Source organism: Petrimonas sp. (assembly GCF_963921705.1).
Classification (GTDB): Bacteria; Bacteroidota; Bacteroidia; order Bacteroidales; family Dysgonomonadaceae; genus Petrimonas; species Petrimonas sulfuriphila.
The window spans coordinates 2,306,646-2,364,316 of sequence record NZ_OY997410.1; the positions used below are offsets into that span (position 1 = coordinate 2,306,646).

The following is a 57,671-nucleotide window of genomic DNA, read 5'->3' on the forward strand; positions in this document are numbered from 1 at the left end:
AGATTCAGATGGTCCTGCGGATGTTTTTCACGGCCATCTATCGCGGGCTTCGTGTTGATTACGTCCTGGTGGACAGCTGGTTTACTTGCGATGCGTTGATACAGGCTATCCGGAGTGTGAAGGACAAGGAAGTTCACCTGATCGGGATGTACAAGTTTGCAAAGACTAAGTTTGAGTATCAGGGTAAGAGCCTGACTCACGCCCAGATCAATAACATGCTGGGCAAACCCAGGCGCTGCCGTTCCCTGGGTTACCAGTACAAACAGGCCAGGGTGCTGTACCAAGGTGTTGAGATCTGCCTTTTCTTTAGTCGTCGGGGCAAAAATGACAAATGGAAGGTTTTGTTGACGACGGACACGAAACTGACGTTCAAGGGATTGATCGGGCATTACCAGGTAAGATGGGTTGTGGAGGTGTTCAATCGAGAATCGAAGCAATTGTTGAACCTGGGAAGATGTCAATCCAGTAACTTTGACGCCCAGGTAGCAGAAACGACCATCAGCATGATAGCCTATCTGTTATTGACACTGCGTTTCCGGTACGATAACTACGAGTCGAAAGGGGCACTTTATCGGTCAATGAACGCCGATGTGCTCAGGGAAACACTCGACAGACGGCTATGGGGGCTGTTCATCGAGTTAGTCTGCTCAGTATGCGAGGTATTGGAGATGGATGCCGATGATTTACTTGAAAAAATGTTGGCCAATCCAAAAGCAGAATCCATGATCATTGCACTGTGTTGTTCGGTGATGGTTAAGGACGATTGAGAAATTGTAAAATATAAAATGTTATAGTACAGAGATATAGATAATAATGCATTTCCCTTCTATTTCTTTGTCAATGGTTTGAGGGAAGTGCGAAACATGAGAATAGATTAATCCCGATGTTCACAGCCCACCAGCGATGGTTTGTAGATTTCACTCTTCCGGAGATGGATGCTTGTAAACCCACGTAATAAAAAAAGGCGACCAAAAAACTGATCGCCTAACATTTTATATAAAGCAATTATTATAGTTCCTCGTCTATGGCTGCAATTTTTTTCACCAGCAACTCAAGCTCTGATTTTATTTTTTTCATCTTCTGGTTCATATCGTCCACCAGGTTGTTGCCTTTTTTCGACGAAACCGACAAGAAGCCGATGTTGTTTTCGTACGTTTGCAATTCCACTTTCATACGCTCATATTGGCGCATCAGCCTTTCCCGTTCACGCAACAATTGACCTTTGGCATTATCCGATCTGGCTATATCCGAGATGTTCGACCTGAAACTGTCTAATTTCCGGTCGGTTTTATCGATATTCAACCTGTCGAACTGAGCTTCGGTAGCATCATAGAACTCTTTGTAAGCCCTGTCCTTAACCTTGAAAGGCACGTGTCCGATACCATACCACTCATCCATTAGTTCCCTTAACAGCGGCAACGCCTGTTCAGGAGTGAGGGTGGTATCCAGCATGTTTATCTTCTCCACGATCTCTTTTTTCTTTTCGAAATTTCTGGCCTCTTCATCGTGTTGAGTGGAGGTGTGGAGTTTCTTTTGTTCAAAGAAATAATCACAAGCGGCAATAAACCGTTTCCACGTGCTGTCCACATATTTGCGGGGAACAATACCAATGGTTTTCCACTCTTTCTGAATAGAAATCATTTCCTGGGTTGTTTTTTTCCAATCCTGGCTATCCTTTAAGGCTTCGGCACGTTCACAAAGAGCAACTTTCTTTTTCAGGTTTTCCTCCATTTCGCCGTGCATCGATTTGTAGAAATCGTTTTTATTACGGAAAAAGAAGTCACAGGCAGCACGGTAACGGTCGTATATTTTGGTGTTCCATTTTTTTGGCACATAGCCTATCTCACGCCATTGCTTCTGAATATCAAGAACTTCCTTAATCTTGTTATTCCAATCCCTAACGGAGTTTAATTTCGAATAATCGATGGCTTCAAGGGTTTCGCACAACGCGGTTTTAGCCGCCAGATTCTCCTCTTCTTTCCCTTTAAGGCTTTCGAAATGAGCTTGATATTTCTTGTTGATTAGCGTGGAGGCTGCTTTGAACCTGTTCCAGATTTCCTCGCGATCCTTACGGGAAACCGGACCAACATCCCGCCACTCCTGGTGAAGATTTTGCAACTGGTGAAACGCCGAAACCACATCCGGTTCTTCGTCGAGCCTTTCGGCTGCTTCGCAAAGTTCGGTTTTCAGTTCCAGGTTCTTTTTGAAATCGTATTCACGGAACTCGTTGTTGATACGTACCAGGTCGTAAAACTTTTCCACATGACGTTGATATTCTTTCCAAAGCTCATTCACCTTAGTCTGCGGCACAAGCTTAATCTCGTTCCATTGTTGCTGAAGCGACCGGAATTCCTGGTAAGTTTTGTTAAAATCCTCCTGGCTTTGATTTTCGGCAAGGTGCCTTACCTGATCGATAATTGCCATTTTCTTAGCAACATTCTTCTCTTTTTCCGCATCCTCGCGGGCAAGAATAGCAGCACGCTTTTCTTTTATTTTTTGGATCAGCTCCTTACCTTCGGCATAGATCTCCGATTCGTTGACAACAAAATCGATGGATTCCCCTCCCGACTCGATAAAAGCAGCTTTTTGCGATTCAGTTTCGTTGCGAAGCGAGCGGTAGAACTGATTTTTCACCTCATCCACTTCTCTTCTCTGAGGATGGTCGGAAGCCAGCAAATCCCGGAGTTTCTGTACAATCTCTTCTACGGCCAACAACTCCGTTGAATCGTCATCCGAAACGTTGTTTTCATCTTCTTCCTCCGTATCTTCAGTTTCAGTATCTACGTTTTCGGGAGTTTCTATATCGTAATTGATTTCACCCTCCTCTCCGGCAACAGCTTCTTCAGTTTTCAGATCCGACTCAGGCACTTCTTCCGTTTCGGCATCCTTTACCGGCTCTGTTTCAGCCACTTCTGGTTCCGAAACTGTTTTTTCTGCCTCTACCGGCTCTCCGGAAGTGGTTTCAACGGGCTCCGCAGATACTTTTTCTTCCTGGGGAAGTTGGTCAATAGTTTCTTCAGCCTTACCTTCCCTGTTTTCAGGAAGTTTCTCATTTTCAAGATTGTTACTATTCATCAATTCACTCTTCCTATTTTAATCCCAACCAACATAGTTGAGAAATATTGCTACATAAACGTCTTTTGGTAAAATAAGTTTACGTTCAATTTGTTTAACTTATCCTATAAATTATATACAAATTAACGAATTTTTTTTCTCATATCATCGATTTTTCATGTTTATTTACAAAAAACCGCGTAATAATTGTATTTTTGTAAACTGAATTATTTGTTATTCAGCAGATAACATTAAATTCGATAAATAACGTTTGTTATGGAAGACCTGAAAATTGTTTATTCGTTACCGTCGAAAGTGAAGATTACCGCATTGGTTGCCGGAGGGTTTCTGTTTGCGCTGGCTGTTGGAGTTAGCATATCCCAGGCTATACACGCCAGCTTGGATTTTCTGTTTTATGTTGGGGTAGCAGGAGTTGTTTTAGCGGCACTATTGGTGTTTACAGTAACCGTTTGGCAATCGGATTTTATTGTGGAAATTGATAACGATGAATTTCGAATTAAATTACCTAAACAACGCATAAACGGTTCCATCTTGTGGGAAACGGTCACACAACTGGGTATCGGGCTAAGCTACCTGACACTGACTACTACCGGGACCAACTACAAGATAGACCTGGGTAACCTTAAATACAACGACTTAAAAAGGATTAAGGCCAAACTGATTGAGGTCTGCGAGGCAAAAAACATTCCTTTCGGGAATATTTGAGGACCATTATTGTGTCATCACTTTTCCCGGAAAAAAACATTAATCGGCGTTCCGGTGAAGTTCCAGTTTTCACGCATCCGGTTTTCGATGAACCGCTTATAAGGCTCTTTGATCCATTGGGGAAGGTTGCAAAAAAACACAAAAGAGGGAACTTGAGTGTTTGGCAGTTGCGTTATATACTTAACTTTTATGTACTTCCCTTTATTTGCCGGTGGCGGAGTCCTTTCAATAATAGGCAGCATCACTTCGTTAAGTTTGTGCGTAGGCACTTTTTGTTTTTTGTTCTGATATACCTCTTTTGCCAAATCCATCACTTTCAGAATCCGTTGTTTAGTTAAGGCTGAACCAAAAATAATGGGGAAATCAGTGAACGGTGCAAATCGTTCGCGAATAATGTTCTCGAAGTTCTTTATCAGGTTGTTGTCTTTTTCTTCAATTAAATCCCATTTATTGACGAACACCACCAGGCCCTTCCGGTTTTTCTGGATCAGTGAGAATATATTCAGGTCCTGGCTTTCTATTCCTCGCGTGGCATCAATCATAAGGATACAGACATCAGCCTCCTCAATGGCACGGATGGAGCGGATAACCGAGAAATATTCCAGGTCTTCCGTCACTTTTCCTTTTTTGCGAATCCCTGCAGTATCGATGAGGTAAAAATCCATCCCAAACTTATCATACCGGGTATAAATGGAGTCCCGGGTAGTACCGGCAATCTCGGTCACGATATTGCGTTCTTCACCCACCAGAGCATTTACGATCGATGATTTCCCGGCATTGGGACGGCCAACAACAGCGAACTTGGGAATATCTGCTAATTTTTCCTCTTCACCTTCTTTCTTGAACAACGACAAAACGTGATCCAACAGATCACCCGTTCCCGAACCATTGATGGCCGAAATAGGAAAAGGATCACCTAGCCCCAGCGTATAAAACTCTGCCGATTGATGACCGATCTCAAAATTGTCGGCTTTGTTGGCAACCACGACTACAGGCTTGCCGGAACGACGCAGTAAATGAGCCACCCCATTATCCAGGTCGGTAAGCCCGTTCATTACGTCAACAACAAAAAGGATCACGTCGGCTTCTTCCACCGCGATCTGTACCTGCTTGTTTATTTCGTCCTCCATTATATCGTCGGAATTGACTACCCAGCCGCCGGTATCGACCAGCGAAAAGTCTTGTCCGCTCCAATTGACTTTTCCGTACAAACGGTCGCGTGTGGTTCCCGATACATCGGTAACAATAGCCTGGCGGCTTTGTGTTAACCGGTTAAATAACGCTGATTTCCCGACGTTCGGGCGTCCAACTATAGCTACTAAGTTTCTCATATTCTTTTAAGACTATCAGACAAAAGACATTAGGCTTTCAGACTGATAAATTTAATTTGTAATTTGTAATTGATAATTGGAAATTCTATTCCAACTTGTACCCGAAATTCTTCAACAGATTGTCCCTGTTTCGCCAGTCTTTTTCTACTTTAACGTAAAGTTGCAAGAATACTTTTTTTTCAAAAAACAGTTCGATGTCTTTTCGCGCCAGGGTACCCAGTCTTTTCAGCGACTCCCCTTTATGGCCGATTACGATGCCCTTTTGTGTATCTCTCTCCACCAAGATAATGGCGCGGATACGGATAATGTCCGTTTCTTCCTTAAATTCTTCCACTATCGCTTCAATGGAATAGGGAACCTCTTTCTGATACAGCAACAAAGCTTTTTCGCGGATGATCTCGTTAACAAAGAACCGGGCAGGCTTATCCGTCAGCGCATCTTTCTCAAAGTAAGGCGGTGACTCGGGCAAAAGCTCTAAAATGCGCTTTTGCACCCTGTCAATACTGAAGTTATTGAGTGCTGATATGGGGTAAATTTCAGCATCCGGCAACATCTCGTGCCACGTATCAACCATTTTTTCAAGTTCCGTTTGTGTGGTCTGGTCAATTTTATTGATAAGCAATAAAACCGGAAGGGTCAACCGTTGTACCTTGGAGAGGAATTCATCGTTTTTATCGGTTTTTTCCACTACATCGGTCACGTACAGCAACACATCGGCATCATCAAGCGCGGATAACGAGAAGTTAAGCATCTGCTCCTGTAGCTTGTAGTTGGGACGAAGCACACCGGGCGTATCGGAATACACTACCTGGTATTCAGGGGTGTTTACGATGCCGATAATGCGGTGACGCGTGGTTTGCGATTTGGGCGTTATTATGGATAACTTTTCGCCTACCAGCCGGTTCATCAGCGTGGATTTTCCCACGTTGGGATTTCCCACAATGTTTACGAATCCGGAACGATGATTTTGTTGCTGCACTTATTGGACACTTTGGGTTTGAGGTGCAAAGATACGAAAAAAAGAGATATGTCAATTAAAGAGCAAACAAGCAATACAAAATAATTGTTCCCCGACAGCACTATTTTATGTCAATATGTTTTATAAAATTCCTTAGTAAAATAAATTGACATATAGCAACTGATGGCTAAGAGATTGCAAATAACAGAAGATTGGGTTACCGATATTCATATTCTTTCATGCCAAACCTTACTTTAATGGGGTTAATGCGAAATAATGAAATTTAATAAAACCTAAATCCTAATTAATTTGAGAACATTTTTAATTATTTACACATATTTAACGTATTCATAAGCAGCGTTTTCCAAATTTTTTCATCTTTCATATACAACATTAAAAATAATATAAAATGAAAACAAAAATTTATTTTTTAGCTACAACATTATTGTTATTATTTGGCTGTGACAAAGCAGAGGTCAATTACACAGAAGTAGAGCTCATCGTTTCTTCTGAGTTGTTATTTGCAATAGACCCAATTTCAACAATTGAGACTTCCTACCTCCAAGTAAAGGAAATAGGGGCTAAAACCGATTATTGGTTAAATATTTATGGAATTAAAGGATTTGAATATGAGCCTGGTTACGAATATCTGTTAAGAGTGTATAAAAAAACTTCAGATAAGCGATTGCAAGATATTCCCAATGTAGAATACACATTAATAAAAATTATTTCTAAAACCAAGAAACAAGAAGAATCATGAAAAAACCAATTTTTATTTTCTAATTATCATAGGAATTCTGTTAGGATCTTGTGATAAAATGGTTGAGTCAATTGATGTAAATACATACCAATCCCAACCGAAATTATATTCATATGATGAGTTAATGGATGAAGTTGCCTTTCCATCACAAGGTGAACTAGTGGAGATTGAAAATGGGCTTACTTTACGTAAAATAGATGAAAATTGTTATGTTTATGGCTTAGATATGCTTCTCACGAAAGAACAAATCGAAGATTTAAATGACATAATTAATTCTTCGTATCAAAATCAAACAAGAGGAACAATTGTTACACAAACAAAATATAATTGGCCGAATAAAACAATCCCATATACATTTAATTCCAATCTTACCACAGCACATAGAAATATGATTAATCATGCAATCGATGTATGGCGAACTCAAACACAAATCAAATTTGTTCCGCGGACCAATCAAAGAGATTATGTGGAATTTATAGCGGGGGATGGAAATTCATCATATGTGGGTAGAATTGGAAGAAAACAGGAAATTACTATTCATAAAACATTGGGCACGGCAGGAAATATGATCCATGAAATAGGGCATGCAGTAGGCATGCTTCATGAACATCAAAATTTTGTACGCGATAATGCCATTATTGTTCATGAAAATAATATAAAGGCAGCATTTGTAGGTCAATTTAAAAAAATTACAGGAAACCAACATGTACACAATTCTGGAATTTATGACATGGGGTATCCTTTTAGTTCAATTATGATGTATCCATCGCTTAATTCTTTTGCGATAGATATTACTCAACCGACAATGACTATAAAACCTTCTTATCTTTGGGGAGGCTCATATCGTACTGGAGATATTTGGATATCTCAACGTAAATTCCTAACAGCAAGTGATAGGGCTGTTGTAGCTTTGAAGTATGAATATCCTTATGACGCAGCAACTGACACTTCTTTAACGCATGAAATAATTTATGGCCCTCCCACTCCTTAGTAACAGTAATATTTTAGAAATTTGAAAAATTCCGTCAACAGATAATGAATAACCTTATGAAAATTAAATTATTAACCACTTTCACACATTGATATCAGCAACCATTATTCGGTATAAGACTTTCATCCGTCGGAAAATTTATTAATACACTACTGCCTACTTATTAAAATAGGCAGTAGTGTATAGTATATCATTATGCTACATACTGCATAAACACGCTACCAGGTTTCTGTCGCCAAACGCATTATCCACGCGGGCAACATTTACCCAGAATTTGTTTTCTGCCACGAAAGGCAACGGATAAACCGCCTTGCTGCGCGGGTAAGCATGCTTCCACTCGTCGGCAACCGATTCGTACTCGGGATGCGGAGCATTTACCAGTACATTGTCTTCGGCAGTGTATTCGCCTCGTGAGACCTCGATGATTTCGGCATGGATTTGCTGCATGGCATCCACAAATCGATTCAACTCGGCAAGGCTTTCACTTTCGGTAGGTTCGATCATTAACGTCCCGTGGACAGGGAACGAGAGTGTGGGCGCATGAAATCCGTAATCCATCAGTCGTTTGGCAATATCCGTTTCTGTGATTCCGGAAACGGATTTCAATCCCCGGCATTCCAGAATCAACTCGTGCCCTACCCTGCCGTTCGCTCCGCGATAAACGATCCCGTAAGAATCGTTTAATTTCTCAGCCAGATAGTTGGCGTTCAAGATAGCTATTTTAGTGGCTTCCGTTAAGCCATCCGTTCCCATCATTTTTATATATCCGTAAGTAATAGCAAGCACGCCTGCGCTGCCGTAAGGAGCAGCAGAGACGGCATTCACGCCCGATTCGAACATCACTGGATGGCCCGGGAGGAAGGGCACCAAATGTTCGGCCACGCAAATAGGGCCAACTCCCGGCCCACCACCGCCGTGAGGGATAGCAAATGTTTTGTGCAGGTTGAGGTGGCAAACATCGGCTCCGATAGTTCCGGGGTTAGTTAGCCCGACCTGTGCGTTCATGTTCGCACCGTCCATATAAACCTGTCCGCCCGCCTCGTGAATGATGTTGCACATTTCCCGGATCTCGACTTCGAAGATACCGTGTGTAGAGGGATAGGTAATCATGTAGGCAGCGAGATCGTCACGATGTGTTTCTACTTTTTTCCGCAAATCTTCCATATCGACGTTCCCTTTCATATCCGTCGCCACAGTCACCGGGTTAAAACCGGCCTGCACTGCGCTGGCAGGATTGGTTCCGTGTGCAGAAGCCGGGATAAGCACTATCTTGCGATGTCCCTGGCCAATGCTCTTCAGGTAACTGGCTATAACCAGTAACCCGGAAAATTCTCCGGCAGCACCCGAATTGGGTTGTAAGCTCGTTGCCGTAAATCCGGTAATTTCAGCCAACATGGATTCCAATTCATGAATCATTTCCTGATAACCCTGCACCTGGTCTTCAGGAGCAAATGGGTGTATTTTCTGAAATCCCGGATGCCCCAGAGGGAGAAGCTCTGATGCCGCATTCAGTTTCATGGTGCATGACCCGAGCGAAATCATGGAATGTGCCAGGGATATATCTTTTCTTTCCAACCGCTTGATGTAACGCATCAACTCAGTCTCGGAGTGATAATTATTGAAGTTGGGATGAGACAGGAAATCCGAGGTGCGCAACTGATCTCCCTTCAACGTTATTTTCTCCGGCATTTCGTCAATCATAAATACCTTGGAGCTTCCTGCCGCCATGGCAAATACAGCCAGTAATTCATGAACACGATAACCGTCTGTTGTTTCATCGATACTGATACCTATTTCTCCGGTATCGAAGTAACGGAGATTGATGTTGCGCATTTCAGCCAGGTCTTTCACACCGCCTTGCGTTATATTTTCGGGAAGCTGCAGTTTTAGCGTATCGAAGTAGCTACTATTAAGCTGTTTAAACCCGAGTTCTTTTAACTCATCTGCCACCAGCGAGGTAACGGAATGAATACGTTTCGCAATCTTTTTCAATCCCTCGGGTCCGTGGTAAACGGCATAGAACGAGGCCATAGTTGCCAGCAATGCCTGAGCAGTACAAATATTGGACGTGGCCTTTTCGCGCTTGATGTGCTGTTCCCGTGTTTGCAGGGCCATGCGCAGTGCATCCTTGCCGTAAACGTCTTTCGATATGCCAATGATCCTCCCCGGCATACTGCGTTTATACTCATCACGCGTAGCAAAAAAAGCAGCCGAAGGACCACCGAAAAACATGGGAATCCCAAAACGCTGGCTGCTGCCGAAAGCAATATCAGCTCCCCACTCGCCCGGAGGTGTCAACAATACGAGCGACATCAGGTCCGCGGCAACAGCCACTTTGCAATCCGATGCGTGTGCTTTTTCCACAAAACTCCGGTAATCTTCCACATTTCCGTTGCTGTTGGGATACTGTACGATGGCGCCAAAATATTTTTTCTCCGCATCGAAACATTTGTAATCCCCCACTTCAATTTCGATGCCTGCCATTCCCATTCGCGTGCGTAAGACGCCCAGTGTTTGCGGGAAAATGTATTGATCAACAAAAAGGATTTCCGTGTTATTTTTCACCTGATCGCGGCTTCGCAACCCGTACATCATTGTTGCTGCTTCTGCAGCTGCAGTAGCTTCGTCCAGCAGCGAACAATTGGCCAGGGGCAGGCCGGTCAGTTCGCTCACTGCCGTTTGAAAATTAAGCAATGCCTCGAGCCTTCCCTGCGAGATCTCGGCCTGGTATGGTGTATAAGAGGTGTACCATACGGGATTTTCAAATACGTTGCGGTAAATGGCAGCAGGCGTAATCGTATCGTACCATCCCATACCGATGTATGACGTAAAAACTCTGTTTGCCGACGCAATACGTCCGATCTCTTCGGCGTACTCCATTTCGGATTGTGCTTTAGGCAATGATAAAGGCTTCTTTAGCCGAATATCTGCCGGAATAGTTTGATCGATCAGTTCGTCAACAGAAGAGACTCCTACGGTCTGCAACATGTTGCCCAAGTCCTCCGGCTTAATTCCGATATGACGGGTTTTAAAATGCTCCATTTCCATATAGTTATTTGTTTAAAGTTTAATTATGATTTACAAATTACGAATTAAGAGCATCTTAGCTCCTTATCCTTTGTTTTTCACCCGTGGTCCTAACTCCCTGTTCCAACAAAAGGGTTGTATCTTCTCTCCTGTCCGATAGTTGTTTTGGGGCCATGTCCCGGGTAAACTTCCGTATCATCGGAAAAAGTAAAGAGTTTTGTCCGAATACCTTCGGTAAGTTGTTCAAAGCTTCCTTCGAGCAAGTCTGTGCGTCCGATGCTTCCGTTGAAAAGTACATCTCCGACCAGGGCAAGCTTCTCTTTTTCGTTGTAGAAAACAATGCTTCCGGGAGAATGTCCGGGGACGTGCAAGACCTTCAATTGTTGCTCTCCAAAAGAAACTACATCGTTTTCAGCAAGAAAACCGCCGATTTCAGGCCGGTAATCCACATTTGTATTGAATCCAAACAGCTGAAGTTGTTGCGACAGGTTTTCAAGCAAGACAATATCGTCCCGATGCACCAGGAGTTTCAAACCAAATTGCGATGCTAAAAAATTTACCCCGAAAATATGATCAAAATGCAAATGAGTGTTGACAAGATGTTTAACAACTAAGTTGTTATCCAGTATAAAATTAAGCAGCAGCTTATTCTCATCGGGGAAAAAACAGGATGCATCCACAACAATACACTCACCCGTTCTGTCATATAATACGTAGGTGTTAACTCCCAATGGGTTAAATTCGAATGTCTTAATCTTCATCTATCGGCAGAAATTTCTTGTAATGCGTTTCCTATTTTGATACAAATATACGGCTTTCTTTTCAAATTGTAGTGTAAAAAAAAGCTATTCCGGCGTCATCTCGAAAATGAAAACCGGAATAGCATATTTCGTTTTATATCTCCCTAAAAAATTTAAGGTAACAGTAAATTCACAGAAAGATGTTTGTCGCTGCGGACGTAAGTGGTAACCACGCTGTATAGGGGTTGGCCGCTCTCGGCGGCAATTACTTGTGACGATTGCGGATAAAGGACAATACGTCCGGGGCCGTTACCGGCTGTACGTTCCATCTCGAAATACAAGTCGCTGTTGTTTCTGATCTGATAATATTTGATGGTTTTTCCCTCGCGATTGGTTTCGGAATGATGGCTAGGAAGAACTTCCACACATGCATTAAACAGAGAGCGGACATTTTCTTCTTTTCCCATGAGGTATTTACTTGCCCATGCCACTGTTCTTCGTGCATCCAACGCTTCCCGGACAGATTCGGGAGTGTTATCACGGACCAGAACAAGGGTCATCGTACGGTGTACATAATCTCGGCTGTTGTCATAACTAAGGCTGATTAAATTGTGAACATCTGTCGATCCCATTACGGTCAGGTTTTTGTCGATACACCAATCCAGTGCTTTCATGTGAAAACCTGTTCCGTTAACAACCTCTATTCCGTCGAGCGCTTTATTTTTATACAAATCTTCAATAAACGGAAGCCATTCATACGAACCGGCTATTCCGGGCTGCCAACCGGGATGGTTCCAGAAAATAAAAGCATTTTGTGCCTCGGCTTTCATCACGGCTTCACGATCCGTCTCGTTGGTGTTCACGGTTAAATAACCGTCCGTATCACCGATAAACAAGGCATTGAAATGTCCGGGAGGAGTCTGGCGGGTCACTTCCGTTCCTTTTACCAGGGTAATCCCCTGCCGTTGAGCACTGGGTTTCGCTATTTCATAAGGACGGTTGTTGTTGGGTGTAATATCGTCTTTTTTTGGCGTATACTCCATGTGATCGGTTATTGCAATGGCGTCAAGCCCTTCCCTCCACGCTTCCTGAACACGTACCGTAGGCCAGACATCGCCATCGGAAAAAACAGTGTGCATGTGGAAGTCACACTTCAGCACCTTAAAGCCGTTTACATCCGGTATGACGATATTACTGCGTTTGTTGGGCCTGGAAAATTCATTGAGATTCATCACGCCGTTATTGATCTGTTGGGCCTGCAAAACAAAGGCGAAAAAAGAAGCAAGAAACAGGGTAAAAATTGTCTTTTTCATACGATTATTTTATTTGTGTTATGTATAAAATTCAGATGATTCCGGATACAAAGAAACAAAAATAAATCCGGAAAAATATTACGTTCTAATTAAGAAACAGCATTTCCACACTCACACACATGCGTTCTGACAAAAAAAACCGGATAACCGGAAAAGACTCTTGTTTTTAAGGAATAACTTGAAGTTCCACAAAACGAGCCGCCGCATTCAGGAAATGCGCTGTAATCCAGAAAACGGTCCAGCCTTCTGCGTATCCACCCCGCAGGTTATGTACATTGCTCATATCGCCGCGCTGCGCAAAATTGGTCTGTTGCAGTTGCTCTCCCTGCGACCCGTACATATCAGTAAGCTGAAAACACGAGCGGTACATTACTCTCGCCAATTGCTTTAACCGGTCGTCGTCCAGATATTTGCCCATCTTATAAACTTCCGGAGCGAATAGGACGGCATAGACATCAATATGCTGGTTTTGCGGAGAGACTACGCTCCAACCAGTCGATTTGAAATGAAAGTCGGCTAGACGTCCTGCGGGTAAAGGGATATCCCACACCACCACATAACTCAGGCATACGTCCATCGCGTGTTTGGCCCAGTCCAGGTATTTATCCTCTTTGAACCGCTCGTACAGTTCCAAAAAACCCTGGAAAGCAGCCCATGCCCCCTCTTTGTCCTCGCAGGTCGCATCGAGGGTACCTCCCCAATAGCAGCCGTCCATGGCAAGGTGACGATCCGCGTAGATTGCGGCTATTTTTTCCGAGGCTTGTCGGTATTCTTTTTTACCAAACAGAACCGATGCTATTGCCAGTGGTGCCATGTAAAAACCTTCGGCAGTAGAGTGAGGATCCCAGGCCGGATTCAATATTCGTTTTACCTGTCCATCGCATGCCGATGTGAGAAATGCTTCCCATTTTTCCGTGTTATACCGTTTGTTTTTTTGAGCCGTTTCAATTGCTTTGGCAAAATTATACAGCGCTTGTCCGCACGAAACATGATCACCCCCATAGAATTCTTTTCCGTTAAAACCCACAGGAAACATCCCGTTCTCCCTATTCACCGGAAATGATGCCAGAAAATCCAACGATTGCTGTACTTTAGCCGGTAAATCCTCATCGTTTAACCGGTCGGCAAGAACCTGCAACGCATATCCCGGGGAATCCGCCTGGCCGCACCATCCCATCACCACATCTTTTCTGTTTTGCAAATCATACATTCCATAGCCTGCGGCATTATTGCCGTAATCCACCCACCGGCTCCGGGCAAAGCGGTATTTGCTTGCAAGTATCGTATTGAAATCCGGAAACCTCTCCGCATCATAGGGTTTGTGCAAATCCAGTGAAGTGTATACCGGTTGTTGAAAACCGCTCCCTTCCCGATCAATTGAATACAGCTCGATATAAAATTCTTTTTCGATAATACGTCCCGGCTCCATACTCAAATAGGTATTGGTATATTTCATGGGAGTTAACTGGAGAGCCTTGGCTACACTGTGTTTTTTGTTGTAGCCGATAGGGCCGGAATAAAGGACAAAATCTGTATACCCGTCACCAGCCTCTACACCGGCAGACCACCATTGATCAGCTAGCAAAGCTCCACGCACGGGGCTGGGGGTAAAATGAATCGCGGCCGCGTATTGATCTTCCCGGTTTTCCAGCATTACAAACGGCATCGGGTAACGATGATCTTCAAAGATGGCAAATTCACCGGCTTTCCCTGTATAAACCGGAATAATGTCGGGATTGACACGCGCTCCGTTTTTATTTCCATAGTAAAGAATCCCGGGCATAAAAACGGACATCTCCTTCCCTTTTACGCGCAAACGCACAGAGAGGGTTAAAGGAGATAATGTCTTTTCCCCTTTCCATTCAAACCGCCGTACACATTTGATCAATCCCGGCTTTTCCTCACGATAGGCATCCCTCATGTAGAGAACTCCATGCGGCAACACAATCTCTCCTTTCAGGATAGTCCATTCATCGTATTGCTCCACTTCAGTTGGAGTAGCATGGACCCATTCTGTCATCCAGTCGTTTTCCCATCCTGTGGCAACCGACCAGACTCCTTCCTCCGGAGCGGTAATGATCGCATCATTCTTCAAGACAAACAACGGTCTGTGATCTTCTACTTTCAGCTGCGCCTGGCCTTGCAGGCATAATAATAGGCACGCCAGTACCCCGATCCCTGTTTTTTTCATTTTATCGCAAACAAAATCATTAGTTCGTTGAGCGGACAGAAATACAAAATAAATTACTTTCTTGTCACGACGACAAAATTATCGATTTTTTCCTGTTTCCTGAAAGATTCTGTGTATCTTTGAATACAAAATAATAATATGGACCTGAAAAATCAATCGTTAACACTCTTTTTCATTATTGTTATCAACGCTTTGCCGTTATGCGGTCAGACCGTAAAAAAGCTATCGGAAATTCCTATCCGTGATCCTTACATTATGCCAGATAAAAAAAGCGGATATTACTACATGTACAAATCCGCTTCAGTCAATACTTCGGGAAAAGTTATGGGAGGAGTTGAGGCTTATAAAAGTAGGGACCTGAAAAACTGGGAAGGTCCGGTGCAGGTGTTTACTGTGCCGGATGACAACTGGATAACCGGAGCGGTTTGGGCTCCCGAAGTGCACACTTATAATGGGAAATACTACCTTTTTGCCACGTTAAATTCAAATATTCAGTGGAAGAAAGAGCAGCAAGGATGGCCTAAATACCTTTTCCGGGGAACACAAATCTTTGTTTCCGACCATCCTGATGGGCCTTTCCTCCCTTTCGCAAAAGTACCTCATACACCTATGGATCAAATGGCGCTTGATGGAACATTATGGGTTGAGGAGGGACGCCCTTACATGATTTATTGCCACGAATGGGTGCAGGTGATCGACGGCACCATGGTATTGATGGAGCTATCTGAAGACCTTTCCACCCCCACAGGAGACCCGTTGACCTTATTTCACGCCTCGGCAGCCGGTTGGTCCACAGGATCCTCACACGACAACATTCCCGTAAAATCGTACGTTACAGACGGGTGTTTTCTTTACCGCACAAAAACAGGTAAATTACTGATGATATGGTCCAGCTTTATGAACGGTGAATATGCCATTGGAATAGCGGAGTCGGTAACCGGAAAAATACACGGGCCATGGGTACAACAAGAGAAGCCACTGTTCACGCAAAACGGCGGACACGGCATGATATTCCGCACTTTCGAAGGCCGTCTATGCATGACTTTTCACCGTCCCAACTCACCGAGAGGCCAGGAACGTGCCCGGATATTCGAACTGCAAGATACCGGAGATACCCTGCAACTGCTTCTGGAATTAACGCTTTAACGTTATGCAGTAAATTATTTAACTACATCTGCAACCCATGATTGAACGGAGAGATTTTTTAAAAAAAGTTGCAATTAGCGGTGTCGCACTAACATCCGCAAATGGATTAACAAGTTTTACCTCTCGCTTTCCCGACACACCAAATAATTCCGAAGGACAAGGGATTATCGAGAAAGAAAAAGATACACTTTCTGCTGTGTGGAAATTTGATTTTGACGAGAGAAATGCTCAACTTATCCTGCAAAATCTAAATGTGACCCTAAAGGGAAAATTACGTTTTCTGTCGGACGATACGCCCTGGATGGTCTGCTGCTCCCGGGACGGAGTTGCCAACCGGAATACCTTGGTGGATCCTCGAGGCGACGTGCAGGGTTATTGGGTGCTCAATACAGTAGGCACGCAGCTAGAGCTACTGTTCTACCACCGGACAGCACAGCGATTCGCAGGGAGGTTCTCTTTTGAGGGTACTATTTTCTTTTCAGAAGATGCTTTTCCCTGTCGGACCAAACCCGTTGTCGGAGAGAGGGTGTTAAATCTGATGAGTGGGTTTGCCGATTCGCTCCTGAATGATTCCTTATTCTCTCCGAAGGATGATCTTTTATTACAGTTCACTGCCGCAAATTTCAGGATCCAAACGGTTGTCAAGGGGGAGTTTTCATTCCGGTTAAGCGGACGAATCGAAGATGCCGCTGAGACGGTTTTTGTCTTCAACATGGAGCCTGGTTACTTTCAAAAACGATATATCCCCTACTATCAGCCCATTGACAGGAAACGCTGTCCTGTCGTCCCTACCGGATGGATGTCCTGGAACACCTATTTCGATAAAGCTTCGGCGGAAGACAACTTGGCCGAAGCCCGGATTGGAAAGAAGTACCTTCAACCTTTCGGTTGCGAGTTTTGGTCCATCGAGTCTTGGCAAGGAAATTCCGATCAATTGCCAGTGAGGGACTTCTACAACATGAACCTTGAGGTAAATGAAAAACAATTTCCCAAAGGAATGAAAGCGTTGGCCGATGAAATACGGTTGCTGGGTTTTCGTCCCGGGTTGTGGATGGCTCCTTTTGGCACGGGAAATGAATTGTTTTATAAGGAACACCATAGCTGGTTCTTGCACGACAAGAACGGAAAACCCATCAGCTCCTGGAACGGCAAGTACACTCTGGATCCCACGGTAAGGGAAGCGAGAGAACACCTGCGGGAAATACACCGGATCGCATCCAGGGAATGGGGATATGAGTTTTTTAAGATTGATGGTATGTCGGGACGAAATTCCGGTTACTGCGCTCATTTATACGAACGACCCGAAATCAGGGCGTGTTTCAACGATCCGTCCTGCCTCAATCCTTTTGAACTCTGCGTACAGGCATTCCGTGAAGGAATGGGTGAGGACCGGGTATTTCTGGCCTGTCAAGGACATACTTCGGGTCCGGAAGCGAGATATGCAGAGGCCTCCCGTATCGGGGCAGATATTGTACATCCTAACCAGCCGGTCGTGTGGAGTGGCGTGGTAAATCAGGCAAGTTGTCTGGTTAATCAAGTATTTACTCACAATATCGTAATGATAGCAGATCCCGATACCTTGCTTGTGGGTGATCTTCCTTTGGAGGAAGCACGTACCTCGGCCACGATTGTCGCTTTACCCGGACAAATGACATTTTTTGGTGATAAACTAGCTGGCCTAGAGGAAAGAAAAATGAAAATTCTACAACAGACATTGCCCGTAGCAGATGTTCGTCCAGGGAATCTCTATCCCTATTTTGGGACAATGCCTGTGTGGAATTTGCGGATACAACACGAATTTATAGGCAAGTATAATGTGATCGCTTTTTTTAATTGGGAGGATCAGAGAAACTTCATATCTACAACGCCGGAGGAGTTAGGCATCGAGAATCAGGATTACACCGGTTTTGAATTCTGGGAAAAACAACCTTTTAATTATAAATCGATTGAGAAACAATTTTCGTTGGAAGTTCCTCCTCATGCTGTGAGATTGGTGGCCATCCATCCGATAAAAGATGTTCCTCAATGGATCAGTAGTGATCGTCACATTACCCAAAATGGTATGGAGGTGTCGGCTATGGAATGGGAAAGCAAGCGAATGCTATTGAACGGAACTGTTCGGCTTGTCGGGTCGTTTCCTTTATCCATGTATATCAAAGTTCCTCGGCGATATACATTCGGGGACATAACATGTAAAGACGCCAAATGTCGTGTTATTCAAAATCAGGATGTGCTTTCGATCACTTTTCAAGGAGAAGAGTCTGGGGAAACGGACTTTTCCATCAAATTCAAACAGAAGATTAGTTAATATATCTTTTTTAAAAAAAATTAAACCATAAAAGTCATGATCATGAATGCAGATGGCCGTGTAAAAAGAATGGGTTTTTCATTCAGAGTGAAATTAGCGATTCTAATAATTCTGTGTTGTTTTTTCAACAGTTATGCACAAGTAATAAATGTCAATATCCACGCTCATCGTGGTGGAATGCTTGAATACGAAGAAAATACGATCAATGCTCTGAAAGAAACCTATGAGCGGGGTATTCGCGGATACGAAATTGATATACGGCAAACGAAGGACGGTAAGTTAGTCCTTTTACATGACGCATCTTTGCTCCGGTCGGTCGGCATTGATCGTCCCATTGAATATTTAACATTAAATGAGATCAGAAAATTAAGGACGAAACAGGGAAATACAATTCCGACATTGGAAGAGGTTCTTGATTTTTTCAACGATAAAGAGGAGGTATATGTGGAATTCGAAATGAAAACAAATAACCCCATGTATGATGAAGCCACTTTAAAGCGCTATTGCGACCAGCTTTGTGATAAAATATATGCAGCGAAACCGCCAACATCCACATATGTATTGACATCCTTTGACAAAAGACCACTGAAGTATTTAAAAGAAAATCGTCCGAAAACAGAATTAATGTTAATAAAATCGGAAGGATTGAGTGAAAATCTGCTGCAGGAGGCCAACGAACTTGGAATTAAAAGAGTCGCGTGCAGAATTGATGGAACCACACGCGGGATGGTTCAGCATGCGAAAGAAGAAGGATTTACGGTTTGTCTATGGCCCGGCACGTCTGTAGAGGATTTTTTACTAGGGGTTGCCTTAGGAGGTGATCATTTGTGTACGGATGTTCCTTTGGCAATTTCGAAATGGGTAAAAGCAAATGTTTCTTGGATTAAGTTAAAGTGAAATCATTAATTTAGGCACTCATAAACGACACCTGCAAGCATCACTCACATAAATAAACATTTAATCCTGAGATAAGTGGAGAATATCGGAGTCGAACCGATGACCTTTTGACTGCCAGTCAAACGCTCTAGCCAGCTGAGCTAATCCCCCATGTTTTTTGTTTCGGTTTGCAAAGATAGAGTTTTTATTTAAATTTGCAACGGTATTCGAAAAATAAATTTACAGAAAAGAACACAATGATTATTTATAACACTACTTTTAGCGTTCCGACAGAATTACAGAACAAGTTTCTGGATTTTATCCGTAACGAGTACATCCCCTTATCCACCCAAAACCATGTCATGAAAGAGCCAAGGCTCACACGTGTTTTTTCTAAAGACGACAACGGGGATGCCTCCTATGCCCTGGAGTTTAAATCCGATACAATTGAAGCCCTGGAGGAATGGAACAAAACTGTGGGAAGAAAGCTCTATTTTTTAATAACAACAAGATTTGGACAAAACATTCAGGGATTTGCAACACTTTTGCAACCCATTGATCTATGATACAACAACCGCCTATAAAAGAACGAATTATTCTGGGTATCGACCCGGGGACACAAGTTATGGGATACGGAATTCTCAAGGTCCTCGGGAACAAGCCGGCACTTGAAGCAATGGGTGTTATGCAGCTCGACAAATATGAAAACCATTACCTTCGTCTGGCAAAAATTTATTCACGGGTTGTCAGCTTGATCGAAGAATATTTACCCGATGAGATGGCTATTGAAGCACCTTTTTACGGTAAAAATGTGCAAAGCATGCTCAAACTTGGCCGTGCACAAGGTGTTGCCATGGCCGCAGCCATAGCACGAGACGTTCCCATTTTTGAATACGCTCCGTTGAAAATAAAAATGTCCATTACCGGAAATGGGCGTGCGGCAAAAGAACAGGTGGCCTACATGTTGCAAAAGATTCTGCAGATCCCTGACGCGAACATGCTTCCTCAGCTGGATGCCACGGACGGTCTGGCTGCAGCCATGTGCCACTATTACCAGTCTTTGGGTGTTCAATCCGATGGTCTTAAATACAAGAACTGGAAAGATTTTGCAGAACGTAATCAGACAAAAATAAGAAAATAAATTTTCAAATCCATAATCATTTTTTTATCTTTGCGTTATGAACCAGCTGATTTCCCATATAGAATATCTTTTACATACACACAATTGTGTAATTGTTCCTTCACTGGGAGGATTTGTTGTGAATACGGCTCCTGCCCACAGAAACGGACTCTCGGTTTTCAATCCACCGGAGTGTGAACTGGTATTTAATCGAGAGCTCTCCCACAACGACGGATTATTGGTGGAGTCTTACATGCGTATTGACGGCATTTCTTTTGAAAACGCCACACAAAAAATCAATGACTCCGTGCGACAGATTAAAAACCAGTTACGTTCTGAGAAATCTGTCGATCTGGGCGATCTGGGAAGTTTCCGGATGGTGGATGATCAGCGGTTTGTTTATCAGTCAAAAAATTTTGTGCGACCCGAACACTTTGGGCTTTCCAGTGCTTCCTTGAAACCCGTAATTCAGCTGCAGCCGGCTGCACAGTTAGTCGAAATACCGGAAAGCAGCAAGAAATCCATTGTAAGGAAAGCAGGCATTGGTGCAGCTGCAGCAGCGGTTATTGCCGCTATAATGCTTCTTTTCCCCATTCAGGACAGTACTCTTCGCCATCAAACGGCTCAATTCTTCTCCCTCGGTTCAGTCCCATCCGTTGCGGCTGGAGTTGTTTCCGGGGAAACGCCGGATCTTAGTGAAAACATTACCACAACCCAACCCGAAGTAGAAGCTACGCTGTCATCGGAAGGCCCCAAGTTTTACATCGTGACCGGTGTTTATCAGGTTCGCAATGTAGCCGATGACATGATTGCCCTGTTGCATTCCGAAGGATTTTCAGCTGCTTCCGTTATCGATCGCCCCAATCGTATCGATGTTTACGCCTTGTCTTTCTCTACACGCGAGGAAGCTGAACAAAACCTGAAACAGCTCAAAAAGGATTTTCCCAATCACCGGGATGCCTGGGTATTGAAAAGGTGATCGTTTACTCCTGAATATAAATCCCGTCCCGCGGTAACAAATTCTTTAAATTAGCCATGTTATAAACTGTAACCGCCTGCGTTACGGATGTATAGTCCATGTACTCAGGAATGCTTAAGTTATACAGGTCGCGGGTAGTATGCCAGATTTCCCGGTAACTGAAATTATACCCTAACGGATCCGTATTGCTGAAAGCAAGAGTCGGAACGCCATTCATAGCAAAATAGGCATGATCGCTACCTCCGGCAGTAATGGGGACAGCACGAGGAGGTTGTGTGCTTTTTTCAACGGTGAAAGGAATCTGAGGGTTGTAATCGGCTAACCCCTCCGTACATTTTACAATATCGTCGTACATATTTTCGGGAACGTTCAACCCCGATGCGGCGGTTGGACCGCCGTCACGGTTAAAATAATTGGATATCTTTTTCAATTTATCCGGATTGTTCTCCACCCAAAATTTAGAGCCCAACAACCCAAACTCTTCTCCTGCCCAAAAACAAAACAAAATCGTCCTGTCGGGACGGTTTCCTCCGGCAGCCATGATCATCCGCGCCATTTCCAGATTAGGAGCAACGCCCGTCCCACAATCAACCGCCCCAGTGGAGGAATCGTAGGAGTCCAGATGACAGCCGCTCATCACGTATTCATCCGGATATTTCGTCCCCCGGATCTTTCCTATCACATTGTGGTATTTTACCGGTCCGGGTTTGAAATGGTTGCGTATGTCAAATTCCAACATTACAAACTCCCTCCTTTCCACTTTTTTTCGAATAATATTATACTGATCTTCATTCAATTTTATATCGGGAATGGTGGGCAGGTTATCAAACGACAAGCTGTAAATATTTTTCCGGTCATACATCGCCACCAGTGGAACCGGAGCCGACTGGATCGTTCCCAGAATTCCGGCTTCCCTCATCTCCTTATAGAATAATGCCGGCTCGGTGATTTTGTCAGAATCGTTTGGAGATGCTTCTTTTTTGGCAATGATGGCACTCCGCAGGGAATCTCCGCTTACAGAGTGATCAATAGGAAAACCGGTATTCTGTCCTTCAATCAACACCCATGCTCCTTTCAATTTCCCCTTCATCCGTTCAAACTCCTGCCGGGTTTTGGGTTCAACAACCACATGTCCGCGTTGTACTCCTTTTGTTCCGGATGTATAGCTAGGCGTTACAAAATCGAGTGACATGGAGGTATCACTGTACATTTTCCCAAACCAGGGGCCCCGGTTAAAACCCACGGGCATTTCTCCCACTTCCTGAATTTCCACTTCCAACCCCCACTCCTTCAGTTTACCGGCCACCCAGTACGTAGCATTTTCATAAGCGTCGGAACCTATCGGCCTACCGCCGATCCGGTTGGTGAGTATATCCAAATGTTGCATGGTGCGGTTATCCGTTTTCCCAATCTCCATGATTTTTTTGCTTACTTTATTTTGCGCTCCGACAGGTAGACTTCCTATCAGCAGAACGAGGAAGCAAACTTTTCTGATAATATGCATTTGAAATGTATTTTTGATTTTTTTACAAAGATATTCATATTTGCGTAAAATCCGCCATCAAACTTCCTTTCAAAAAGGAAACCTCCCGAATACTTTTAACTTTTCTTATGCAGTGATTTTGAAAAATTGGGCATCTCTTAAGAAACAAATGATTAATTTTGTTATAGATAGCAGGTAACAGATATTAGACTGAAATCTGTCAGAAAGGCGGTCTGATTTTGATAGTGTAACGGCCAAAATATACAATATGAAGATTCCGCAACAACTTTTACTTCTGTTTTTCCTGATGTTTCTGGTGTTTTATTCGGTGTGCGCACAAGAGAACCCCATCAGAAAAGATAGTTTAAGGATAATCCCGAAAAATCCGTTGTCCTTGCCCTCCGATTCTGCTGCACCGGGTGGTGTTTCCGTCATTATTCCCACCATACACCCGATCGTGGGAAAAGACGGGCTTCAATACAACCGCTTCAACGACTTCACGGTAAATCCTTACCTTATGTCTCGCACACAACCATCGGGCGTTCAGTTTTACGGTACCGGATCGGATAATATTAATTCCAAATCACGAACAGCCGTAGCAACCTATTCACCGGTTCCGAGAATAAGCCTTTATTCTGCAGCTACACTGGGATTAGTGGAAACCCCTTTTTTTGGGAAAGGAAACTATTATATACTGAATGCCGGAGCCGGTTATCTGCTCGCGCCCAACCTAAACGCCGGAATATCGGCCATGTATAACTCAAATTTCGGTGTGCTTCCTTTCTGGAATATTTCCGCCGATTTGCAATACTTGGCCGGCCGAAACCTGATGCTCGAAGGCAGTTTAGGCTACATGCAAACCGGCGCCAATATGTTTGGGCTGAATCAATCGGCCGTCTTGGTGGATTTACATGCCCGATACCGATTATCCGACGACTGGTTCCTGAACGCCTACGGTGGATTTCCCGTTTCGCAAAACACTAACCGACCGGCCACGCCCATGTTGCCGATGCTAAACAATACGTATTACGGAGGAACGGTTGAGTACTGGTTTCAACCCACTGTTGGTGCGGAAGCAGGTTTGATTTGGATACGCGATATGTTTTCGGGCAAGATGCGCCCGCAGCCGAAACTGGAACTTAAGTTCAGGCCGGGAAGGGGTAAATGATTCAGATTTCCACCAGCCCTTCTTTAATGGCAAACTTCACCAAATCAACGAGATTGGAAAAGCCTAATTTTGCCAGTATATTGCTTTTGTGCGTTTCTACGGTACGTATGCTGATACACAAACGGCTGGCAATTTCTTTCATTGATTTACCATCGCACAGCAGGCAGATTATCTCTGTTTCACGTTCAGAGAGAATGGATTCTGATGGCGCCGCCGGTGAAATTTGTTTTTTATAATTGAAAATCCCTTTTTTGCGCGGGCTATCTTTTTGATATTGTTGTGCCAGATAAATTTCGTACATCATTTTGGCAACGCTCCGCCCGAAATACGGGTTGCCCCCTGCTACCGTACATAATGCCGCCTGCAAATCTTCCCTGCGCGCCAATTTATTCAGGTATCCGTCCACGCCTATTTCCAGCAATTCGGTAATCAATTCTTCTGAAACCTCGGAAGAGAGCATGATGATTTTCATTTCGGGATATTCCAGCCGGAGTTTGCGCGCTATTTCCACTCCCGACAAGTCGGGCAGCATAATGTCCAGCAGCGCCATATCGGGAATATCGCCTTTTTGCAGAAACATGAAAAACTCAGCGGCAGAACCCGCCTCTCCAATTATTTCGCATGGACACTCAGTTAGTTTAGACATCGAGGATCTTATTCCTTCTCGATACATGGCGTGGTCGTCAACTAAAATTACTGTATGCATATTTTTTTAAGTTTGAAGATTTAATGCGGGGTTGTGTGCTTGCTGCCAAGCCTGTGGAATGTATGGTTGGAATTTAATCGTTCAGTCTGTTTTCAACATCCATCCGTTGATGCAACACCCTAATTATTTCAACACAACTCTTTTCAAGGTTAATTCTGTAAAAGATGAAATGTGATTTTACTTTTGAACGAAAATATCCCTTTCTTATTTTGCCGTAATTTTTTGCTGCCTTTGGATTATTGGCTATATATTCTATTTCGTCAAGAATTAAGCCGACATATCTATCAGCTTGTTCTATTGACCACGTTTCAAAAGTATAAAGCCAAATTTTTTCAAGGTCAGCTTGAGCTTCATTACTGATTTTCAACTCCATTATTGGGCAATTTATGTTTTTGATGTAAATTATCTAAAAAAACTTCTCTATTGAAGTTCTTAATGAACCCCGATTGCTCTCCTTTTTTAAGTTCCTTAATCAATTCCGTTTTTTTAGCTTCTTCATGTTCAAACATTCTGAGCGCCGCCCTCACAACTTCACTTGCCGAAGAGAATTTTCCGGATTCAATTTGCTTGTTTATAAAATTATTGAAATAGTCGCCAAGTAAAATGGATGTATTTTTAGCCATAATTAAAAATTGTTTTTGCGAAAATACCAATTATTGGTACACCTTGCAAACCTCCACGAGTTAAATATATAAAAAAACGTTTTCACCGCCCAAACCCCTAAATATCAAACCCCACCTCCGTGCCTTTTCCTTTCACGCTGTGGATAATAAGTCGGCTATTGTTTCTGACAAGCATTTCTTCACAGATAATCAGTCCCAGCCCGCTACCTGTTTCTCCGTGGGTGCCGTTGGTTGATTTGCTTTCGCCGAGCGTTACTATTTTTTTCACATCCTCTTCACTTATTCCCACGCCGTTGTCTTTTATCCGAAGCGAAACACCCGTTTCATCACACGTTACATCGACGTTGATTTCTCCTTCTTCGGGCGTGAATTTCACGGCGTTGTTCAGCAGATTGCGCAGCACCGTGTGTATCATCTGGCGGTCGGCGGTAACCATACAGCGTTCATCGCTGTTCAACCGCAGGGTTATTGCTTTGTTTTGCGCGGGCAGCCGGTAAAGTTCCATTACCTCCCTCATCATTTCAGACAAGTCAAACAGCGATGGGCGGTATTTCATCTCGCCGGTTTGCATGCGCGCCCAGTTGAGCAGATTTTGGAGCAGCTCCAGCTGGGTTTCAATTGCCCGGCGGAACTCGTTCAGGTTTTTCAGCAAGGAGTCCGTGTTATAATCGTCAAAACTTTCAAGCATATTCTCCACGGCCATGCGCTGTGCGGCTACGGGCGCTTTCAGGTCGTGCGAAATTATGGAGAACAGTTTGTCTTTGGTTGCATTCAGTCGGTGCAGACGCTTGTTCTGCCTCCTGCGGATACGGTACATGACGTAAAACATCCCCCCGAGCAGCAAGGCAGATACAGCGACAACCGCCAGCAGCAGGCGGTGCGTCCGCGCGAGTTTGACTTCCTGTTCCTTCCCCTCCACGTCATGCTTCACCCGCATCTCCTGCAGCGAGCGGTGCAGGGTGTAGTCCGACTGGCGGCGCATCAGTTCATGAAACCGTTGATGGCTGTTTATGGTCATTTTCACGTCGCCGAGATGCGCGTAAATCCCTACCAGATGGTCATACATCTGTATCAGCATGGCATAGTGAGTCGGCTCGCACATTTCTATTACTTTATGCGCATAGTTCAATGCGTTATTGTAGTCTTTCTCCACCCGGTAGTAGCGCACATAATTGGCATAAGTGCCCAGGGTGAGCAGCGGGATATTCTTCATGGCAACCAATTCCATCGCTTCGTCCAGATACTGCTTCACTTTCACTTGGTATTCGGGTAGCAGGGGGTCGGTATAGCGATTCAGGTTGGTGTAATAGGCGGCATGCAGGTTCAGGTTTTGGATCATGTACAGGGTATCTTTCAGTTGCTTTGCAGTTTCGAGCGATTTAGCCGCCAGCGCGAGGCATTCCTCGTTGCGCTCGAGTACGGAATACAATTGCGACAACGAATTTTCGACCATCATCACCTCTCTATTCAGGTGATTTCGTTCTGCCAGTTTTTTGGCTTGGAGCATATAATCTTCTGCCAGCGAATCATTATACATCAGGTAATGCACTTTGCCAACAGCCAGCATCGACAGGGCGGTCAGCCGGTTGTCTTTGTGTTTCTTGCTGATATCGTAAGAGAGGATGGCATCTTCGAGAGCCGTTTCAAAAAAGGTAAGGTTTCCCAGCACGCGGCTTCGGAGAAGGAGAGCCTCCGCCCTGCGCGCGTAATGGGCGGTGTCTTGCATGCCTGCCAGGGCAAGGTCGAGGCATACCAGCGCCGAGTCGTTTTTGGCGTTCAGGTAATACTTATCCGCTTTGGCATAATAGTCGCCGCTTTCGGATAAAGCCCGGCAGAACAACGTGGAGTACATGGCGGCAAGCAGGATGACAATGAAGATTTTTTTCATACGATTAAAACTATTATTTTCAAAGGTATCGTATGAAACTCGCTTTTAATCATGCACATGGGTGTAACTAATTTAGATGCTCGTTTCATAAACTTTAATCAGTAGTTGTTTTTATCAAAAAATGATTTTAGTACTACGAACGCGATTTTTTTCTGACACGACAAATATACAAACGTTTTTTAACACAACCAACCATTTTGTTAAAAATAAATACAGAAATCTCATGTTTCGCACTTCCCTCAAACCATTGACAAAGAAATAGAAGGGAAATGCATTATTATCTATATCTCTGTACTATAACATTTTATATTTTACAATTTCTCAATCGTCCTTAACCATCACCGAACAACACAGTGCAATGATCATGGATTCTGCTTTTGGATTGGCCAACATTTTTTCAAGTAAATCATCGGCATCCATCTCCAATACCTCGCATACTGAGCAGACTAACTCGATGAACAGCCCCCATAGCCGTCTGTCGAGTGTTTCCCTGAGCACATCGGCGTTCATTGACCGATAAAGTGCCCCTTTCGACTCGTAGTTATCGTACCGGAAACGCAGTGTCAATAACAGATAGGCTATCATGCTGATGGTCGTTTCTGCTACCTGGGCGTCAAAGTTACTGGATTGACATCTTCCCAGGTTCAACAATTGCTTCGATTCTCGATTGAACACCTCCACAACCCATCTTACCTGGTAATGCCCGATCAATCCCTTGAACGTCAGTTTCGTGTCCGTCGTCAACAAAACCTTCCATTTGTCATTTTTGCCCCGACGACTAAAGAAAAGGCAGATCTCAACACCTTGGTACAGCACCCTGGCCTGTTTGTACTGGTAACCCAGGGAACGGCAGCGCCTGGGTTTGCCCAGCATGTTATTGATCTGGGCGTGAGTCAGGCTCTTACCCTGATACTCAAACTTAGTCTTTGCAAACTTGTACATCCCGATCAGGTGAACTTCCTTGTCCTTCACACTCCGGATAGCCTGTATCAACGCATCGCAAGTAAACCAGCTGTCCACCAGGACGTAATCAACACGAAGCCCGCGATAGATGGCCGTGAAAAACATCCGCAGGACCATCTGAATCTTGTTCGTGTCCAGTTCTTCCACACGTTTAGCGGTGTACGAGTCCTTGATACGCTTGCAACTGTATTGCTTGCGGATCTGCTTTTTGGTCATCCCAAACGGGCGTTCCTGCTTTTTCCCTTTTTCCCGGTGAAGACTGAAATCCAGTGGTATGGAGGACTTACCGTCCCAGTACATCATCACCAACAGCTTGAATCCAAGCACGTAGCTGTTGGTTACATGATCCCATACCTTCCCGATCTTCTCTATACGCTTCCCGGTTTTAGACAGGGTGGTGTCATCGAAGATCAGGTAACGGGATGAGGTATCATCTACATCACTATCTTTGGACGTCACCGTCAGAAAACGATGCACAAGATGCCACATAAGCATCCGCCAGCATATGATGGAACTGTTCTTCAAGCGATAGAACACATCCTTGCCCATGGTGGAACCTTCACCTGTGGGGCTGTTCAGATAGGAGTTGACCGTCTTGTCTGAACTGACCACCATGGAGACCAGCAGGGCCAGGACCATTTTAAAATCATATCCCCGGGTCTTGAACCATTTGAACTCAGAAAGACCTTCGCTTAGCTTCAACGCCTTGAAGCGGCTAAAAATATCTTCAGCGGAAACCCTGCCGGGGGTAAAGTCCGCTTTCAACTCTTGAATCTTTTTAATATCTTTGTCCTGCAGCATATTTTAATGGTTTGGTTTCCATCGCTAAGATAATCATTTTCAATGATATATTAGCTAAAATATGCTGCTTTTTTTATCTCTTATCCTCTGATTATCAACTTCATTTTTAACTGCGAAACATCAGCAGAAATTAATAGAAAAGCATCTGCTCACGTGCGCGGGTTAACATTGCCACTCGCACACGTGTCATAACTTCTACATTTTGCACAAAACACGTACGTAAAACCCGCAATTTTAACATTTAAAAATACGTGTTTTTACGGATTGACAGCCCCCTGTTTATCCCCTAATTTTGCGATGTATATGAATGCAGGCATTTTAGTATAGGAAAAGAATGAGCGGAAAAGACAATATCGGGAAAGATGCGGAAAGAATACGGCAGATTTTGCGGCAGTTGGCTGACTCGTACAAGCAGTTTCTGGATGCCTTGAACGGCGCGCTGCCCCCGCCTCCGAAAAAGAGCGATGAGCAAGGAGAAAAGAGCGAAGAGTAAGGAGTGATGAGGAAATCTTACCAACATCAGTATTAATATAAAAACAGAACAGTTATGAAGTACAAATTAATTGAGCGGGAAAACCCGCAAGACCGCAGCCAAAAGAAATGGTACGCGCAGCCCGTCAACGAAGGAAGGATAGGACAAAAAGAAATCGCGACAGACATCATGGACTTATCGTCCTTGTCGCGCGGCGATGTGTCCAACGTCATCGAAAGCCTGATAGCCACCGTGCCCCGCTACCTGCTGATGGGCAAGAGCGTAAACCTAGGCGACCTGGGCACGCTGCGCCTCTCGTTCTCGAGCGAGGGAACAACCGACCCCAAGGCATTCAACACGGGCATGATTTCGGGAGTGAAAGTCATCTTTACCCCGAGCGTGGAGTTCAAGGAAAAACTGACCAAAATCAGTTTCGAGAAAGCCGAATAAGAACAGACGCGCCGGACGCTTGAATTTTCCCACGCGCGTAAAAATATTTAGGCACGCGAGAAAATAAAATTACCCACGTGAGAGAAAACATTCGCGCACGTAGGCAAGAACAAGCGACAAGTGGACGAGCCCCCCCCACGCGGGAATTTGCTTAACAAAAACCCCCAAACGACCGAACGCATAAACTTTTTAACATCCCGATGCTTCGGGACAACAGTTCAACGATTCAACAGTTCAACAATAATCAATAACAATTGGTAAATAAAAGCACATGAAAAAACTAATTGCAATCCTCATCCTTGCATTGGCGGTACAAGTTCCCGCGCATGCGCAGCTCGGCGGGCTGCTCAACAAAGCAAAAGACGCCGTGAAAAAAGAAACCCAAAAAGCAGTGGACAAGGCGGAGGAAAAATTGGACAGGACAGCTTCCGCTGGAACATCCGGCGCAGCATCCGGCAGCGGGAAAGCCGTTGCTAAAGGCGAAATCCCCAAAGGGACAAAAACCATTTATGTTTCGGCAAACAAAGGAAGCAACCGTAATGACGGCAGCAAATCATCGCCACTCAAAGACTTACAGCGCGCGGTGGACGATGCGCCCGAAGGAGCCGTCATTCTGGTGGCCCAAGGAAATTACCTGGGAAAATTAGACGCGGGGTACATTTCCATCAAGAAATACATCTCCATCGTGGGCGGCTACTCCGATGATTTCTCCGAGCGCGACCCGCTGAAATACCGCACCATGATACAACCCGGTTCCGCTGCCGGAGGCACCAACGCCAACTACGGGCTGCTCGACATCTACGTGCGCGGCAAACGCACAGGCGTAATTCTTATAGACGGAATGATTTTAGACAAAGGACAGATGAACAAATACGTCATCCCCAATCCGCCTAATCCAAAATTCAAAGCGCCCGAAGGGTTGGAATCGAGCCTGCTGAATCCTCCCGGAAAACAAATCAACCAGCCTTCCATGAACGGAATTACAACAGTTTCCAACCAACTGATACACGGCGATGTAGAAGGTCAAGTTACCATTCGCAACTGTGTTTTCCTGAACGGAAGCCATTTTGGCATACAAATGGGCAATATCGGCGGGAATTGGAATATCTATAACAATGTATTTCTCGCCAGCCGGATGGCGGCGTGCGAAGTACGCAGCATGAACAAAACGCCCGGCGAAGCTGCCGTAGAGTTTCACAACAACACCGTGCTTTTTACCTGGCGGAGGGACTGGGTGCCGAGCGACAAAGACATGGGATACGGATTCCGCTATATGACAGGAATAAATGCCGATGTGTATAATAACATTATAGGGTGCTCCGATTTCTCGGCTTTAGACCGTACATACGTGGATGCCGACAAAAGCAAGGAAGCAGCCCGCAAAACATCGGCTTGGGACAACCTCTTTTTCGGAAACATAGAAGCCGACCTCGCGATGCCGTCAGGCGGCGGAAAGTTCTTACGCGTCTTCGCTAAAAGTTTCGAAGATGTAGATCAATTAGTGAAATACGAGGGCAACCGCGAAATGACCGATGCCGAAGTGAAGACATTCAGCAAGGCGGTAGATGACGCCTACCTCAAAGCATTTCTGAACATGGAAGGTTCGTCTGTATCTACCCACAACCCCAACTCTTCGGAAAATATCTTCCGCTCGGCGCTGGGGATGAACATGCGCGGCACAGAGAGCAACTATACATCCATGTACGGCAATATCTATCCGCTCGAAAAAGCATTCGACCTGTTTGGAGCCATGCCGAAGTATGGGGCGCAGATGATTGAACAGATTTAGCGGTGAGCAGTGAACGGTGCACGAAACAATTTTATAGTTTGAAACAAGTAAACGGATGAACACCCAAACACCCAAACAACTATGAACCAAGGAATCTTACAATCAATCGAAACAAGGCGGGAGTCGTTGTACAGCGCTTTTAATTTACCGCCGGAAGCAAAGAGCAAAGCCGAAGAGCTGTTTTCGCGCATGGAGGAATTCGGGAAGACGTGCGAAGACCAAGCCGATTTTGAGAAAAAACTCCTCAACTCCCCATTAACCGACGAATACCACAAGCTTTTTGAAGGATTTACACGCTACGCGAAAGGAAGAGAACAACTTCCTACATCCGAAGAACTTATCAAGGGCGCCGTCAGCTCCAGCATAGAACACCGTGCAAAAGTGGGACTGCGGGCAAGGATTTTCAGAATGATGCCCGAATCAATACAAAATTGGATGGTGCGCGGAGCGTACAACATACCCATAATCGGCGACATTCTCTCTGCCCGCAATCAGGTAGATATGGTGCGAAGATTTACCGGAGGATTTAACGATGATGAAGAGGATGACACAAAGCCGGAAGGAAAAAAAACAAAATTACAAAAAGAGAAACAAGTAACTTAATGTGCCAATAACCACCTCATCGGTAAAATAAACAGCAAAGACAAAGCATGCCTTGTTTCAACAACCCAACGCCCAAACGAGTGAAGCGTCCCTGCCTGCGGTAGGCAGGCAAACACCCAAACACCCGAACAATTAACTAATCAACAAATTAACTAAAAATAAAATGAAAAAAATAATTGCAATTCTCATCCTTGCATTGGCGGTACAAGGTACCGCACAAGCGCAGCTTGGCGGGCTGCTCAACAAAGCAAAAGACGCCGTGAAAAAAGAAACCCAAAAAACAGTCAATAAAAGCACAGAACGAACCGAAACAAAACTTTCGGAACAAGCGGAAAAACAAATATCACAGTCCACCGCTTCCACTACAGATATTGACCCCTATTTGGGCGTATCTATGAGTCAACTGAAAGCATCGTACGAAAAATTGGACCCCAATATTTACTATGCCCCTTATCATAGAGAGCCAAACTTTTTCTACGCGAACAGCGGCAACGAAACCAACAATTTGTTTATGAGCCAGCGCACGATTTTAGCATGGCAGATGAGTTCGGGAAAAGATTCACCGCCCGTAGTTTACGAGTGGGGAAAAGGATTCCCCGGCATCCCTGCCGAGTTTATTATCAATGCCAATTTTGCTGTGTTCAAAGCTTTTCCCAAGCAAGCCTATCCGCTATTCTTAGAGGCGCGCACCTTATTGCGTGCTATGGAAAATGGAAAAATCAGAGTAGATGTGGAAGACGCGAGCACAATATGCGGCTACAAAAAAGGAGATGAACTCTTTTTCAAAGCCTCCCCCGATAAGAAACACGGGTTCGGATACAAACGCGGTTTGATTGAATACGTCGGCGATGTGAATGCGCCTGCATCTGACCTGATTAAACAGTGGAAAGCCGAAGAAGCGAGGCTGCTGAAACTCTATAAAGAAAACACACCTTTTGAAAATGTAAAAAACACATTCTTCAACACCATGGTAGAATCTGTAAACCTGAGCAAGCAGCAAAACTGGGGCATCGGGCTATACAAAGGCTATCAATTGGAGCTGGCGGCTGAGGATATGAAAACGCACCCCAAAAAGGTGGAAGACAAAGATTACAATGACGGATTGGCATCGTACGAAAAACTATCCAAAGACAATTATCCCAAATGGGAAAAACACATAAAATCCCAATGGATGGATATCTTGGAAGCATACGACTTCAATGCGCTGGAGAAAGTACCGAAAGCTGCTATCAGCAACCCAAAATTAGAGGCAGAGATGATAGCCATTGCCAAAACAATTTACGACGATGGACGCGTACCCGTGAAAGCAGTTATCAAATATCCCGACTGGAATTATACCCGCAACGCGTTTGGCGTTATCATAGACCGCTATCACACGGCTTACATTATTTTCAAAATGAAAGACGGCACACACCGCATGGTGGATATCGGCTTCAAACAACTGTACAACGGCAGCTCGTACGGTAAGACCCAACTGCGGGGCATCGGAACTAACAACCTGACCGTAGAATATCCGTAAGCGGGTAATCGGTCATAGTTTGAGAAACTAACAAGTTGGATAACGGTAGTATGATGTTGAGATGCAATGACCTCGCTCGCGAGGATTTGCAAACCGAAGCCCCGGCGAAGACGACGGTCCTATTATCTGTTGGCTGTTAGCTGTTAGCTATTGGCATTATCCAAACACCCAAACAACTAAACAACCAAACAACTAAACAACTAAATAACTAAACATCCAAACATAACGTAAAACAAAAAAAAATGAAAACTAAAAATTTATTTACATTACTCGCCATCCTCGCGTTGATTCTATCAGCAGGATGCCAGCGTACCGATTTCGATGAAATCCTGCGCAGACAAGAAAACCAATTGGTAACACTAAACGACCACGAGGCGCGCATAAAGACTCTCGAAGACCTCGTGAAGACAGTAAACACCGACATTGCCACCATCAAAGGACTGGTTGATGCCTTAGAGAAAAAAGTAAGCATCGTATCGTACAAACCGTTGGCAGACGGCACAGGCTATGAACTCTCCATGAGCGACGGCTCAAAAATCACCCTTAAAAATGGCGATAAAGGAGATAAAGGCGATAAAGGAGACAAAGGAGACAAAGGAGACAAAGGAGACAAGGGCGATACCCCTATTGTTAACGTAAAACTCCACACCGACGGCGTGCTCTATTGGACCATCAACGGCGAGTGGATGCTCGATGCCAAAGGCAATAAAGTACCTGCCACAGGTAAAGACGGGCAAGACGGCAAAACGCCGCAAATGCGCGTGAACACCACCGGAAACTGGGAAATGAGCCTCGACGGAGGAACCACCTGGCAAGAAGTGAAAGATACCAACGGCAACCCCGTGAAAGCTATTGGAAAAGACGGAAAAGACGGTGTTGACGGAAAAGACGGTATTGACGGAAAAGATGGACAGGATGGAAAAGATGGACAGGATGGAAAAGATGGTGTTGACGGAAAAGACGGTGCCGATGGTGCCACCGGACCGCAAGGACCCGCCGGACAACCCGGCGACGCCAACCTCACCATCACCGAAACCCCCACTGCCATCATCATTGTATATAAAGGCGTTACATACAAGATTAGTAAAACGGGATTAACTCCCGATGATGCGTTACGCAAATACGCCTATGTAACATTCGGGATACAATCAGGATCAGGATCAGGAACAATCACAGCTAAAATGTCCGATGGCACGCCTGTTACTAGCCCTTCAGTTGTTGATGTTACTAAGGGACCTGTAACATTTACGGCTACACCCGCCGAAGGCTATGAAGTGATGCAATGGTTGGATGACACCGAAACAGTCTTGCCCTTCCCCGGAAAAGTGTATTCAAAAGCATTGCACAGTTATCACGGAACTGCCATTGTCAGAGTCGAATTTGACGAAATTGCAGCTACTTCCATTGATCCGGCGCTTATCATTGGCAATTGGAAGTTGACAATGATAAGGAGTTTAAAAGATGGAGAATGGAAATACGCGATTCCCCCAACCTACTCGGTGCAGTTCCTCACCACGAGCACAGGGGTGGTCAACGGCAGTAATTTCACCTATACCATCAGCGGGCTAATGCTTACACAAAGTTCAGGTTATATTGATGTCGCCAGCGTAAAAATACGTAAACTTACCGCTACCGAGCTTGTATATTCCCACGATTATTCAGACGGTATGCATAGAAGGTATTATTTCACAAAGCAATAATTCTTCCGCGCTCTCTCCCCCTCGTTTGCAGCTGGGGGCTTTGGAGCTGTCGATTTCAGAACAGTCGGTTACCCTGTGGCAAGCGGGCTAACCGGCTACTAAAAAAACATCAGCTAAATTAAAAAGAACAATGGAAACAAAAACCATAAAAAAAGCGCGTTTGCTGTACAGACGCCCCCTTACCGGACGGGTAAAAGAAAACCTGATAAAAGTAATAGAAGACCAACCGGTGAAACGCAGTCCGGGCATTATTACAATAGGCGGTGAAGACTGCGGGCCTATTATAATAGTGGATTTTGGTCCCGCACCCCAACAACCGGTGGGAGACCCCCGCGTGATGCAAACAGTAAAAAACGCCATAAAAACAGGCAGTATAAAACGAACTTCTGCCGGCGGTATTACCACGCTTACCATTTCCCAAAAGGGCATTGCTCCTATCCGGGTAATCGTTATTGAAAAGACCCCCCGACGCGGGGATTTTTAACCCAAAGCCCCGACGGAGACAAACCCATTAGCACGTTCTGAAAACGGATGAAAAGTATCGGCTGTTAGCTGTTAGCTGTTGGCTGTTGGTATTATCCAAACATCCAAACAACTAAACATCCAAACAACCAAACAACCAAACGAGCGAAGCTCCAAAACATCCGAACATCCGAACGAGCGAACAAACAAAAACAACGTAAAACAAAAAAAAACAAGTTTATGAACAAAACAAAAATAATCCTTCTAGCCCTGCTCACTGCACTATGTATAGGCGTGCAGGCGCAAACAAATTCCGAAACACCCACGGAACAACAAAGCAACCCGCGCGGCTTTTACCTCGGCGCGCAGGCACATTCCCCCCTTATGTGGGGCGACCTCTTTTCGCTGGGCAAAGAAACCCGCCCGGGCTACGGCGGCGGCGTGTTTGCCGGATATACCATCGGGGGATGGTTTTCGCCGGAGCTATCGTTCGATTACGGTATCGGACGCCTCGGCGCCAAAGAGCATCAGATAAACGACTACTTCAACAAAGCCGGTATCATCAAGTATGTACAGTACGCCCCCACGGATATGAAATTGGGCGATATTTACAGCAAAGCCCAATATATGCAAGCCGGGCTGCGCCTGCAAATGGGTTTGGTGAGCCTTATCCGCGGCGGGCACTACACGCCGTTCGATATTGAGCTGGCGCCGGCAATATATGCCCAAAAGTTCTCGCCCACCCTCTATGCCGCCGCCGACAACAAGAAATTAGACGGCTACGGCATCGCCGAGAGTGGCTGGAACTATGCCGCGGGCGGAGACCTGGGGCTGCGTTACCGCTTCTCGCCCAAAGTATCGGCACACCTGCGCGGCGGCTTGCTGTGGATGCGCAACGAAGCCTTCGAAGGCGTGAACAACGACCCCCTCTGGCGCGTGAACCTCATGGCAAACGCATCGGTGGGCGTAACCTTCCATCTGGGCAAAACCGCACCCAATCCCGTAAAGACGGACGGACAGACGTCTATGGTTCCACCCGCACCCGATGACAGCGACCAAAAAGCCGCCGAAGCCGAACGCCTCCGTCAAGAGCAATTGGCACGTGAGCAGGCTGAAAAAGAAGCGCAAGCTAAAATGTTGGCAGATGCCGAAAAACAACGAATGGCAGATGCTGAAGCCAAAGCCAAAGCATATCAGAACGAAGTGGCGGCGCTCCGCATTCCTCCGGTTTATTTCCGCAGGGGAAGCGCTGTTATACACAAGGATATCAACGAAGAAAACCTGAATGAAATCCTCCGTGTTCTCCATGCCTACCCCGAAACGGCAATCCGCATAGAAGGCTGGTGCGACGTAACGGGAACGGAAAGGATTAATGCGCTTCTTTCACAGCAACGAGCCGACTCGCTCCGCAACTATCTGACCGGCAAAGGTATTAATTCCCAGCGTTTTGTATCAGCAAAGGGTATGGGTGTGGATGAAGTAGGCGGATATAGCCAAGAAGCGAGAAGAGTTGTCGTAACACTAAGTTTGGAATAGGAGTGGCGGCAGGAATGTCGCCACTCCCAAGCCTCCGCCCTTTCGACTTCTTTACTCCTTCACCACCTTGTATGTGCCAGTGTCTTTGGCGGTACGGAGTTTGAGGATATAGACGCCGCTGTTCAGGTGCGATATGCTTAAACAGCGGCAAGTGCGGCTTTTTTCTCCTTCCCGTGCTTGATTAGGTAGAAAATCAGCGCGCCTGAAACAACCAATAGCGCTATCGCTATTACCGGCCTGTATGCCAGCCACGCAATGGCGATAACCAACACGCTCCACGCAATGCCCGCTACCGCAACTATCAGCCCTACACCCGCTCCAACGATATTTGCCAAAAAGGGAAGGACTTTAAACAGCGTTTCGACAATGCTGAACATAGCACGCAGCCCGCCGATAACCATCAAGACGCCTACTAACCGAAGCATCCACGTCATCATCGAGTTTTCGGAATGGGCATCGGCAAACATTGTTTCGGCGCCGACCGTCCCCTGTGCCACGCGGGATACGGTTTTGCCGTTTTTTGCCACATACTTTTCAAATGTGTTTCCGTTTACTTTTGCCAAAATAGAAATATCGCACGGCTCGGTCTTAGTTATCGTTACCCGCACATCGCCTATCTGCGGATTGGTGGACGACCCGCCCATATAAACGATATCATATTTATGCCGAATACACTGGTTCTGGCACATTATTGTTGGGCAACAGGTTCTTAATACCTCCCACCGGCATCGCCATTGCCAACACGCCCATCTATACCTGGCCCGGGAAATCAAACGATATCGGCCTCACGCTTACTCCCACGGTAAACGACCCCGAATTTATAAGATGGTTACAGAGCAATAGCAACACCTCCCCGGGGATAGGATTGAATAAAGATACGGATACGGGTAGTAAATGGTCGGCGCGGTTCAATAGCACCAATAACCCCGGCTATCAAGCCGCTGAAGGCGTAAAATTCACGCTTACCGGCAGGCTGCCCAACAATTCCGAGGCAACCACCGACATATACGCACGGTTAAACATGTGGGGGCGTTGGGGCAATGACTGGAACAGCGGCACTGTTGTGTGGATGAACGTCGGTTCCGGTATATCGTGGGCGAAAGCTAGCACCACCTTAAAGGGAAGAGCCTATTATGCCAAGGATGCCACGCAATTTGCGAAACCTACCGATATCAATGGCGATAATAATCTAACCAAGATACCCACAACGGAATACACCGTCACGTCGAGCGATACGCTCAAAGAGGTTACCATAACCTACACCTTCGGCAACCAAACCTTTACCGATGTATTGATGTTGCTGAAGAACTAAATTCACAAGTTTCCCAAGTAGCTGCTGCTTCCAAAGCAGCCGCTACTTTGAGAAGCCTCCGTAGCTCGCGCACTTCTGTGAAGTGTGTGTACAATCTTTTGCAAAGACGACAACCGTTTGCCAATCACAAAAGATATCCAGATGTTTGTATCTACAATGATTTTCATCGCTTATAGCGGACGGCATATAACTCATTCAAAATCTCATCATCTGAAATGGGTACATCCTTCGGACGCGATTTAATAAAGTCACCCAATACGCTTTTCTTAGTTTTCACACTCCAGCCCATTTTCTTGGCCAATGTGTTGAAAAACTGATAATCGGTTGCGGGCAATTCAATGTAGAAACCTTTGGTTGATGTGTTCATAACAACATATTTTATGGTTACAAATATAAATTATTTATCATATAACCACAAGAATAAAACAGCAAAATCGGTTTTTGGTTCATTATTTCCATATAGATGTAGCGCGTTGAAGTATCCCCCGCTCGCGCAAGTTCCTCGTCAAAACGAGCGAACAAGTTCGAGCGGTAATTTGTGTCATAAAGAATTCGAACCCTAATACGCATGTTACATTATCAAATTGCCGGACATACCGTAGCCATTGAAACGCCCGATGCATCGGCAACGGCAGCGTTGCTGCCCAATTTCGATCTGTTTCGTGTTCATGATGCGGCAAACGGCGTGCTGTTCCGCTTGTCGGGCGATCTGCCCCTTGCCGTTCCCAGTTGCCCGCGCTACGACAGTTTCGAGTGGAACGGCATCCAATACGAAGTATATAATACTCCCGGCGGATGGACAATAACCATGCAACTGAACAACTGCAAACAGGTGCTCTATGCCACCCACGACTGGCAGCATATATATACCGACCTGTCGCTGGTGACGAAAAATGAGGCGCTGTTTCTCAATAATTTCCTCGTCATGGCTTTCGGGATGGCATCGGCCCCGGTGAAAACCGTAAAAATGCACGCTTCGGTAATTGAGGCGGATGGCAAAGCGTTGCTGTTTCTCGGCAAAAGCGGTACGGGCAAAAGCACTCACAGCCGCCTGTGGCAGGAATTTGTGCCGGATTGCGCGTTGCTGAACGATGACGAACCGGTGGTGCGCCTTTGTTCCAATGGTATGGTGCGCGTATTTGGTACACCGTGGAGCGGAAAAACGCCGTGCTACAAAAACCGGTCGGCAGAAGTTGCCGCTTTCGTGCACCTGTATCAGCACCACGAAAATAAACTCACGCAGCAGAAAGGGCTGGCCGCCATTTCATCGTTGCTGCAATCTGCCAGTGTGATGCGTGCCAACTCGCACAACAAGGAACTGATAACCTATACCCTGAGCGACATATTGAAACGCACGCCTGTTTATCGCCTCGATTGCCGTCCCGACCGCGAAGCGGTGTCCCTTACGGAACAATTGCTGGAGAGAAGTGCCCTGTAGCGAAATTATCGACATTGAACTCACGCAGAATATCCTGGGCGGAAGCGTACCCAACGTGCCCGGAGAACCCATGTGGGCGTAATAAGTTGGCAGTTAGCATCAGACATCACATAGCCCACAGCCATGGCTCTTGGTTCTAAAATCTTTAAAACAAATATGAAAATCAGAAACTTCTGAACAGAAACCACGCAACAACAAGCGTCAGGACAATATTAAATCCCTGCGCAATAAGAAACGACCAGATATATTTTGAATTTTCTTTCTTGAAGATATCCCTGAAGCTGGTTTCCAGGCCAATGCAAACAAAAGCCAACGAGAAGAGCAACCCGCGCGATTCCTGGGCAATTTTCGAGAGACTTTTCCCGGTTGCCGGTTCAAAAGCAAAGCTGAAGATCAGCGATGCCACAAGAAACCCAAGGACAAATTTTGGGAAACGCTCCCACAAAACACTCCCCGAAGGACGAATATTGGAATTTGTACCTTTGTAAGACCAGTAAATGGATATAGCAAAAGCAGCAACACCCAGCAACACGTTTTGCGCCGATTTAATGATAACGCTGTATTGCTCTGCCGTTTCCCCGATGAATTTTCCCGAAGCCACCACGGCAGCCGTAGTATCAATAGTGCCTCCCAACCAAGCCCCGGCCACCTGCTCACTCAATCCCATCCATTTGGCAAAGAAAGGCAGGATATACATCATCGGGATAGCGACAATAAGAACAAGCGAAACAATGAAAGAGAGTTTTTTAGGGTCGCCCTTGATGGCTCCGCAAGTAGCAATGGCAGCAGAAACACCGCAAATGGAAACTGAGCTCGATAACATCATGGACATTTCAGAATCAACACCCATCTTCCGCGAAACCCAGAAACTGAAATACCACACGCTTAGCACCACAATTACGGCTTGAATCATACCCAGGCTGCCCGCCCTCATAATTTCTCCGAAAAGGATGCTGCTACCCAGGATAACCAAGCCCGCTTTTATGTAATATTCACTCCGGACGGCAGCTCCCATCCATTTGGGTAATCCAATCGTATTACGCACAATCAATCCTATCAGAACAGAGAAAAAGACCGATTCCAGCCCCATTTTTTTCACAAAAGCCACATCGGTTATCACATCAGCCAACAAGGCAAGTGCGTAGATAATGATAAAGGATAAGATAAATTGTCCCTTATCTTTGTTTCCTAAAAAAAGATATCCCAGGTAGGATAACACGGCAATTGATGTAAACAAAACTACCGGATTTTTCATGTAACCCGGCATCAATATGACAAGCAACAAAATGACTCCACCAATGAGCGTAGCCGTCCAGTCTTCGTTCTTTAAGGATTTTAACATTTTGAATGAGATTTTTGATTTTCTTCGCCAAAGGTATAAATAAATTTTATTTCTCATCCGTTATTTACGTCATTTCGTCGATACAATCCATTCGTTTGTCTATTTCATTTGTTATCCAGGTGACATCCGGTTATTTTTGTTCCGGTTTTAACAGCGAATTTGCAGTTTTGGTCGATCGCTTATCAAAATCAGTTAAATTAATAAACGTATGAAAAGATTTGTTTTATTTATCGGATTACTACTCATCGGGGTGTCAATTTTCGCTCAAAATAACGGAAGAATTACGGGGAAAATTGTCGATCAGGAAACAAAAGAGCCTGTTGCCCAGGCCAATGTTCGCATTTTACATCAGAAAGATAGCCTGTATCTCAACGGAGTAGCCAGTGACCAGGAAGGTAATTTTGCCATATCGGTTCCTTACGGAAACTACATCATACACGTTACGTATGTTGGCCACCATGATCTTTTTCGTAATGTGACCATCAGTAATACAAACAGAACGGCTAATTTAGGTAGCGTTGAGCTCGGAACAGACAATATCCTGCTCGATGCGGCAGTGGTAACGGCAAAAGCTGCAGAAATTGTAGTCAGGGGAGATACCGTTGAATACAATGCTGACTCGTACAAGGTGACCGAAAGTGCTATTCTCGAGGATCTGCTGAAAAAGATGCCGGGGATTGAAATAGATTCGGAAGGGAAGATAACCGTTAACGGCCGTGAAATAAAAAAAATCATGGTAGACGGTGAAGAGTTTTTCAGCACTGACCCGAAAGTGGCCTCGAAGAATCTGCCCGCCAAAATGGTCGAAAAGTTGCAAGTCCTTGACCGGAGAACAGATATGGCGCAGATGACCGGATTTGATGACGGAGAAGAAGAGACCATCATCAACCTGATGGTAAAACCCGGGATGAAAGAAGGTTTGTTTGGTAACGCCTTTGTGGGATACGGCACAAAAGACCGGTACGAAGGGAATGCGATGGTCAATTATATGAAGGACAAGAACCAATATACTGTTTTGGGTGGTTTTAACAACACCAACAATGCCGGATTTTCCGATTTGGCATCTTCGATGTTTGGAAGTGGAGGTGGTGGAGGTAGAAGGATGTTCTTTGGCGGACGAAGCGGAATCACCACATCCGGAAATGCAGGTTTTAATTTCAGCCAGCAATTTACCAACAAACTGAAGCTCGGCGGTAATCTCCGGTATGGAAATACTGACAACAATACACTTTCCAAAACACATACACAAAATATTCTCAGCAGTGGTAACACATTGGAAGACGAAAATAATTCCAGCAACAATTACAGCCAGAATGTCAACATGGACCTGCGCCTGGAATGGACACCCGATACGTTGACGAGAATTATTTTTAATCCTGAAGGATCGGTTTACAACAATCGAAGGACTGAGCTCAGCGACTTTCTGACCACAACCGAAACCCTGGAGGATTCCATAAATTACGGAGATTCAAGATATAATTCCACGGGTGACGGAAAGAACCTTTCTGCGCGGTTGGATGTGAGCCGTACACTCGGTAAAAAAGGCCGTATATTGAGTGTTCAGTTGCGTGGAGGAATGTCCGATTCTGAAAATGAAGGGACAAATCTATCCAACACTTTTTACAACGGAACGAAACCCGATGACCTTATTGATCAGCGGTTTGTCAATACCAATGATTCCAAAAACTGGCGCGGTTATGTATCTTACGTTGAGCCGTTGGGAAACAACAACGCTATTCAGTTTGCCTATCAGTATCGCCAAAATATTTCCGGATCGGATAAAGATACCCGTGTTAAGGATGAGTCAGGTAATTACACGGTTTTAGATGAACAGTACAGCAAACGTCTGGAAAATAATTTCACCAATCAGGAGATTGAGTTTAACTTTCAGTCTGTTCGTCAGAAGTACGATTATACGATTGGGTTCTCTGTACAACCTTCAAGCTCGCAAAGCAAAACGTTTATAGGAGACAATAAAATCAGTGATTTTACCCGAGATGTGGTCAATTACGCACCCATGGCGCAGTTCAACTACAGATGGACACGACAGCATAACCTGAGGCTCCGTTATTTTGGCAATACCGATCAACCTTCGGTAACCCAACTGTCTCCGGTAGTGGATGTTTCGAACCCGCTGAACATCACTTACGGGAATCCCGATTTGAACCCATCCTTTGAACACAGGCTGAATCTTCGGTATCAGAATTTTAATCCCGAAAAGAACCGTTCCATGGGTTTTTTTGGAGACATCCGTTACCTGACTAATGATATCGTTTCATCCACCATGACCGACCGGGAAACGGGACGCAGGGAGACCACGTATGAAAATGTAGCGGGTAACTGGAATGCCAACGGCCGTATGATGATGAACATCCCGTTGAAGAACATCAGATTCTCTGTTTTCTCCATGTCATTTGCCAGCTATAATCATGCAAACGGTTTCTCTAATCTGGAGAAAAACCTGAGCCGCAGGCTCAATCTGGGTGAAACGCTCGGGTTAAATTACCGGTCTGACCTGATAGATTTTGGAATCCGCGGTAACATTAGCTATAACAAAGTAAAAAATAGCCTGGAAGGACAACAAGACCAGGAGTTTCTTAATTACGGTGGAAATGCCAATACCACCCTTTACCTTCCCTGGGATATGTCCATTGAGAGCGATATCAACTACAGTACCAATTCAGGTTATTCCGATGGTTTTACGCAAGACGAGTGGTTATGGAATGCTTCCATTCAGAAGCAATTGTTTAAACAAAAGAACGGCACCATCCGTTTAAAGATATATGATATTCTGCAACAACGCAGCAACATCAGTAGATCTGTGACGTCCAACTATATTCGTGACACAACAACCAACACGCTTACCACCTACTTCATGGTACACTTTGTTTATCGTTTCAATATTTTTAAAAATGGAGCAACACGAGAAGACATGATGCCTCAGCACGGTCCCGGTCCCGGAAGAGGTTTTGGACGTGGCCATGGCGGTTAATGCTACGGAGACACCTTTAATTACCCAAATTTTAAACTGGATTTACAATGGAAAATCGCATCAGGAACAACACGACCAATACATACGCAGTCATTCTTGTGCACATTTTATTGTGGAGCATGATTGTGGTTGCACCCTATTTTTTTATTGACCGGGAAAGGCTTTTTCGCTGGGACCTGTTCATCCGTTCAACACCCGATACATTGGGGTTGTTGCTGGTTTTCTATATCAATTATTTTCTGCTGATAAAACAGTTTTTATTTAAAGGGAGAACAAGGGAATTCATTTTATATAACTTGCTGTTGATCGTTGCCGCTGCCGTACTCATGCATTTTGGAAATGATTTGTTGCGATGGATAAGCCCGGAACATATGCCTCGACGCGGTGGCCGTAAATTCAGGCCTTCGCCCTGGCTTTTTGTCATCCGGAACTTAACTACTTTAGTAACCATGATGGGATTAAGCGTTGCTCTGAAAATGACTTTTCGTTGGTTTGAAGTGGAGAGTGAGCGGAAAGAGCTGGAAAAAGCAAAATCGGAAGCTGAATTACAAAACATGAAAAATCAGATCAGCCCTCACTTTCTGCTCAACACCCTCAATAACATCTATGCACTGGTGGAATTTAATCCTTCCAAAGCACAACAGGCTGTGCTAGATTTGAGTAAACTATTGCGTCACATCCTTTACGACAACGACAAACCGCTTGTTCCTTTGCATCAGGAAGTGGATTTTATCAAAAATTACGTTGACCTGATGCGGATCAGGCTGTCTGAAAATGTAAAGCTGAACACACAACTTTCAGTAAAAACAAACAGCGGTACACCCATAGCACCGTTAATTTTTATATCTTTGATTGAAAATGCTTTTAAACACGGGATCAGCGGTGATAAACCATCATTTATCGATATTTCTTTGTCGGAAACACCCGATGGAAAAATCGAATTTGTTTCCCGGAACAGTTACTATCCCAAGTCGGAGGCAGACAAGAGCGGTAGCGGAATCGGACTAGGGCTCGTTAAAAAACGGTTGGAAATGGCTTATCCAGGGCGGTATCAATGGGATTCCGAAGTTACCGGAGACACCTACTCCACCACTTTGATCATCAATACGAAAGAAGATTAATAACGTTATGAAACTGAATTGCTGGATAGTTGACGATGAGCCACTGGCATTGGGATTACTTGATTCTTATGTTCAAAAAACACCTTTTTTAAACTCGACCGGCAAATACTCCAGCGCCATACAGGCAATGAACAATATGCCCAACGAGCGCATAGATGTGATTTTTCTCGACATTCAAATGCCTGAAGTGAATGGCATGGAATTTGCACGGTTCCTGGATAAAAACACTCGTATTATTTTCACTACCGCTTTCAGCGAATATGCTCTGGATGGGTACAAGGTCAATGCTTTGGATTATCTACTGAAACCTTTCTCCTACTCCGAATTTTTAAGTGCTTCGAAAAGGGCATTGGAATGGTTTGAAATGAAAGCCGCTTCGGAGGAGAAGGGAGAATCTGAAGTTTCGGGAATTTTCGTCCGCTCCGACTATAAGCTGGTGCATGTCCTTTTTGATGACATCCTATTGGTTGAGGGGTTGAAAGATTATATTAAAATTTTCACCGGTAAAGATCCCAAGCCCATCCTTACGCTCATGAGTATGAAATCGATGGAAGATGAATTGCCAGCTACACGGTTTATTCGTGTACATCGGTCGTTTATCGTGAATCGCGATAAGATTGTCCGGGTAGAAAAAAACCGCATTATCATCGGAAAGCACGAAATCCCTATCGGTGAAACTTACCGCAAAGCGTTTATGGAAGAAATTAATGGGAAGTAAATAAAAAATATTCTATTCCAATCGCCGCTTATAAATTTCAAAATTCTCTTCATCAAAACACACGAAAGTAACTTCTTCCACAAATTTAGCCGGAAAATTTTTCACTGCATCCACAGCTATTTCAGCTGCTTTTTCCTTCGGAAACCGGTAAACCCCGGTACTGATGTTGGGAAAGGCTATCGATTTCAATCCTTGCTCATCGGCAAGTTTAAGTGAATTTACATAACACTCCTTCAGCAGACTCTCTTCGTTTCGGCTTCCACCGTGCCAAACGGGTCCTACCGTATGTATAACGTGTTTTACCGGCAACCGGTAACCACGGGTTATTTTAGCTTTTCCGGTTTCACAACCGTTCAACGTTCTGCACTCTTCCAGCAACTCCGGCCCTGCAGCACGGTGGATCGCCCCGTCTACCCCACCTCCACCCAATAACATACTGTTTGCAGCATTTACAACAGCGTCCACTTCCAGTCGGGTTATATCGGCTTTTACCCATTTAATTTTCATTTTTTTCAATCGATTAAAACCATTTTCTCTTTTTAAAATACCCAATCATCCCGGCGACAATGAGTAACATTATGCCCCAGACGATAAAGTATCCGTATTTCCAGTGCAACTCGGGAAAATTATCAAAATTCATTCCGTAAACACCCACAATAAAAGTTAACGGGATAAAAATCACCGAAAAAATGGTGAGTACGGTCATGGTGTCATTGAGTTTTGTACTCATCGATGAATGGTACATGTTTAATTCATCGTAAAGTACTTCGCGGTAATAATCAAGCAGGTCAACTGCCTGATTGATATTGTCCTGAAGCTCTTTGTAATGCTTTTCGTTTTCCTCCTGTATAAAATCCGTATCCAGTTTCACCAGTCCCATAATCATTTCTTTTGCCGGTTTTATATCAACACGTAAATTATTGAGCTCGTGTTTAAAAAGGTTGATTATCTTAAGTGTTTCTTTATTGGTGTCCAGAATAAGTTTTCCTTCAAGTGTTTCCACTTTTTCGCCGTAAACACCTAAAATATAGATATAATTATCGATCACGACATCCAGCAGGGTGAACGCCAGATAATCGGATCCGGATGTGCGGATTTTAGTTTTGTGCTTGCGAATCCTTTCCCGGACAGGTTCAAACACATCGCCTTTTTCTTCCTGAAAAGTGACAAGAATCTTGTCCATCACGATAAGACTCAGGTTATCGACCAACACTCTGTTCTTTTTCTCATTAAACTCCATCATCTTTATGGAAACGAAGAAACCGTTATCAAACTCCTCCGCCTGTGGACGGGACGATGGCTCCATCACATCCGAGAGGATATCAGCGGGAATAGAAAAGATATCCGACAAATCACGGATAATTTGTTCGTTGTGCAATCCGTCAACGTTTATCCAGGTGATGGAATCAGAGCTCAAATACTTCCTCAGTTCCCCGGTATCTTTTATTTCCGTTTCACGTACCCCTTCCAGGTCAAAATCGATGACCTGAACACGTATGTCTTCGGCTTTCTTTTTCCCTCTGAATTTCAATTCATAGGGTGAAAGGCCAATGTCTTCTTTCTTCTTATGTGGAATATAAGGCATAAAAATTTAGGATTTTCACAAAGTTAATCATTTCATAAAAAAAATGCGGATTACGAAAAAAGTTTCGCAACCCGCAACTTGTTAAAACCCAATTCCGAAATCGAGAATTGTAATTCCTATCATTCTTCTCCCAACAAGATCTTTACAATCTGGATGGCCGATTTCGCCACCGGGGAGCCCGGGCCAAAAATAGCGGCAACCCCTGCCTTGTAAAGGAAATCGTAATCCTGGGCGGGAATTACACCACCGGCGATAACGATAATATCGGGACGGCCTAATTTAGCCAGTTCTTCAATGACCTGAGGAACAAGCGTTTTATGTCCGGCTGCCAACGAAGATACGCCCAGCACGTGAACATCGTTTTCTACGGCCTGGCGGGCAGCTTCTGCCGGAGTCTGGAAGAGCGGTCCCATATCCACATCGAAACCGCAGTCGGCATAACCCGTAGCAACCACTTTTGCTCCACGGTCGTGTCCGTCCTGTCCCATTTTTGCCACCATGATTCTCGGCTGGCGGCCTTCTTTCCTGGCAAATTTTTCGGTCATCGCACGTGCTTCCTCGAGCGTGGCGTCTGATTTTGATTCTGCTGAATACACTCCTGAAATTGTTCTGATTACTGCATTATAACGTCCTACAACTTTTTCGCAGGCATCGGATATTTCGCCCAGTGTAGCGCGAACCCGTGCTGCTTCGACCGATAGTTCAAGGAGATTTCCCTGTTTAGTTTCCACGCATTTGGTAATGGCGTCCAGCGCTTTGCGCACCGCTTCGTTATCTCGTCCGGCCTTAAGTTGTTCCAACCGGGAAATTTGCTGTTTCCGTACTTCGGTATTATCCACTTCAAGAATATCGATGGGGTCTTCTTTCTCCAGCCGGCAAACGTTTACACCGATTATCTTCTGTGCTCCCGAATCGATACGGGCTTGAGTACGTGCGGCAGCCTCTTCAATACGCATTTTGGGAACACCCGTTTCAATAGCCTTAGCCATTCCGCCCAGTTTCTCAATTTCCTGAATCAACGCCCACGCTTTGTCCACCAGTTCCTGGGTAAGCGATTCCACGTAATAGGAGCCTGCCCACGGGTCAACCTGTTTGGTGATCTGCGTTTCTTCCTGGATATAGATTTGCGTGTTACGGGCAATACGGGCCGAGAAGTCGGTCGGCAGAGCGATGGCCTCGTCCAATGCATTTGTGTGCAACGATTGCGTGTGTCCCAGAGCAGCCGCCATAGCTTCGATACAAGTACGTCCCACATTGTTGAACGGGTCTTGTTCGGTCAACGACCAACCTGATGTCTGCGAATGGGTTCTTAACGCCATCGATTTTGGGTTCTTCGCGCCCATGCTTTTCACAATCTTCGCCCAAAGCAGCCTGGCTGCCCTCATTTTGGCAATTTCCATGAAGTGGTTCATACCAATGGCCCAGAAGAACGACAAGCGGGGAGCAAAAGCATCGATATTGATGCCCGCGTTGATTCCAGCACGCAGGTACTCAATGCCATCAGCCAAGGTATAAGCCAGTTCTATATCGGCTGTCGCTCCTGCTTCCTGCATATGGTATCCCGAAATGGAAATAGAGTTGAACTTCGGCATCTTCTGTGACGTAAACTCAAAAATATCGGCAATGATTTTCATGGAGAATTCGGGTGGATAGATGTAGGTGTTTCGCACCATAAATTCTTTCAGGATATCGTTCTGAATCGTTCCAGCCATCTCTTCCAGATTAGCTCCCTGTTCCTGTGCCGCAACAATATAGAAAGCCAGGATGGGTAACACAGCCCCGTTCATGGTCATGGAAACAGACATCTTGTTAAGCGGAATTCCATCGAAAAGAATTTTCATGTCTTCCACCGAACAAATCGATACCCCAGCTTTGCCCACATCGCCTACCACACGCTCGTTGTTGGCATCATATCCACGGTGTGTGGGTAGATCGAAAGCAACGGACAATCCTTTTTGGCCCGAAGCCAGGTTGCGGCGATAAAAGGCATTGGACTCTTCGGCGGTAGAAAATCCGGCATATTGACGAATAGTCCACGGACGCATTACATACATGGTAGAATAAGGTCCACGCAAGAAAGGCTCCACTCCGGCAGCATATCCGAGATGTTCCATTCCTTCGAGATCTTCCCTTGTGTATACAGGTTTTACCGGAATTTGTTCCGGTGTAAGCCAATCGGCTTTTATTTCATTTTTCTCAGCCCACCCGGCAACGTCTGTTGCTTCAAAGCCAGCCGATTTAAAATCAATACTTTTGAAATCAGGTTTCATGTTTTTTCTTTTTTAGAGCCAGGACTCTTAAATTCAAGAGCCAAGACTTTTAAATATTATTTTTTCTGTATGAAATGTACTTTATCTTTAATCGTATACTATTTTTCCTATCAATCCAAGCCCAATGTCTTGATTCTTGTTTCTTTTTGTCTAGACAAACGGCGCGATAAAGTTTGCCGCCGATAACAGCACGCTGAACATCAATACCAGTTTTGCAGTGTGGGTATCGAGAAACTGTATTTTTACCAGGTTGTCAACAGTAGCTGTTTTCATGAGTTTGATGTTTTTTATGGCCAATGGAAAAGTAACGAGCACCACAAAAACAACAGGATGCAGAAAACGCATCATTACGGCAATAGCTACTATAAGATAAGCCACCAGCAACAACGTTTGATACACTATTTGCGATCCCTCCAGCCCCAACTTCATCGCCTGCGTTTTAATGCCGGCTTCCTTGTCCTGAAGCATATCGCGGGTATTGTTAGCGTGCAGTATAGCTACGATAAGCATTCCCACGGGTGTGCTGATCAGCAATATCGGCCAGTAGAGTTCCGTTGTCATGACATACACCACGCCTAAAGTGATAGACAATCCATAACAGATGAATATTACCAAGTCACTCATACCGGCATACTTGAACTTATAATAAAGTGTGGAGCTGATAATCCCTATTGTTCCTATAATAAGCAAAGGAAACCCTGTGTTTACCAACAGGTAAATACCCAGGAGGATACCTGCAGACAGTACCAAGTACCCGTACAGCAACACCGGCTTCGGTTCAAAGATACCGAGAACGATAAGGCGTACGGGGCCTGTTTTTTCCAGTTTATCCACTCCTCTTACGTAATCGTGATATTCACTGATGAGGTTTCCGGCTGCATGAAATATTACTGCTCCGATTATCGCTAGCATGCCAAAGAGCCAATTCACTTCAGCCACAACACCGGTTTTGTACATGTAAAACACGTACGAAAAAGCGATCATTGCCGGTGATCCCGACGCGGGCCAGGACCAGGGATGTGCAACCATTAACCAGTGTTTGAGCTTGGGCATATTTTGTTTGGATTGTTAGAGTAATCTCTTGTTAAACCCTTTCAACGTTTCATACACGTTGCTGCGAACATGGATGAAGTATTCAATTCCGTGAGCTTTCAAATCGTCCATACAAGCGGGAGCGCCTGCAACTACAAAGATCTCTTTTCCGCCTTTTAACAGATAAAAAGCCTTGGGAGCCAACTCCACATACTCGTCGTCGCTTGAACAGAGAACCACCACGTCGGCTCCTGCATTACGGGCAGCAGTTACGCCATCTTCCACTGTTGGAAAACCGTTGTTGTCAATGATCTGGTATCCTGCACACGAGAAGAAGTTGCTGGAGAATTGCGAACGAGCGAGGCGCATAGCCAGGTTCCCGATAGTAAGCATAAACACTTTCGGTGTTTTACCGCTCTTTTCGGTAGCCAAACGAAGCGTGTTGAACGGTTCGGCCAAACGCCGTATCACAAGTGGCTTCAGTGCCGTCTTGTCTCCAGTACCGCACCCACACGAATGATCTTTAGGATCAGCTAATTTTTCAGCCATTTTTTCCGTGAAATTTGGATACTGGTTGGTTCCCAGCAGAATTTCTTTTCTGTTGGCCACTGCATTAAAACGAGCATCGCACGATGCTGCGATGGCATCTTGTACAGTACCTGCTTTGAGAGCTTCGTAAAAACCTTTTTCTTCAGTTTCGAGGAATAATTTCCAGGCTTGTTCGGCAAGCGATACAGTTAATGTTTCTATATAGTAAGAGCCCGAAGAAGGATCGGTAACTTTATCGAAGTGTGCTTCTTCTTTTAACAACAGTTGCTGATTCACGGCAATGCGTTTCGCAAATTCGGATGGCGTTTCAAACGCTTCGTCAAAAGGGCGTACTGTCAGCGAATCCACCGCACCAAGAGTAGCCGACATAGCTTCGGTTTGTGTCCGTAGCAAATTCACGTACGGGTCATAAAGCGACTGATTAAATCGCGATGTGGAAGCGTGAATATTCATTTTGGCCGCACAAAGGCAAGTGCCGTCTGCAGCAGTGTTTTCACATTCAATATAAGGAGGGCAAGGCGGCTTGTATGCATTCACAATCTCGGCCCACAACCAACGTCCCGCACGGAATTTGGCAATTTCCATAAAATAGTTGGATCCTACACCCAATTCAAATTTAATTTTTTTGGCTACTAACGACGGGGCAAGCCCTTTTCCGATAAGTGCACCCAACAACTGATTTGCGTAGGAAAGGCTGAAGCCCAACTCCTGGTAGCTGTATGCCCCGGCATCGTTCAGCAAGTTTCCGGTAATGGAAATACTTCTGTAGCGGGGAAGCGAAGCCGTGATTTTCACCATTTCGGCAGCATCGTTCATCCAGTTGGGTACATCCACTCCTTTTTTCAGGATCTTCCGGAACGGATCGTACTCGATGGAGCCAAAACATCTCAGAAGGTCCAGGTTTTGCGAAGTAACGTATGCCACCACCAGCCGGGCAAGCTCGTGTGTTTTGGAGATACAGGTTCTGAAGTTCAACTCCACTTTATCGGGAGCGATGCCGTTGAGAAGAACTTTGAGGTTTTCCGCCGAAAGGTCATTCTTCGGAAGATGAAACCCAAGTGATGTAACACCTTTGTCCAACAGCGACAAGGCTTTCCTGTTGGCATCGGCATAATCATTCACGTCGATATCCTGACGCACATACCAAACATTGTCCTTTCTTGTGCTGCGCACGTAAGGGAATTGTCCCGGCAGATTTCCGGCCGAAGAAAACCCCTCGATGTTTTCGGCCCTGTAGAAAGGATTTACATTAAAACCTTCGTTTGTTTTCCACACCAGTCTTTTTTGAAAGTCAGCCCCTTTCAGGTCTTTGTTTATAACTTCCATCCACTCTTCCGTGGATACCGGAGGAAAATCGGTAAAAAGTTTTTCTTTCTGATTACTCATAATTTACTCATATTTATTATTTTAGGTCTTTTCATGCTAACAAGGAAAGTAAGGGATGATAGAAAAAAATATTGTCTTTGTTCTTACTCTCAATAAGCTTGCAAAATTACTCTTTTTTGCTTAGTTAAAAAAGTGTTTTAGGGATTTGTTTTTGAGAAGTTAACAGCAAAAAAATAGTTTTCTTTCTTTTGCTTATTGTTGTTAGCGAATGTTTTGTAAATTTGGACGAAAAAACGGTTATTCTGAATCCTCGGTCCGGACGAGGTTATGGTTTAACTCGGGTTTTCGCTTTAATTTTAATCGTATGAAATATCTTTTTTCTTTTTACATTTTTATCGTCGGCTGTGCAACCGTTGCCTCTGCACAACAGACAAACATCGTATTTATCGGTAACAGCATCACGCAGGGAGTTATACTGGATAACCCGCACGAAGAAGCGCCTCCCGTGCAGGCTGTACGGTGGCTTGAGCAACGAATCCCGGGAAAAATTGAATTTCGCAATTGTGGTATAAGTGGCTCGACTACAGTGAACTTTCTACCCGCTTCCAACACTTTTTTCACAAGAGTGAAAGCTGCTGCCGACGAGTTATCGAAAGAAGGCGGGACGCTTCTCTTCTCCATTATGCTAGGAACTAACGACAGCGCGTTGCGTGGAAACCTCAAGTCTCGCATGCAGCCGGAACAATATTATACAAACATGAAGGCGATCACGGATGAGCTCCTGAGGTTATATCCTTCCAGCCGGATCGTGCTCAACCGGCCCATATGGTACAGCCCCACCACACACAACAGATCCACTTATCTGCAGGAAGGACTGGAGGTATTGCAGTCTTATTTTCCGGAGTTGAAGAAACTGGCAGCCGATTATGGCTCCATTTTCCCCGGACAGGTAATGCTGGGAGACACAGCCGCATTCGATCATTTCAAGGACAACAAACCGCTCTTTTTCAAAGAAGAAGGTAATTCAGGAACGTTTTACCTTCATCCGAACAAGACAGGTGCGCAAAAACTCGGTGAATTCTGGGGGAAGGCAATCAAACAGGCGGTTCAACCCAAAGAATGGGCAGAATACTCGTTGGGAACTGTAAAAGACACTCCGGCAATGGACAAGGAGGATTCAAGAGGCATGCTTGCTCCTTCTGTGCGCGTATACCTGCCCGATCCCGATAAAGCTACAGGAAGAGCAGTTATTGCCTTACCCGGCGGAGGGTATCAGGGGCTGGCTGTTTTTCACGAAGGGTTCGATTGGGCACCTTTTTTCCTGGAAAGGGGCATTGCTCTTGTCGTACTGAAGTACCGGATGCCGCAAGGCAATCCCTCTGTTCCGTTTATTGATGTTAAGGCAGCTTTCGATCTGGTGAAACAGCATGCTTCGGAATGGCGCATTAATCCGGAGGATATCGGTATAATGGGCTCATCGGCAGGCGGGCACCTGGCTTCAACTTACGCTACGCATACGACCGGCGCCGACCGTCCCGCCTATCAGATACTGCTTTACCCGGTAATAACCATGGATAAAACATTTACACACGCTGGATCGAGAAAAAATCTGATCGGGGAAGATCCTTCGCCAGAACTTACCAGCAAATACTCTAACGATAAACAAGTAACCGGAGAGACGCCTCCGGCGTTTGTTATCTTCGCTGCAGACGATAAGGTTGTCCCTCCGCAAAACGGATTCCGATATGTTGAAGCATTGCAACGGAACAACGTCCCGGTAACATTTTTGTTGTATCCGGCCGGAGGTCACGGTTTCGGATACAGGGAATCCTATTCGTATCATTCTCTTTTTCTTTCCGAACTATCGAAGTGGCTGGAGGGGTTACGTGAATAGACCTTCAAAAGACAGGTAAGCGGAAAATATGTTTAACTTTTGTGTTAATTTTAACAATTAAAATTATGGCTTATTCAACTGCAAGAGCTGTCGAAACCATTGAAGTTAATGGCCACAGCTATCGTTACAGTTCATTGAAGAATCTGCCGGGGGAGGCCATTGAGCACTTACCCTTCAGTATCCGGATTCTTCTGGAAAACGTGTTGAGGAATTACGACGGCTTCAGCATCACCGATGATCATATTCAGACGTTGACCCATTGGTCGCCCAATCCCGTGGACAAAGATATCCCGTTTAAACCGGCACGTATCTTGATGCAGGATTTTACCGGCGTGCCGGCTGTAGTGGATATGGCTTCACTAAGAGCTGAATACGTCCGTCACGGAAAAAACGGACAAAAAATCAATCCGGCTATTCCGGTCGATTTGGTTATCGATCATTCGGTTCAAGTGGATTATTTCGGGACCAATTACTCCTACAGCAAGAACGTGGAGTTGGAATACGAAAGGAACAAGGAGCGTTACGAACTGCTGAAATGGGCACAAAAAGGATTGAAAAACTTTACCGTTGTGCCACCTGGAATGGGTATATGCCATCAGGTAAACCTGGAATACCTGGCTCAGGGAATCACAATACGCGACGGATGGTTGTTTCCCGACACCCTGGTGGGAACCGACTCACACACACCAATGGTAAACGGGATCGGAGTTGTCGGCTGGGGCGTAGGTGGAATTGAAGCGGAAGCTGCCATGCTGGGACAGCCTATTTTCTTCACTTGTCCCGAAGTTATCGGGCTAAAACTTGCCGGCACCATTCCGGCGGGCTGTACGGCCACAGATATGGTACTGTCCATTACAAAAGTGCTGCGTGAAAAAGGTGTGGTGGGAAAATTCGTGGAAGTTTTTGGTGACGGGCTGGACAACCTGACGGTAACCGACCGGGCTACCATTGCCAATATGTCACCCGAATTCGGATGTACGGTAACCTATTTTCCCATTGACAACCGGACGTTGGAATACATGCACGTTACCAACCGTTCACCGGAGCAGATAAAGATTGTGGAGGAATACAGCAAGGAAAACCTGTTGTGGAGAACAGGCAACGAGAAGATCGCTTATTCATCGGTAGTGGAGTTCGACCTATCCACGCTGGAGCCGACCGTCTCCGGGCCAAAACGGCCTCAGGACAAAATTCCGGTAAAAGAGCTGGGATACAAATTTTCCGAGTTGCTTGAAAAAGAACACAACCGGAAGTACCAATCCCCTCTGCAACGTTCGGAGTCAGCATGGTTGGCCGACGGCGGTTCGGGAACAGAGTTCACCTTCGGTAAAACGCCTGTCGAAGGCGCTGCTCCACACGAAATCATTGCGGAATCCCTGCAATCCGTACGCATTAAACACAAGAACAAAGAACTTATCCTCAGCGACGGGAGCATCGTTATTGCGGCCATCACCAGCTGTACCAACACCTCTAATCCTGCCGTGATGATTGGCGCCGGGTTATTGGCCCGTAATGCGGTAGAAAAAGGATTAAGGACCAAGTCGTGGGTAAAAACTTCGCTGGCCCCCGGCTCAAAAGTGGTTACGCAGTACTTGAAACGGGCGGGACTAAATGAATATTTTGATGCGTTGCGTTTCCATACCGTAGGTTATGGATGCACCTCCTGTATCGGTAACTCCGGTCCTTTACCGCCACAAATAGCGGAAGCCGTTGAGAAAGGAGATCTGGTAGTGGCGTCAGTCTTATCGGGGAACCGAAATTTCGAGGCACGGGTCCACCCGCAGGTCAAAATGAATTTCCTGATGTCGCCCATGCTGGTAGTAGCTTATGCATTAGCCGGACGCGTCGATATTAACCTTATGGAGGAACCCCTGGATTATGATCCTAACGGAAATCCTGTCTATCTGGCAGACGTTTGGCCCGGTCGGGAAGAGATTGTGGAAACCATCAACAAATGTGTGAAACAAAACGATTTTCAAGAAGTGTATGATGTTATTTTCGAAGGTTCAAAAGATTGGCAGGAGCTGAAAGTAAATCTCGATGAAAATTTCGAATGGAACAGGCAATCCACCTATATAAAAGAAGCTCCGTTTTTTAAAGACCTCACTGTAGACCCCGACCCGATGATCAATATCCGAAACGCCCGCGTACTTCTCTACCTGGGCGACTCGGTAACCACCGATCACATTTCGCCGGCAGGTTCATTCCGGGAAGAGAGTGCCGCAGGACAGTACCTGAAAGCCCACGGAGTGGGGAAAGCGGATTTTAACTCATACGGGGCACGGCGCGGAAACCACGAAGTGATGATGCGAGGTACTTTTGCCAACGTGCGTATCAGAAACAGAATCGTTGACCGGGAAGGTGGTTTCAGCCGGTATTTTCCGACCGATGAGGTAAAAACCGTTTACG

The 57,671-nt window shown here is 45.1% G+C and carries 47 protein-coding genes and 1 tRNA gene (2 of these 48 cut by a window edge); 26 read left to right on the forward strand and 22 right to left on the reverse strand.

From position 1 onward, the window contains the following. Positions 1 to 767: the 3' portion of a transposase gene (locus tag AACM02_RS09580; protein ID WP_339115938.1), read on the forward strand. It extends 676 nt beyond the left edge of the window; only the last 767 of its 1,443 coding nucleotides appear in the window; its start codon lies beyond the left edge, outside the window; it ends in the stop codon at positions 765 to 767. Positions 768 to 1,008: 241 nt separating this feature from the next. Here AACM02_RS09580 and AACM02_RS09585 read toward each other — a convergent pair whose 3' ends face one another. Next, positions 1,009 to 3,075: a DUF349 domain-containing protein gene (locus AACM02_RS09585; RefSeq protein WP_339116811.1), complete on the reverse strand. Its 2,067-nt coding sequence runs from the start codon at positions 3,073 to 3,075 to the stop codon at positions 1,009 to 1,011. Between the two features lie 255 nt (positions 3,076 to 3,330). Between AACM02_RS09585 and AACM02_RS09590 the strand changes: the two genes are divergently transcribed. Continuing rightward, a complete protein-coding gene (locus tag AACM02_RS09590; protein ID WP_339116812.1) occupies positions 3,331 to 3,780 on the forward strand; it encodes a hypothetical protein in 450 nt (149 codons plus the stop codon). A 17-nt stretch (positions 3,781 to 3,797) separates the two neighbouring features. On the opposite strand, the gene der is transcribed toward AACM02_RS09590, so the two are convergent. Together der and era are read right to left on the reverse strand one after the other, a co-directional pair. After that, positions 3,798 to 5,111 (reverse strand): ribosome biogenesis GTPase Der, encoded by a 1,314-nt coding sequence (der, locus tag AACM02_RS09595; protein WP_339116813.1) that lies wholly within the window; start codon positions 5,109 to 5,111, stop codon positions 3,798 to 3,800. Positions 5,112 to 5,196: 85 nt separating this feature from the next. Beyond that, positions 5,197 to 6,090 (reverse strand): GTPase Era, encoded by an 894-nt coding sequence (era, locus tag AACM02_RS09600; protein ID WP_339116814.1) that lies wholly within the window; start codon positions 6,088 to 6,090, stop codon positions 5,197 to 5,199. 388 nt (positions 6,091 to 6,478) lie between these two features. On the opposite strand from era, the gene AACM02_RS09605 reads away from it, so the two are divergent. Then, positions 6,479 to 6,829 (forward strand): DUF4377 domain-containing protein, encoded by a 351-nt coding sequence (locus AACM02_RS09605; RefSeq protein WP_339116815.1) that lies wholly within the window; start codon positions 6,479 to 6,481, stop codon positions 6,827 to 6,829. Positions 6,830 to 6,953: 124 nt separating this feature from the next. Beyond that, positions 6,954 to 7,820 carry a M12 family metallopeptidase gene (locus AACM02_RS09610; RefSeq protein ID WP_339116816.1) on the forward strand — a complete coding sequence of 289 codons (867 nt, stop codon included), beginning with the start codon at positions 6,954 to 6,956 and terminating at the stop codon, positions 7,818 to 7,820. 198 nt (positions 7,821 to 8,018) lie between these two features. On the opposite strand, the gene gcvP is transcribed toward AACM02_RS09610, so the two are convergent. The 4 genes from gcvP to AACM02_RS09630 all read right to left on the reverse strand — a co-directional run bounded on the left by gcvP (position 8,019) and on the right by AACM02_RS09630 (position 15,091). Further along, positions 8,019 to 10,868 (reverse strand): aminomethyl-transferring glycine dehydrogenase, encoded by a 2,850-nt coding sequence (gcvP, locus tag AACM02_RS09615; protein ID WP_339116817.1) that lies wholly within the window; start codon positions 10,866 to 10,868, stop codon positions 8,019 to 8,021. An 89-nt stretch (positions 10,869 to 10,957) separates the two neighbouring features. Further along, complete coding sequence (locus tag AACM02_RS09620; protein WP_339116818.1) at positions 10,958 to 11,608, reverse strand: MBL fold metallo-hydrolase; 651 nt, start codon at positions 11,606 to 11,608, stop codon at positions 10,958 to 10,960. Between the two features lie 152 nt (positions 11,609 to 11,760). Next, complete coding sequence (locus tag AACM02_RS09625; RefSeq protein ID WP_339116819.1) at positions 11,761 to 12,900, reverse strand: Sb-PDE family phosphodiesterase; 1,140 nt, start codon at positions 12,898 to 12,900, stop codon at positions 11,761 to 11,763. A gap of 166 nt (positions 12,901 to 13,066) precedes the next feature. Further along, on the reverse strand, positions 13,067 to 15,091 hold the full coding sequence (locus tag AACM02_RS09630) for a hypothetical protein (protein ID WP_339116820.1): 2,025 nt from the start codon (positions 15,089 to 15,091) through the stop codon (positions 13,067 to 13,069). 138 nt (positions 15,092 to 15,229) lie between these two features. Between AACM02_RS09630 and AACM02_RS09635 the strand changes: the two genes are divergently transcribed. The 3 genes from AACM02_RS09635 to AACM02_RS09645 are packed head-to-tail and all read left to right on the forward strand — an operon-like array spanning position 15,230 to position 19,442. Next, positions 15,230 to 16,237 (forward strand): glycoside hydrolase family 43 protein, encoded by a 1,008-nt coding sequence (locus AACM02_RS09635; RefSeq protein ID WP_339116821.1) that lies wholly within the window; start codon positions 15,230 to 15,232, stop codon positions 16,235 to 16,237. Between the two features lie 37 nt (positions 16,238 to 16,274). Further along, positions 16,275 to 18,545 (forward strand): twin-arginine translocation signal domain-containing protein, encoded by a 2,271-nt coding sequence (locus tag AACM02_RS09640; RefSeq protein ID WP_332456449.1) that lies wholly within the window; start codon positions 16,275 to 16,277, stop codon positions 18,543 to 18,545. A 36-nt stretch (positions 18,546 to 18,581) separates the two neighbouring features. After that, positions 18,582 to 19,442 carry a glycerophosphodiester phosphodiesterase gene (locus tag AACM02_RS09645; protein ID WP_214062139.1) on the forward strand — a complete coding sequence of 287 codons (861 nt, stop codon included), beginning with the start codon at positions 18,582 to 18,584 and terminating at the stop codon, positions 19,440 to 19,442. 76 nt (positions 19,443 to 19,518) lie between these two features. Here AACM02_RS09645 and AACM02_RS09650 read toward each other — a convergent pair. After that, positions 19,519 to 19,592 (reverse strand) — tRNA-Ala (locus AACM02_RS09650). An 86-nt stretch (positions 19,593 to 19,678) separates the two neighbouring features. On the opposite strand from AACM02_RS09650, the gene AACM02_RS09655 reads away from it, so the two are divergent. From AACM02_RS09655 to AACM02_RS09665, 3 genes are read left to right on the forward strand one after another with little or no spacing between them, the layout of a single operon-like run. Further along, positions 19,679 to 19,987, forward strand: a complete 309-nt coding sequence (locus AACM02_RS09655) for a DUF4286 family protein (RefSeq protein ID WP_214062138.1) — start codon at positions 19,679 to 19,681, stop codon at positions 19,985 to 19,987. After that, positions 19,984 to 20,562, forward strand: coding sequence for a crossover junction endodeoxyribonuclease RuvC (ruvC, locus tag AACM02_RS09660; protein ID WP_214062137.1), 579 nt, complete (start codon positions 19,984 to 19,986; stop codon positions 20,560 to 20,562). Before AACM02_RS09655 ends, ruvC begins: the two co-directional genes overlap by 4 nt. Positions 20,563 to 20,599: 37 nt before the next feature. Next, on the forward strand, positions 20,600 to 21,520 hold the full coding sequence (locus tag AACM02_RS09665) for an SPOR domain-containing protein (RefSeq protein WP_339116822.1): 921 nt from the start codon (positions 20,600 to 20,602) through the stop codon (positions 21,518 to 21,520). 4 nt (positions 21,521 to 21,524) lie between these two features. On the opposite strand, the gene AACM02_RS09670 is transcribed toward AACM02_RS09665, so the two are convergent. Then, entirely contained in the window at positions 21,525 to 23,024 is a 1,500-nt protein-coding gene (locus AACM02_RS09670; protein WP_214062135.1) for a M28 family peptidase, read from the reverse strand. Between the two features lie 247 nt (positions 23,025 to 23,271). Between AACM02_RS09670 and AACM02_RS09675 the strand changes: the two genes are divergently transcribed. After that, a complete protein-coding gene (locus AACM02_RS09675; RefSeq protein WP_339116823.1) occupies positions 23,272 to 24,171 on the forward strand; it encodes a hypothetical protein in 900 nt (299 codons plus the stop codon). A 1-nt stretch (position 24,172) separates the two neighbouring features. Here AACM02_RS09675 and AACM02_RS09680 read toward each other — a convergent pair whose 3' ends face one another. The 5 genes from AACM02_RS09680 to AACM02_RS09700 all read right to left on the reverse strand — a co-directional run bounded on the left by AACM02_RS09680 (position 24,173) and on the right by AACM02_RS09700 (position 29,152). Continuing rightward, positions 24,173 to 24,877, reverse strand: a complete 705-nt coding sequence (locus tag AACM02_RS09680) for a response regulator transcription factor (RefSeq protein ID WP_339116824.1) — start codon at positions 24,875 to 24,877, stop codon at positions 24,173 to 24,175. Positions 24,878 to 24,950: 73 nt separating this feature from the next. Then, the gene (locus AACM02_RS09685; RefSeq protein WP_339116825.1) at positions 24,951 to 25,250 is read right to left on the reverse strand and encodes a type II toxin-antitoxin system RelE/ParE family toxin; all 300 of its coding nucleotides are present in this window, start codon (positions 25,248 to 25,250) and stop codon (positions 24,951 to 24,953) included. Beyond that, a complete protein-coding gene (locus AACM02_RS09690; protein ID WP_339116826.1) occupies positions 25,231 to 25,500 on the reverse strand; it encodes a type II toxin-antitoxin system ParD family antitoxin in 270 nt (89 codons plus the stop codon). The genes AACM02_RS09685 and AACM02_RS09690 overlap by 20 nt, the downstream gene beginning before the upstream one ends. Positions 25,501 to 25,597: 97 nt before the next feature. Continuing rightward, positions 25,598 to 27,388 carry a HAMP domain-containing sensor histidine kinase gene (locus AACM02_RS09695; RefSeq protein WP_339116827.1) on the reverse strand — a complete coding sequence of 597 codons (1,791 nt, stop codon included), beginning with the start codon at positions 27,386 to 27,388 and terminating at the stop codon, positions 25,598 to 25,600. 321 nt (positions 27,389 to 27,709) lie between these two features. Then, positions 27,710 to 29,152, reverse strand: a complete 1,443-nt coding sequence (locus tag AACM02_RS09700) for a transposase (RefSeq protein ID WP_339115938.1) — start codon at positions 29,150 to 29,152, stop codon at positions 27,710 to 27,712. A gap of 334 nt (positions 29,153 to 29,486) precedes the next feature. On the opposite strand from AACM02_RS09700, the gene AACM02_RS09705 reads away from it, so the two are divergent. The 8 genes from AACM02_RS09705 to AACM02_RS09740 all read left to right on the forward strand — a co-directional run bounded on the left by AACM02_RS09705 (position 29,487) and on the right by AACM02_RS09740 (position 37,683). Next, positions 29,487 to 29,645, forward strand: a complete 159-nt coding sequence (locus AACM02_RS09705; RefSeq protein ID WP_339116828.1) for a hypothetical protein — start codon at positions 29,487 to 29,489, stop codon at positions 29,643 to 29,645. A 54-nt stretch (positions 29,646 to 29,699) separates the two neighbouring features. Further along, positions 29,700 to 30,074 carry an HU family DNA-binding protein gene (locus AACM02_RS09710; RefSeq protein WP_339116829.1) on the forward strand — a complete coding sequence of 125 codons (375 nt, stop codon included), beginning with the start codon at positions 29,700 to 29,702 and terminating at the stop codon, positions 30,072 to 30,074. A 271-nt stretch (positions 30,075 to 30,345) separates the two neighbouring features. Next, entirely contained in the window at positions 30,346 to 31,863 is a 1,518-nt protein-coding gene (locus tag AACM02_RS09715; RefSeq protein ID WP_339116830.1) for a DUF1565 domain-containing protein, read from the forward strand. Positions 31,864 to 31,944: 81 nt separating this feature from the next. Beyond that, on the forward strand, positions 31,945 to 32,466 hold the full coding sequence (locus tag AACM02_RS09720) for a hypothetical protein (RefSeq protein WP_339116831.1): 522 nt from the start codon (positions 31,945 to 31,947) through the stop codon (positions 32,464 to 32,466). A gap of 163 nt (positions 32,467 to 32,629) precedes the next feature. Further along, entirely contained in the window at positions 32,630 to 33,985 is a 1,356-nt protein-coding gene (locus AACM02_RS09725; RefSeq protein ID WP_339116832.1) for a hypothetical protein, read from the forward strand. Positions 33,986 to 34,227: 242 nt separating this feature from the next. Next, complete coding sequence (locus AACM02_RS09730) at positions 34,228 to 35,685, forward strand: PL29 family lyase N-terminal domain-containing protein (protein ID WP_339116833.1); 1,458 nt, start codon at positions 34,228 to 34,230, stop codon at positions 35,683 to 35,685. 130 nt (positions 35,686 to 35,815) lie between these two features. Beyond that, complete coding sequence (locus tag AACM02_RS09735) at positions 35,816 to 36,169, forward strand: hypothetical protein (RefSeq protein ID WP_339116834.1); 354 nt, start codon at positions 35,816 to 35,818, stop codon at positions 36,167 to 36,169. A 272-nt stretch (positions 36,170 to 36,441) separates the two neighbouring features. Next, positions 36,442 to 37,683, forward strand: a complete 1,242-nt coding sequence (locus AACM02_RS09740) for an OmpA family protein (protein WP_339116835.1) — start codon at positions 36,442 to 36,444, stop codon at positions 37,681 to 37,683. A gap of 137 nt (positions 37,684 to 37,820) precedes the next feature. Here AACM02_RS09740 and AACM02_RS09745 read toward each other — a convergent pair whose 3' ends face one another. Next, on the reverse strand, positions 37,821 to 38,372 hold the full coding sequence (locus AACM02_RS09745; RefSeq protein ID WP_339116836.1) for a TMEM43 family protein: 552 nt from the start codon (positions 38,370 to 38,372) through the stop codon (positions 37,821 to 37,823). A 5-nt stretch (positions 38,373 to 38,377) separates the two neighbouring features. Here AACM02_RS09745 and AACM02_RS09750 point away from each other — a divergent pair, with 5 nt between their 5' ends. After that, on the forward strand, positions 38,378 to 38,995 hold the full coding sequence (locus AACM02_RS09750; RefSeq protein WP_339116837.1) for a hypothetical protein: 618 nt from the start codon (positions 38,378 to 38,380) through the stop codon (positions 38,993 to 38,995). A gap of 163 nt (positions 38,996 to 39,158) precedes the next feature. On the opposite strand, the gene AACM02_RS09755 is transcribed toward AACM02_RS09750, so the two are convergent. After that, a complete protein-coding gene (locus tag AACM02_RS09755) occupies positions 39,159 to 39,362 on the reverse strand; it encodes a hypothetical protein (protein WP_339116838.1) in 204 nt (67 codons plus the stop codon). 201 nt (positions 39,363 to 39,563) lie between these two features. On the opposite strand from AACM02_RS09755, the gene AACM02_RS09760 reads away from it, so the two are divergent. Further along, positions 39,564 to 40,433: a hypothetical protein gene (locus AACM02_RS09760; protein ID WP_339116839.1), complete on the forward strand. Its 870-nt coding sequence runs from the start codon at positions 39,564 to 39,566 to the stop codon at positions 40,431 to 40,433. A gap of 163 nt (positions 40,434 to 40,596) precedes the next feature. Here AACM02_RS09760 and AACM02_RS09765 read toward each other — a convergent pair whose 3' ends face one another. Next, positions 40,597 to 41,775, reverse strand: a complete 1,179-nt coding sequence (locus AACM02_RS09765) for a YeiH family protein (RefSeq protein ID WP_214062133.1) — start codon at positions 41,773 to 41,775, stop codon at positions 40,597 to 40,599. A 208-nt stretch (positions 41,776 to 41,983) separates the two neighbouring features. Between AACM02_RS09765 and AACM02_RS09770 the strand changes: the two genes are divergently transcribed. From AACM02_RS09770 to AACM02_RS09780, 3 genes are read left to right on the forward strand one after another with little or no spacing between them, the layout of a single operon-like run. Then, positions 41,984 to 44,767, forward strand: coding sequence for an outer membrane beta-barrel protein (locus AACM02_RS09770; RefSeq protein ID WP_214062132.1), 2,784 nt, complete (start codon positions 41,984 to 41,986; stop codon positions 44,765 to 44,767). Positions 44,768 to 44,814: 47 nt separating this feature from the next. Then, a complete protein-coding gene (locus AACM02_RS09775) occupies positions 44,815 to 45,888 on the forward strand; it encodes a histidine kinase (RefSeq protein ID WP_214062131.1) in 1,074 nt (357 codons plus the stop codon). 7 nt (positions 45,889 to 45,895) lie between these two features. Further along, positions 45,896 to 46,606 carry a LytTR family DNA-binding domain-containing protein gene (locus AACM02_RS09780; RefSeq protein ID WP_339116840.1) on the forward strand — a complete coding sequence of 237 codons (711 nt, stop codon included), beginning with the start codon at positions 45,896 to 45,898 and terminating at the stop codon, positions 46,604 to 46,606. 12 nt (positions 46,607 to 46,618) lie between these two features. Here the strand turns inward: AACM02_RS09780 and AACM02_RS09785 are convergent, their stop codons facing one another. The 5 genes from AACM02_RS09785 to AACM02_RS09805 all read right to left on the reverse strand — a co-directional run bounded on the left by AACM02_RS09785 (position 46,619) and on the right by AACM02_RS09805 (position 53,428). Then, positions 46,619 to 47,113, reverse strand: coding sequence for an O-acetyl-ADP-ribose deacetylase (locus tag AACM02_RS09785; protein WP_339116841.1), 495 nt, complete (start codon positions 47,111 to 47,113; stop codon positions 46,619 to 46,621). 13 nt (positions 47,114 to 47,126) lie between these two features. Continuing rightward, positions 47,127 to 48,191: a magnesium/cobalt transporter CorA gene (corA, locus tag AACM02_RS09790; protein ID WP_339116842.1), complete on the reverse strand. Its 1,065-nt coding sequence runs from the start codon at positions 48,189 to 48,191 to the stop codon at positions 47,127 to 47,129. Between the two features lie 119 nt (positions 48,192 to 48,310). Continuing rightward, on the reverse strand, positions 48,311 to 50,461 hold the full coding sequence (gene scpA / locus AACM02_RS09795) for a methylmalonyl-CoA mutase (RefSeq protein ID WP_339116843.1): 2,151 nt from the start codon (positions 50,459 to 50,461) through the stop codon (positions 48,311 to 48,313). A gap of 150 nt (positions 50,462 to 50,611) precedes the next feature. After that, positions 50,612 to 51,514 carry a 1,4-dihydroxy-2-naphthoate octaprenyltransferase gene (gene menA / locus AACM02_RS09800; protein WP_214063073.1) on the reverse strand — a complete coding sequence of 301 codons (903 nt, stop codon included), beginning with the start codon at positions 51,512 to 51,514 and terminating at the stop codon, positions 50,612 to 50,614. Between the two features lie 15 nt (positions 51,515 to 51,529). After that, on the reverse strand, positions 51,530 to 53,428 hold the full coding sequence (locus AACM02_RS09805; RefSeq protein ID WP_339116844.1) for a methylmalonyl-CoA mutase family protein: 1,899 nt from the start codon (positions 53,426 to 53,428) through the stop codon (positions 51,530 to 51,532). A gap of 304 nt (positions 53,429 to 53,732) precedes the next feature. Here AACM02_RS09805 and AACM02_RS09810 point away from each other — a divergent pair, with 304 nt between their 5' ends. Continuing rightward, on the forward strand, positions 53,733 to 55,262 hold the full coding sequence (locus AACM02_RS09810; RefSeq protein ID WP_321716218.1) for a prolyl oligopeptidase family serine peptidase: 1,530 nt from the start codon (positions 53,733 to 53,735) through the stop codon (positions 55,260 to 55,262). A 65-nt stretch (positions 55,263 to 55,327) separates the two neighbouring features. After that, on the forward strand, positions 55,328 to 57,671 hold the 5' portion of the coding sequence (gene acnA, locus AACM02_RS09815) for an aconitate hydratase AcnA (RefSeq protein ID WP_339116845.1). 431 nt of this gene lie beyond the right edge of the window; the window shows 2,344 of its 2,775 coding nt (coding positions 1–2,344); it begins with the start codon at positions 55,328 to 55,330; its stop codon lies beyond the right edge, outside the window.

Bases quoted from the DNA above. Each gene is read 5' to 3' on its own strand.
- AACM02_RS09675 (WP_339116823.1), top strand. From the start codon at position 23,272: ATGAAGATTCCGCAACAACTTTTACTTCTGTTTTTCCTGATGTTTCTG.
- AACM02_RS09775 (WP_214062131.1), top strand. From the start codon at position 44,815: ATGGAAAATCGCATCAGGAACAACACGACCAATACATACGCAGTCATT.
- AACM02_RS09690 (WP_339116826.1), bottom strand. From the start codon at position 25,500: ATGGCTAAAAATACATCCATTTTACTTGGCGACTATTTCAATAATTTT.
- AACM02_RS09705 (WP_339116828.1), top strand. From the start codon at position 29,487: ATGAGCGGAAAAGACAATATCGGGAAAGATGCGGAAAGAATACGGCAG.
- AACM02_RS09605 (WP_339116815.1), top strand. From the start codon at position 6,479: ATGAAAACAAAAATTTATTTTTTAGCTACAACATTATTGTTATTATTT.
- AACM02_RS09720 (WP_339116831.1), top strand. From the start codon at position 31,945: ATGAACCAAGGAATCTTACAATCAATCGAAACAAGGCGGGAGTCGTTG.
- AACM02_RS09695 (WP_339116827.1), bottom strand. From the start codon at position 27,388: ATGAAAAAAATCTTCATTGTCATCCTGCTTGCCGCCATGTACTCCACG.
- AACM02_RS09670 (WP_214062135.1), bottom strand. From the start codon at position 23,024: ATGCATATTATCAGAAAAGTTTGCTTCCTCGTTCTGCTGATAGGAAGT.
- ruvC (WP_214062137.1), top strand. From the start codon at position 19,984: ATGATACAACAACCGCCTATAAAAGAACGAATTATTCTGGGTATCGAC.
- AACM02_RS09730 (WP_339116833.1), top strand. From the start codon at position 34,228: ATGAAAACTAAAAATTTATTTACATTACTCGCCATCCTCGCGTTGATT.
- menA (WP_214063073.1), bottom strand. From the start codon at position 51,514: ATGCCCAAGCTCAAACACTGGTTAATGGTTGCACATCCCTGGTCCTGG.
- AACM02_RS09655 (WP_214062138.1), top strand. From the start codon at position 19,679: ATGATTATTTATAACACTACTTTTAGCGTTCCGACAGAATTACAGAAC.
- gcvP (WP_339116817.1), bottom strand. From the start codon at position 10,868: ATGGAAATGGAGCATTTTAAAACCCGTCATATCGGAATTAAGCCGGAG.
- AACM02_RS09630 (WP_339116820.1), bottom strand. From the start codon at position 15,091: ATGAAAAAAACAGGGATCGGGGTACTGGCGTGCCTATTATTATGCCTG.
- AACM02_RS09680 (WP_339116824.1), bottom strand. From the start codon at position 24,877: ATGCATACAGTAATTTTAGTTGACGACCACGCCATGTATCGAGAAGGA.
- scpA (WP_339116843.1), bottom strand. From the start codon at position 50,461: ATGAAACCTGATTTCAAAAGTATTGATTTTAAATCGGCTGGCTTTGAA.
- AACM02_RS09635 (WP_339116821.1), top strand. From the start codon at position 15,230: ATGGACCTGAAAAATCAATCGTTAACACTCTTTTTCATTATTGTTATC.
- AACM02_RS09715 (WP_339116830.1), top strand. From the start codon at position 30,346: ATGAAAAAACTAATTGCAATCCTCATCCTTGCATTGGCGGTACAAGTT.
- AACM02_RS09745 (WP_339116836.1), bottom strand. From the start codon at position 38,372: ATGTGCCAGAACCAGTGTATTCGGCATAAATATGATATCGTTTATATG.
- AACM02_RS09785 (WP_339116841.1), bottom strand. From the start codon at position 47,113: ATGAAAATTAAATGGGTAAAAGCCGATATAACCCGACTGGAAGTGGAC.
- AACM02_RS09735 (WP_339116834.1), top strand. From the start codon at position 35,816: ATGGAAACAAAAACCATAAAAAAAGCGCGTTTGCTGTACAGACGCCCC.
- AACM02_RS09665 (WP_339116822.1), top strand. From the start codon at position 20,600: ATGAACCAGCTGATTTCCCATATAGAATATCTTTTACATACACACAAT.
- AACM02_RS09805 (WP_339116844.1), bottom strand. From the start codon at position 53,428: ATGAGTAATCAGAAAGAAAAACTTTTTACCGATTTTCCTCCGGTATCC.
- corA (WP_339116842.1), bottom strand. From the start codon at position 48,191: ATGCCTTATATTCCACATAAGAAGAAAGAAGACATTGGCCTTTCACCC.
- AACM02_RS09645 (WP_214062139.1), top strand. From the start codon at position 18,582: ATGATCATGAATGCAGATGGCCGTGTAAAAAGAATGGGTTTTTCATTC.
- AACM02_RS09770 (WP_214062132.1), top strand. From the start codon at position 41,984: ATGAAAAGATTTGTTTTATTTATCGGATTACTACTCATCGGGGTGTCA.
- AACM02_RS09620 (WP_339116818.1), bottom strand. From the start codon at position 11,608: ATGAAGATTAAGACATTCGAATTTAACCCATTGGGAGTTAACACCTAC.
- AACM02_RS09585 (WP_339116811.1), bottom strand. From the start codon at position 3,075: ATGAATAGTAACAATCTTGAAAATGAGAAACTTCCTGAAAACAGGGAA.
- AACM02_RS09700 (WP_339115938.1), bottom strand. From the start codon at position 29,152: ATGCTGCAGGACAAAGATATTAAAAAGATTCAAGAGTTGAAAGCGGAC.
- AACM02_RS09755 (WP_339116838.1), bottom strand. From the start codon at position 39,362: ATGAACACATCAACCAAAGGTTTCTACATTGAATTGCCCGCAACCGAT.
- AACM02_RS09725 (WP_339116832.1), top strand. From the start codon at position 32,630: ATGAAAAAAATAATTGCAATTCTCATCCTTGCATTGGCGGTACAAGGT.
- AACM02_RS09590 (WP_339116812.1), top strand. From the start codon at position 3,331: ATGGAAGACCTGAAAATTGTTTATTCGTTACCGTCGAAAGTGAAGATT.
- AACM02_RS09685 (WP_339116825.1), bottom strand. From the start codon at position 25,250: ATGGAGTTGAAAATCAGTAATGAAGCTCAAGCTGACCTTGAAAAAATT.
- AACM02_RS09640 (WP_332456449.1), top strand. From the start codon at position 16,275: ATGATTGAACGGAGAGATTTTTTAAAAAAAGTTGCAATTAGCGGTGTC.
- AACM02_RS09710 (WP_339116829.1), top strand. From the start codon at position 29,700: ATGAAGTACAAATTAATTGAGCGGGAAAACCCGCAAGACCGCAGCCAA.
- AACM02_RS09625 (WP_339116819.1), bottom strand. From the start codon at position 12,900: ATGAAAAAGACAATTTTTACCCTGTTTCTTGCTTCTTTTTTCGCCTTT.
- AACM02_RS09765 (WP_214062133.1), bottom strand. From the start codon at position 41,775: ATGTTAAAATCCTTAAAGAACGAAGACTGGACGGCTACGCTCATTGGT.
- AACM02_RS09780 (WP_339116840.1), top strand. From the start codon at position 45,896: ATGAAACTGAATTGCTGGATAGTTGACGATGAGCCACTGGCATTGGGA.
- AACM02_RS09810 (WP_321716218.1), top strand. From the start codon at position 53,733: ATGAAATATCTTTTTTCTTTTTACATTTTTATCGTCGGCTGTGCAACC.
- der (WP_339116813.1), bottom strand. From the start codon at position 5,111: ATGAGAAACTTAGTAGCTATAGTTGGACGCCCGAACGTCGGGAAATCA.
- AACM02_RS09760 (WP_339116839.1), top strand. From the start codon at position 39,564: ATGTTACATTATCAAATTGCCGGACATACCGTAGCCATTGAAACGCCC.
- AACM02_RS09610 (WP_339116816.1), top strand. From the start codon at position 6,954: ATGGATGAAGTTGCCTTTCCATCACAAGGTGAACTAGTGGAGATTGAA.